Source organism: Halomonas sp. ALS9, from assembly GCF_001651035.1.
In the GTDB taxonomy this organism is placed as follows: Bacteria; Pseudomonadota; Gammaproteobacteria; order Pseudomonadales; family Halomonadaceae; genus Vreelandella.
This window is the reverse complement of record NZ_LXRG01000011.1, coordinates 57,040-114,329: the sequence shown is the minus strand read 5'-3', so window position 1 is coordinate 114,329 and position 57,290 is coordinate 57,040. Positions and strand designations below refer to the sequence as shown.

Sequence of the window (57,290 nt, the reverse complement as noted above, 5' to 3'; positions counted from 1 at the left end):
GTATCTCAGTGCTACGCTGAAAGTAAGTACTTACACCTGAGGCATTCAAACTGGCTTGTAGAATTTGCGCATTGTCGTCGTCTCCAATCACGCCCGCCAGTACTGCATGGCCGCCCAAGGAAGTAATGTTCAATGCCACGTTGGCCGCCCCACCTGGGCGATCTTCGACATCTTCCACCCGCACCACCGGCACCGGCGCTTCGGGGGAAATACGCGAGGTACCGCCATGCCAGTAGCGATCTAGCATCACATCGCCGACCACTAGCACTCGGGCATGCTCTAAGGCGGTTAAATCAATTTTCATCGTTGCTCCCTGCGCTGGCGGCGGAGACAGTATGCGCCAGCAGAGTGTCCAGTTTGGCGATAACGTCGTCTGCTTTAATCAGCATCATGGCACTGGGGTGACGCACCCGCTGGCCCCAACTCACCTCGTCTACCGACTTATGCAGATAGGTACGCACCGCTTCGGGGTATGCGTTAACCGCAAAATCACGCCACAAATAGGGCGCGGCACGCTGGGGATTGGTGGACGCATAAAGCCCCAGAGCGGGCGTTCCCATCGCATTGGCCATATGGATAGGGCCGGTATCCGGCGCTATCACCGCTTGGGCTTGATCGATCAGCGCTAAAACCCCTTTTAGCGAGGTGCCGCCAATGGCGTTAATCACGCTCCCCGGCTGGCAAAGCGCTTCAATTTGATCGCCAATTTCCCGCTCCAAGGCACTGCCACCGCCAGTCAACACGCTTTTAAGGCCGTGCTGTACCCAGGCGTGCTCAATCACGCTCGCGTAGCCCTCTACCGACCAGTTGCGAAAATTACGCAGGCGTACGTTGCTGCATGGATTAATGACCAGATACGGGGCGTCACCGCTGATAACCCGTGCTTCGTTACGAGCCGTGTCAGGCACCGGCAAGTCCCACGTCAAGTGATCATCCTCTACCCCAAGCACTCGGGCAAAGTCCATAAAGGACTCCAGCACATGGGCATTGGGGTGCGGCGCGAGTTGATGCTGGGTGAACCAGTGCTGAGCATCTTTAGCGCGTGCTTTGTCATAACCCACGCGCACCTTAGCCTTTAACCCTAGTGACAGCACACTGGCACGAATAGCCTGCTGCATATGCAGCAGCACATCGAAACGCGTGTCGGCAAGCTGCCGCCATAACGCGCGCATACCAGCAATACCTGTCGACTTGTCGTAAACAACGAACTCGACCCCGGAAAGCCCCGCCAGTAGACTGTGCTCCCCCTTACCGATAATCCAGGTAATGCGCGCATCGGGCCACTGGCGCTGCAACGCCCGCACTGTGGGCACGAGATTGCACACGTCTCCTAAGGCGGAGAGGCGCAAAATGGCAATATGGTTAGGCTGAACAGGCAGAGAGGGCTTCATGCGCTTAGCGGCACTCCGGCAGAAAAATTGGCTGATTTTACATGATGTAGACAGTTTATGTGACGCGCCGGGAACACACCAAATTGATCCTGACCTATTCACTAGCGATTACTGGCGTGAACGCAGATTAATTGTGGGCGAAGCGCCTGGCCGGGGCAGCAGCCTGTTTTTGCAGGCAACGCCGACCGAGCAGTGGGTGCTAAGGCCCTATCGTCGCGGCGGCATGGCGGCCAAACTTAGTGAAAAGCGCTACTTATGGACTGGCGCTGAGCGAACCCGAGCATTTCGTGAGCTGCGCTTGACCGCTGCGCTATTTGAACAAGGGCTGCCGGTGCCCCGGCCCGTAGCAAGCTGTGTTACCCGCTATGGGCTTACTTATGAAGCCGCGTTGATCACTGTACGCATTGGCGGCGCCAAAGCATTGGCCGAGCTACTAATTGACGATCTAGCCAATGAAGCACTGTTGCAGCGGGTCGGCGTTATGATCCGACGCTTTCATCAAGCTGGGCTAGACCACGTTGATCTGAACGCGCGCAATATTTTGATCGATCCCCGTGGTGCGCCTTGGTTGATTGACCTGGATCGCTGCCGCCTTCGTGAACCGGGAAAATGGCAGAAAAATAATTTAGCTCGCTTAGGACGCTCGCTTGGGAAATTTTCTGCTGCTCCGCATAGCTCAGGCGTAATGGGCAGCATTCGACAAGGTTACTTTGGCTAAACGTATCATGCCACTTACTCAAGATAGCTTTTTTGAAATACTTGTCACCTCCAACGAACATTCATTTGTTATAGATGCAGCACACAACTGAGAAATTGAGTATATGCAAAGAAAGATCCCTTCGAGCTTATGGGAAACACATTATTTAGGAAAAACGCCCCTACCTTTAATAGCGATAGGTGTATTAGCTACGTTATTCTACGTTTTTTCAAAGCCGCACTTTGGCGATTTTAGCGACTTCAACAAATTACTATTATCTCTCTCTGGCCTAATTAGTATTAAGATTTATGCCACACCTATATGGAAGCACCCAGTGTTTCATATGCTGTGGTGGGCTTTACTCTTGGCTGTGTGTCACTGGTTTTATTTAACGCTGACACTTTCACACCTAGCAGGTGATTACCCTAAGCTGGATCACATTGCCCGACTATTTGTATTTATTATTTTTGCGTGGTGGCTTGCGGGCAGTACACGAAACACGCTGATTTTCTGGAGTATTGCCAGCGCAGCCGTCATATTGTCGCCATGGATTGCTGGCGATGGCCTTGCTGATTTTCAGCGAGGCTTTCACGGCGAACGCATTGGCTTTGACATTCGTAACGTTCAGCATTCAGCAATGTTTTTCGGCACTGTGTTGCTTGGGTTACTAATTTTCATTCCTAGGCTATTAAGAGCCCCTCTACAGCACTATGGCAAACTAATCCTCTGGGTAGTGGCTTTCCTTATCATCTTGGCCGGCGTTATCATTTCGCAAACTCGCGCTACCTGGCTCGGTGTGGCTGCAGCTATGCTAACGGTATTTTTATTATTGTTTATCGAGCACCGAAAACGTTTTTCAAACAAACAGCTACTGTTAATTTTTTTTCTATCAACGTGTCTGGCTATTCTTATCATTAGCAACAGTTCTTTAGTCATTGAAAGAGCCACTGCAGAGTTGGATACCATTCAGGCACTACTGAGAGGTGACTGGAGCTCTGTCCCCCTATCGACTAGCGAAGTACGCTCTAGTGTAGGAGAGCGCCTGTATAGCTGGCGTGCCGCGATCGATATGATTGCACAGCGCCCCTTACTTGGCTGGGGTGATCAGGGCGTTGATTATTTATTTAACAACATCCAATATAATCATGCACATTATCAAGCTTTAAACTTTGGTCACTTACATAACCTCTATCTTGAAATCACGTTACAGTATGGATTACTGGGTCTAGTCGCTTACTTCTATTTATTAATATGGTTTACAAAAAGTGCCTGGCTTGCGTGGAAGCGTGGCGATATGCCAGGTGATGTTCTGCTATTTTTCTATGCTTTTTTATGCTTTTGGAGTGTTATTAATCTTTTTGAGTCCTATTTGATATTTTGGACAGGCGTCTTTCTTTTTAATGTTGTTATGGCGGGCTGCCTCACTCATATATGGAAACCCGAATTGCGGGCTAACCGCTCAAAAGCCATTACTCATATCGAAAAGGATCTCCCATGATTACTATTGTCCTGTGCGCCGATGAAGGGTATGTCGACAAGGCAGCAGCCGTCATGGCATCCACTATTTGCCACAGCCAGACACCTGAAGCACTGCATTTCTATTTATTAGGCTACCAGTTATCTACCCATACTCATCAACGGCTGCACAACTGGTTTACGACACTGCCTGCATCGCTAACGGTCATTGAGGCGGAAAGCAGCAGCTGGCCTGAATCAGCATTGGGTCGTTTTGGCCCCGCTGCCATGTTACGCCTAGGCATGCATAATTGGTTGCCATCAAGCTGCCAGAAAGTTATTTATTTAGACTGCGACCTGGTGGTGCTAGATGATATCGTCAACGTATTGTCATTCGACATGGAGGGCGCTCCCATAGCCAGTGTGGCTAATCTACAGGGAACCGAACAGAGCCGAATGGGTCTGGGCTTTCAGCACTATTTTAATTCCGGCGTTCTTGTGGTGGATCTTGAAGGATGGAAAGCACGCAATGTGCTAGACCAAGTAGATCGAATCTTAAAGCAGCACGATTACGCCTTAAATTACCCCGACCAGGACGCTTTAAATCTTATTTTCCAAGACTGGTATCGACTACCCATGCGCTGGAATATGCAGCCATACGCTTATCCTGCAGTGGAAAAAAAAGTAGCTCACTATGCCAATTGGCAAAAGGAACTTGAACACGCAATTCGTGAACCCGCGATCGTCCATTTTATAGGCGCACGAAAACCATGGCATGCCGACAGCCGCCACCCACTTACCTATTTATATCAGCATTATCTTTCATTAACCCCTTGGCAGCCGTCCGTTAGCGTTCCCCCCCCGCCCCTGCAACAGCGATTCAAGCAAATGCTGGCGTGGTTTAAGACTCAGCGGCGGCGTCAGCAGTTGCAGTGCAAGCCGGTGCTACAACTTCCCTTACACCCAAAGGACTCGCCTACATGAAAGTATTGATTGTCGTGCGTACGTTAAAAATTGGTGGCATGGAACGGGTAGCAGTGAACCTTGCCGATGCCTTTGCCGAGCAGGGCCATGAAAGCCATTTGATGTACTTTAAGCCACGGCCACCCCAGTTGGCGCCGTACAATGAGCGCGTAAAGGTTCATCACTTCGCCCTATCTCGTGCCATGTGGAGATCGGGTGTGGGCGGTATTATTGAGGTGACAGCTCGTCTGCTCAATAGCGCGTTTCGGAAAAGCTATTTTTTATTGTCCGGCTGGTGGGGCGGAAAACTTTTTCGTCGCGAAGTACGTCGCCTTGAGCGACAACACGGGCATTTTGACCGGATTATTTTCCGCGGCATTGGTACTTTTGAAACGGTATGGTCTTTCCAGGATCCTCGCGCCTGTTATGTACTAGAAAATATCGTCAAACCTACCTCAGGCCATGCTCACTGGTTAGAGCGATTAAAGGCACGCTGTCTGTTTCATAATAAACATCTAATTACTGTATCTCACGGCGTCGAACAACAGATTGCGACGGCCATGCAGACACTAGAGGTACAGCCATTATCGCTAAGAACCATCACCAATCCATGCCCTTTAGCGGCCATCCGAAAAACAATGCTTGAAGACTTCCCCGAGCGGCCCAATTCGCCCTATTTACTTAACGTAGCTCGCTTGGTACCGCAGAAGAATCATCACCTCCTGCTGCGGGCGTATGCCAAGATGCAGACAAACCTTCCCCTGGTCATTGTTGGCGAGGGGCCTCTGCGCAAAGAGTTGGAGGCACTAGCCATTGAACTCAATATTGCGGAGAACGTTACTTTTGCGGGCCGCCAATTAAACCCTTACCCTTGGATGCATCATGCGCGCCTATTCATACTGAGTTCCGCCCACGAAGGTCTTGGCATCGTACTGCTAGAAGCACTGGCCTGCCAAACCCCTATTGTCTCGGTCGATTGCCCAGGCGGGGTGCGTGATATCATGGCCGATGAGCTGGAAGCTTACCTTTGCGAGATGACGCCGGAGGCATTAGCAGCCCGTGTCGATGCCATTCTTGATGCTGACGGCTACGCTATTGATGAACGTTGGCTGGAGCGCTTCTCTCCAGCACACATTACTTCCGCCTTTTTGCAAGAGATGCCTGTTTGATGATATCGGCTAATATTATTACCTTTAACGAAGAAGCCAATATTGCGGACTGTATTGCGTCTGCTCGGCAAGTATGTGATGACATCGTCGTGGTGGATTCTGGCAGCCAGGATCGAACCACGGATATCGCGCGTGAGTTAGGCGCCAAGGTGGTTCAACAAACCTATTTAGGCGACGGCATTCAAAAAAATATCGCGCTAGCGCATGTGGCATATGACTGGGTGCTCAGCTTAGACGCCGATGAACGCCTAACGCCAGAGATGGTCGAAGCGATTAGACAGCTCGACCTTGCTGAAACTGAACATGACGCTTTTGCCTTTCGCCGTCGCAATATGATTGGCTCACGCTGGATTCGGGTCTGTGGCTGGTATCCAGATTATTGTATTCGCCTCTACAACCATCGCCATGCTCGCTTTGCCGACGTTAAGCAGCACGCCAGAGTCATCGCCGCCAATCCCAAGCGACTCAACGCAGATATGATCCACCACTCTTTTGATAATCTTGGTCAGCTGTTTGCCAAACCAGGACGCAATTTCAGCGGCCGTTCGGCCAAAATCATGTTTCAAAAAGGCAAGCGGGCCAACGCCTTTTCACCGTTTGCACATGGACTGAATGCCTTTATACGTAAATATATATTCCAGCGGGGTTTTATGGGCGGGGTAGATGGCATGACGGTGGCGATCAGCGCAGGGCTCAATAGCTACTTAAAGTATGCCAAACTACTCGAATATCAGCGTGATCCAAGAGTGCTTGAAGCGGAAGACTTTAATAAGGTTTGGTGATTGATGCATATTACTCATGTCAATTTGGCGCGTGGTTTTCGCGGCGGTGAGCGCCAAACTGAGTTATTAATTAAGACGTTAGCAGAGCGGTCATCAAACGAGATTACACAGACGCTGGTTTGCCGTAGCGACTCCCCCATGCGCCAACACCTGCAAGGCGTTGCGCAACTCAATTTTCAGTCAGCCAATCATCAGTTAGCGGGACATTTTCATTTCGGCAAGACTCATTTGGTACATGCTCACGATGCCAAAGGCGTTCATTGGGCCTACTTACACTACCGTTTAACAGGTACGCCCTACTTAATTACTCGCCGTGTCGATTCGCCCGTCAAACGTAAGTGGTTTAACCAGCAAAGTTACTCGCATGCATCCGCCAGGGTAGCCCTTTCCCAGGTTATAAAGCGTCTTTTGGAAGACAACCAGTGGGGCGACGTTACCTTAGTACCCAGCGCCTATGCTCGTTTGGCGCCCTCATCTGATGCGACCCAGCGTTTTCGCGACGGTTTTGCCAATAAATTTTTAGTCGGCCACGCCGGCGCCGTGGTTGATCGTCACAAAGGACAGCGAGTGCTACTGCAGGCTGCGCGGAAGCTCGAGCAACAAGCGCCGGATATACAGTTTATTTTGTTGGGCGATGGCAAAGACGCAGAGGCATTAAAAAATGAGTCGTCATCGCTTAGCAATGTCTCCTGGTTGGGGTTTAAAAACAATATTGCCGATTATCTGGCGGGCCTGGACGTGTTTGCTTTTCCCTCGCGTAATGAAGGCTTGGGCTCCGTCGTGCTGGATGTCATGCAGCTCGGCGTCCCCGTCATCGCCACCGCTGTGGGCGGTATACCGGATATCGTCAAGCATGAACAGACGGGGTTATTGATCCCGTCCGGCGATGCCGATGCGCTGGCTAACGGCATTCTGCGATTAAGGCAGGAAGTCCCCCTACGGCAGCGGTTGGTTAAAGGCGCAACAGAGCGTTTAGATCATTATAGTCCTCAGTCAATGGCTGCATCGTATTGGCATCTCTACCAAACAATATTGAGTTAATAGTTATGCTTGCTGCATCTGCGAAAGCGCATAAAAATCTCCATAAGCTAGGCTTTTATGCACAACATGCGGTTCATCGTCTGCTTCCCAGTGCTCTTCTGCACCGACAAAGAATCAACTTGCTGCGCTCATTCAAGGCACTGCCTGAAGACGAGCAGCGGCAAATACTGTTCAGAGTCAATTACTGTAATCAGTTAGAGGAAGACGTTGAACTGCCCGAGCAGGCAGTCAGTTTAGCTAATTTCAAACGCGAGAAAAGTGGCACTTATTACTTGGATTTACTCAGCGTGTTGCGCTATTTCCCGCCTGACCAGCGCTTCTGCCACCGTTTTGGTGATGTAACCACTGTGCCCGACGTGCCTACCTTAGTGAAAAGCCGGCCGATTAATGATTACAACCAAAACTCAATTTTACTTAAATTAAACCGTGTTCGTCACTACTACACGGTGAAGGATTCTCACCGCTATGATGACAAGCTCGACCTTGTGGTATGGCGAGGTTTTTGTCATCAAGAGCATCGGCGTCAATTCATTCGAGACTTTTATGATCACCCGCTATGCAACGTGGGCGATACGCACAAAAATGCCCACGGACAACCCTGGCATCGCCATTTTATGTCGGTGCCAGAGCAACTGAAATATAAATTCGTGCTCAGTATAGAAGGCAAAGATGTGGCCACAAATCTTAAGTGGATAATGGCCTCAAATTCACTCTGTTTTATGCGACGTCCGCGCTTTGAAACATGGTTTATGGAAGGCACGTTGTTACCCGACTATCACTATGTGCAGCTCAAGGATGATTACTCAGATCTTGAGGAGAAAGTCATCTTTTACCGAGACAATCCCGCTGCGGCCAAAAAAATTATTGCTAATGCGAACCGTTACTTTGTGCAATTTATGCATACCGATCGCGAGCGCTTGATTGGTCTTCTGGTTATGCAGAAATATTTCGAGCGCACCTATCAACTTCTCCCTTGGTAGCCGCTATCATCAAAGCGATCTTTTTTCTTAGTGGTTCTTTTTAACTATTTATATTAGGTAAATATCATTATACGTTTTCGCTCTTTGACTGCATTGGGTACCGCTAGGTTGGCCACCATTGCATTGACACTCATCGGCCTCTGCCTGGGTTATACCGTCACGGTAATGACCCGATTGCCCTGGTGGACGCTATTTTTTGTCGCCGCTGCATGGATTGGCGTGGGGCTTAAGCTACGCTGGGGTCGGCCTGCCAACGCTCGTTATCGAAAAATGTGGCCTTGGTCGCTGTTACCACTAAGCCTATGGGGCATTTACGTTTACCTTGCGGATAGCTTTGGCATTGTCGATCTAGGGGCGGTGTTTTTTCACCTCCAGGCAGGCATGGCCGAGCATGGTGGCGCAGGAAAAATGGTCATCGCGGTGCTGTATACGCTGATAATGATCGGCATACTGGCTGCCGTGACATGGCTAACACGCCACGATCAGCGCTGGCGGTTAGCTGAGCGCTTTTTTGCTATTTTGTTGCTAGCGAGTAACCCGTTGCTTTATGGCCTAGGCCAACGCAGCGCGTCAATAGTTACCGATGACGGTGCTTGGCTAGACCGCCGCTACAAGCCGCCCCCCACGGAGGAGCTAAGGGATGCCCCTAACTTACTCGTCCTGTATTTGGAAAGCATTGAGCGCACCTACGCCAACGAGCTATTTGGCGATGTCTACGCCGATCTCACTGCATTGGGTGAAAAAGGTGCTGTCTTTGAAGGCATACGCCAAATGGATAACACGGGCTGGACGATGGCCGGCATGATCGCCAGCCAGTGCGGGGTGCCATTAATGCCCGCAGGCCTCCTTCACGACAGTCAGTTTGACCCCTTATCCAAGGTCGTTCCTGGCGTCGACTGCCTGGGCGACATCCTTGCTGCACAGGGCTACCAGCTAAGCTTTTTAGGTGGTGCCAGCACGCAGTTCGCGGGTAAAGGCCTGTTCTACCGTGGTCACCAATTCGATACCGTAAAAGGACGAGAAGAGTTAGAGCCCCTGCTAGAGGATCCTGAGTATGTGAATAGTTGGGGGCTGTACGACGACACGCTGTACGACATCACTGCTGATGAAATCAGGCGCTTAGCTAGCCAAGATAGCGGCCCCTGGGGCGTGGTTAGCCTGAACTTGGCAGGCCATGCGCCCAATGGCTACCCCTCTCAGTCATGCATCGAAAAGCAGGGCGAATTTGATGGACAGGATATTCTCTACTCGGTGGAGTGTGCAGCATGGCTTGCCCGAGATTTGATTGAGCGTTTAGAGACCGAGGGCCTCCTCGACAATACGTTGGTGGTCATCCTTAGCGATCATCTAACAATGCGGGTTTCAGTGTGGGATCAACTGACCGCCTTAGACCGTGACAACACACTGATTATGCTGGGTAACGGGATTGAGCCCCAGCGTATTCGTCGCGACGCTACCATGCTAGATGTTTTTCCCACACTGCTAGATGCGCTGGGCTTTCGTTTGGAACGTGACCGCGCCGGATTGGGTACGTCACTTTTCAGCAATAACCGAACGCTAGTAGAGGCGCATGGCATCGAAGTGCTGAATGAGCGCTTGCGTGAAGAGACGGCGCTTCAGCACCGCCTTTGGGAGGGTATCTCCCCTCAGCGGCGTGAGCCCGTTGAGTCTTCCCCCTCCTCTCAAGAACAAACCGTTGAGACGCCCGCTGATGTAGCGGATGAAGTTGACCTCATTCATTAGCAATCACGCCTTCCCAGTGATGAGATGCGTGAATTTGTTGATAGACCTGGTCAACGCTGAGCTGATTTAGACAGTTGGTATGCTTCAACGGACAGGTACGCTGAAAGCAGGGAGAGCAGGAGAGCGCTAGGTAGTGGATGACGGCATTATCGGTCAACGGCGGCGTGTAAGCGGGCGATGAAGAGCCGTATAGCGCATGGATGCGAACGCCTACCGCGGCGGCCACATGCATTAATCCCGAGTCATTGGTGACAACCTGACGACAATCCGCAAGCAGATCGACCGCATCTGCCAGTTGGGTTTTACCGCACAGGTTATGGGCATGGGAAAGTCCCAGAGTGATCTCCTCTCCCGCCGGATGATCCTTTGCCCCACCAAGTACGCGTACTTCAAAACCCTCTTCCACCAGCCGTTTGGCTAAGCTGTGAAAGTAACTAACCGGCCACTGTTTGGCAGGGCCGTACTCAGCACCCGGCATCAAGCCAATTGCCGTGCGCGATGACAGCGAGTGTGTTAGCCGTAGATTGACTAAATTATCGCGGTCAATCTGTAGTCTCGGTTTGGGCAGCGCAAAGTCACCGCTAGCAGCTTCTTCCAGGGGTAGGCCTAGCGAAACGAAGCGCTTTACCGTTTGATCCAGCACCTGCTTATCAAGTTTGCGACGCTCCTTAAGAAGCCCGTAGCGGTGTTCGCCTAAAAAGCCTATGCGTTCAGGAATACGCGCCATAAAGGGCACTAGTGCAGCCTTCCAAGAACGGGGTAAAACAATAGCGCGGTCAAAACGGCCGCGTAGACGGTTGGCGAGCTCCCGGCGACTGGCCAGGCCAAATTCGCCGTGGCCCACTGCTAACGGCAGCACTTCATCTACTTCAGGCATGCGCTCTAAAATAGGCTGTGACCACTTTGGCGCAACCACGCCAATCGTCGCGTCTGGCTGGCGGGCTTTTAAGGTCATAAACAGGCTTTGCGCCATGACCATATCACCCACCCAGGAAGGGCCAATCACCAGCAAACGCTGTGCTGAGTTAGCCATTTAACCACCCCAAGTAGGCCTTCACCCCTTGAGCCACGGTTTTAAACTCCACATCGCAGCCACTCTCACGCAGGTTGCTAATGTCAGCACGGGTATAGCTCTGATAGCGCCCTTTCAATTCTTCAGGGAAGGCAATGTAGTCAATTTCACCTTTACCGTAAAAGTCGATAACGGCCTCACCAATCGCTTTAAAGGGTTCCGCCCGGCCAGTGCCCAAGTTAAAAATACCGGATTGATCGGGATGATCCAAAAACCATAGGTTCACATCGACCACATCACCGACATACACAAAGTCGCGGCTCTGCATACCGGCTTCAAAGCCGTCGTAGGCGCCAAACAGCTTGAGCGTTTCGCCGTTACGAATTTGCAGATGATTGTGATAGGCCACGCTAGCCATCTTGCCCTTGTGCTGTTCGCGCGGACCATAGACATTAAAGTAGCGAAACCCCACCACCTGCGTGGTTAACTCACTCCACCGTGCGCGTACGTGTTGATCAAACAGCAGTTTTGAGTAGCCGTATACGTTAAGCGGTTTTTCACACTCGGGCACCTCTTTAAACACCTCGCTGCCGCCATAGGTGGCGGCTGACGAGGCATAAAAGAAAGGAATACCCTCCTGCTCGCAGTAATTAAGCAGCACTTTGGAGTACTCAAAGTTATTTTCCATCATGTAGTGGCCATCCCACTCGGTGGTATCCGAACAGGCGCCCTCGTGGAAAATCGCGTCTATCTTGGGTAGGTCAACGCTCTCGCCTGCCAGGGCAGCTTTTACTCTAACGAGGAAATCGTCCTTGTCGAGATAGTCCGCCAGCGTGCAGTCAGCCAAATTGACGAACTTGGTGCCATCGCGTAAATCGTCGACCACCATCACATCGTTTCGTCCACGGGCGTTTAGTGCTTTAACTAAGTTGGCGCCGATAAAACCGGCACCGCCTGTTACCACAATCATACTGTTCTCCTTACCTAAAGCGGCTTGTTGGCATACTTGCCTATAACCCATCTGCCTAGGATTGTATACTTGACGCCTTATGAATTCATGGCCAACGGTGCTTTCCGCGATGAGTGTCTCGACAAACCAATCGACACCCGATGTGTCGACCTTTCAAGGCTTGATCCTTGCTCTGCAGCAGTACTGGGCAGAACAGGGCTGTGTCATCCTTCAGCCGCTCGATATGGAAGTCGGCGCGGGCACTTTCCACCCCGCTACTTTCCTGCGGGCGATTGGCCCCGAAACCTGGAATGCTGCCTATGTACAGCCTTCCCGCCGTCCTACTGACGGCCGCTATGGCGAAAACCCTAACCGCCTTCAGCACTACTATCAGTTCCAGGTAGTGATGAAGCCGTCGCCGAGCAACCTACAGGATCTCTATCTGGGCTCGCTCAAGCGTCTTGGTCTTGATCCGCTGGTTCACGATGTCCGCTTTGTCGAAGATAACTGGGAATCCCCTACCCTAGGCGCTTGGGGCCTGGGCTGGGAAATCTGGTTAAACGGCATGGAAGTCACCCAGTTTACCTACTTCCAGCAGGCAGGTGGCATCGAATGCTACCCAGTCACCGGCGAACTGACCTATGGGCTTGAGCGTATTGCCATGTACCTGCAGGACGTCGACAGCGTTTATGACCTCGTTTGGGCCATTGCCCCCGACGGTAGCAAAGTGACTTACGGCGATGTTTACCTGCAAAACGAGCGCGAACAGTCCGCCTACAATTTTGAGCACGCCGATGTCGACCAGCTGTTTGCTAACTTTGACCATCAGGAACAAGAGTGCGGCAAACTGCTTGCCGCCAGCCTGCCGCTGCCAGCCTACGAGCAAGTTCTGAAGGCTTCCCACACCTTCAACTTGTTAGACGCCCGCCACGCTATTTCGGTCACCGAGCGTCAGCGTTTTATTTTACGCGTTCGCACCATGGCGCGAGATGTGGCGACTGCTTACTTTGATTCGCGTAAGGCCGAAGGATTCCCCATGGCGCCAGAAACGCTTCGCCGAGAACTGTTACAAGAGCTACTCGCCGATCAGGGAGACGACTAATGGCTGTTAATACGCTTTTACTAGAACTGGGTGCTGAAGAGCTGCCACCCACGGCCCTCGATGCGCTTTCCGATGCGTTCGCAGCAGGCATCGAAAAAGGCCTGCGAGACGCCGACGTGCCCTTCGCCAGCGTTAGTGCTTTTGCAACCCCACGACGGTTAGCAGTGCAAGTCAGCGAGCTTGCCGACAAACAGCCCGACCGGGATGTTGAACGCCGGGGGCCAGCGCTCGCAGCCGCCTTTAAAGAAGGTGTGGCCACTAAAGCGGCGGAAGGCTTTGCCCGCTCCTGCGGGGTGAGCGTCGACGAGCTAATTCATTTAGAAACCGATAAAGGCACCTGGCTAGGTTTTCGTGAACAGCAGCAAGGGGAGTCTATTCAAGCATTGCTGCCCGAGATCATCCGCAAATCTATCAGCACCCTCCCTGTGCCCAAAAACATGCGCTGGGGCGCTTCCCGGGTTGAGTTTTCACGTCCGGTTCACTGGTTGGTGGCACTTTACGGTAGCGATGTAGTAGCCGCTGAGGCCCTTGGTTTAGAGGCCACCTGCACCACCTACGGTCACCGATTCCACGCCCCTGATGCTATCCAGCTGGCCCACGCCGACGAGTATGTGGCTGCCCTTGAAAATGCCTATGTATTGGTGGATCGGGAGCAACGGCGCGAACGCATCCGTGAACAGGTCTTAGCAGAGGCTGAAGTCCAGGAGGCCAATGCAGTCATCGACGAGGCCCTTCTGGTAGAAGTGAGCGGCTTGGTTGAATGGCCGGTCGCCCTGACCGGTAGCTTTGATGAGCGCTTTCTGGAAGTGCCCGCCGAGTGTTTGATCTCCTCAATGAAGGCTAACCAGAAATATTTTCACCTGCTGGACGACGCAGGCAAGCTGAAACCGCTGTTTATCACCATCGCCAATATCGACAGCGCTGACCCTGACCAAGTCATTGCCGGGAATGAAAAAGTCATTCGTCCACGCTTGGCCGATGCAGCGTTTTTCTACGACACCGACCGCAAGCGCACATTGGCTTCGCGAATTCCTCAGTTAGAAAGCGTTGTGTTCCAACAGCAATTGGGCACCCTGGCTGATAAAGCACGCCGTAGCACGGTGATTGCGACCTTTATTGCTGAGCAGATCAACGGCGATGTGGCCCATGCCCAGCGCGCCGTAGCGCTTGCCAAATGTGACCTTGTAACGGAGATGGTGCTCGAATTCCCTGAGCTACAGGGCATTATGGGACGCTACTACGCAGAGCAGGATGGCGAACCAGCAGAAGTTGCCCAAGCGCTTGAAGAGCAGTACCTGCCGCGCTTTGCTACCGATGCTATTCCCCAGAGCGCCACAGGCAAGGCATTGGCCCTGGCTGATCGCCTGGATACGCTGGTCGGAATTTTCGGGATTGGCCAGCGCCCTACCGGCGCAAAAGATCCTTTTGCTCTTCGTCGAGCCTCGATTGGTGTGCTTAACATCTTGGTTAAGGGCGAATTGAATCTGGACCTGCGTGAGCTGCTCACAGTTGCCGCAGAACAGCATAAGGGCCTACCTAATGCCGATGGGCTGGTTGAGGATGTGCTGACCTATATGCTTGATCGTTTCCGCGCCTGGGGCCAGGATGAAGGCATCAGCGCTGAAATGTACCTTGCCGTGCGAGCACGCCCGGTGACTAACCCGCTCGACTTCGCCCGCCGCCTGCGCGCAGTGAAAGCCTTTGCACAGCGTGACGAAGCCGCAGCGCTGGCAGCGGCTAACAAGCGCGTTTCAAATATTCTAAGCAAGCAGGCGCATGACAGCAGCACACCTGTCGACCAAGGCTTGCTGCAGGAAGATGCCGAACGGGCTCTTTTTGATGCTGTAACAGATTGCCAGACGAAGGTGGCACCGCTATTTGCTGCAGGTGACTATCAGCAGGCACTCGACGTACTTGCAACACTCCGCGATCCCGTGGATGCCTTTTTTGACCAAGTGATGGTGATGGCAGACGACCCGGCTATTCAGCGTAATCGTTTGGCGCTTCTTGCAAGCCTTCAAGCGCTGTTTTTAGAAGTCGCCGATATATCACTGCTCCCTCAGTAATCGTCGAATAATTGTTTGTAACCCAAGCCCAGCCCTAAACGGTTGGGCTTTTTTGTTTGGGAGCGGAGCACGTGTTGCTAGGAGCATATGTTTCACGTGAAACATCTTTTTGCTAGATCGGGTATAAGATAGTCGTAAAACTAAGGGGCAGTATGCATCGCCAACAACCGTAACAATAGGAACTCTATGCTTAGTGCCGAGAAACTTATCATTCTTGATCGAGACGGTGTCATCAACCATGACTCCGATGATTACATCAAATCCCTCGATGAGTGGGTGCCCTACCCTTCCTCAATTACGGCGATTGCCCGACTCACACGCGCAGGATACTCCATTGCCGTCGCAACGAATCAATCGGGTATTGCGCGTGGCTATTATGATGAAGCAACGCTCCATGCCATGCATGAACACTTAATAGCATTGGTAGAAGCGGAAGGCGGGCATATTGAACATATCGCTTACTGCCCCCATGGGCCAAATGATGGGTGCCAATGCCGTAAACCATTACCGGGTATGCTGCGACAGATCAAACAGATTCTGATGCTAGAGGGTTTAGCGGGGAGTTGGATGGTCGGTGATAGCCTACGAGATCTAGAGGCAGGCGAAGTAATGGGATGCAATACTGTTCTGGTTAGAACCGGAAAAGGGGCAAAAACGCAACAAAAAGGCGTGGGTCTTGAGAAGACCAAGATCTTCGATGATCTCGCACACTTTGTTGACTGGCTAATTGAATAGCTAATTGAGAAGTGAATTGATAAGCGAAATGGGAGGCTAAGCGGTATTAAACAGAGTCTCAGATCGCTCTACTTTGTTCGAGAATGGTCGGCTGAGAAAAATTCTCTGCCACAACCACTCTTCATACTATTTATCTAGCATTGAAAAAGCGTCGCTATGGAATCCATCCACAGCGACGCTTTTATAAGTGACACTAAATCATCTTGAGGCATGGCTCGTTAACATGTTTCACGTGAAACATGTTAACGAAGACCATCAACCTACACGTCTAAATTCGCCACCAGCGCATTGGTTTCAATAAACTCACGGCGGGGTTCAACGTCGTCACCCATCAAGGTGTTGAACATCATATCGGCACCCACGGCATCTTCAATAGTCACTCGTAGCATACGGCGGCTATCGGGATCCATGGTGGTGTCCCAAAGCTGATCCGGGTTCATTTCCCCCAGACCTTTATAGCGCTGCACGGACAGCCCTCGTTGGCCTTCTTGCATTAGCCATGCAAGCACTTCCGAGAAGTGCGATACAGGCTTCTGACGCTCGCCACGGGCAATAAAGGCGCCCTCCTCCAGGAAACCATCCAGGGTTTCACCCAGCTCGGCAATGCCCCGATAGTCGGCACTTTCAAAGAAGTCGAGTCCCCACGTGTACTCCGTCGTCACACCGTGAGCAACCAGCGACACAGTAGGTAAGAACAGACCACGCTCAGTATCTTCTTGAAGATGGAAGTGATAGCGCGGCCCGCCTTCATAAGCCACCATATCGTCCATAATCTTCTGCAGCTCAGCTATCCAGTTCTCCATGGTAATGCGATCTTTCAAGCTCTCCTCGCCTTTGAGCGCAGAGGCATGAATGATTTGTTTAAGTACTTCATTGGGATAAACCCGCGACAGACGATCAATCCGCTTCATCACGTTGCGGTACTGATTCACCAACGTTTCGAGCTGTGAGCCAGAAATACCCGGTGCATTAGCATTCACGTGTAGACCCGCACCATCTAGAGCAGTCGTGGTTAAGTAATCGACCATCGCCTGCTCGTCTTTCAGATAGAGCTCCTGCTTACCGCGTTTGATTTTATACAACGGCGGCTGAGCGATGAAGATATGGCCACGCTCAATCAGTTCCGGCATTTGACGGAAGAAGAACGTCAGCAGCAACGTACGAATATGCGAGCCGTCGACATCCGCATCGGTCATGATAATAACCGAGTGATAACGCAATTTATCAGGGTTAAACTCTTCACGACCAATACCGCAGCCTAAGGCTGTGATTAGCGTGCCCACCTCTGCAGAGGAGAGCATCTTATCGAAGCGCGCTTTTTCGACGTTCAGGATTTTACCTTTGAGCGGCAAAATGGCCTGGGTGCGGCGGTCGCGTCCCTGTTTGGCACTACCACCCGCCGAGTCACCCTCCACCAGGTATAATTCAGATCGGCTTGGGTCTTTTTCCTGACAGTCCGCGAGCTTGCCGGGCAGACCGGCAATATCCAGCGCGCCTTTGCGGCGAGTCATATCGCGCGCTTTACGAGCGGCCTCACGGGCACGCGCAGCATCCAACATCTTATTAACGATTGCTTTAGCTTCGTTTGGCTTTTCAACAAGATATTCGGAAAACAAGCGGCTCATTTCCTGCTCAACCGCGGTTTTCACTTCACTGGAGACCAGCTTGTCCTTGGTTTGAGACGAAAACTTAGGATCCGGCACTTTGACCGAAATAATCGCCGTCAGGCCTTCGCGGGCATCATCGCCCGTCGTATTGACCTTGGCTTTTTTGAGCAGGTTTTCAGCTTCAATATAATTATTGAGCGTGCGGGTCAGCCCGGCACGAAAACCAGCCAAGTGAGCGCCACCATCTCGCTGCGGAATATTATTGGTGTAACAAAAAATATTTTCAGTGAAGGCTTCGCTCCACTGCATAGCCACCTCTACTTCAACGCCATCGTCACGCACAGCGTTAAAGTGGAATACTGGGTTAATCACACTCTTATTAGTATTCAGGTGGTCAACAAAGGCGCGCAAACCGCCTTCATAGTGGAACAGCTCCTCTTTTCCGCTGCGTTCATCCAGCAATCGAATGGCCACGCCAGAATTCAAAAAGGAGAGTTCTCGCAGCCGCTTGGCTAAGATATCAAAATGGAATTCAATATTGCCAAAGGTTTCCGGAGAAGGACGGAAGTGAACGCGAGTACCGCTTTTTTCGGTTTTGCCCACAACACCCAGTGGTGCCTGGGGAACACCGTGGCGATACATTTGTTCAAACACTTCACCCTGGCGCCAAATCGTTAAGCGCAGTTCAGCGGAAAGCGCATTGACAACAGAAACACCTACACCATGCAAGCCACCGGAAACTTTGTAGGAGTTATCGTCGAATTTACCGCCTGCGTGCAGAACCGTCATGATAACTTCAGCAGCGGAAACCCCCTCCCCTTCATGAAGCTCGGTGGGTACGCCACGGCCGTTATCGCTCACGGTGACTGACTCATCTGGGTGGATGACAACGCGAATTTCGCTGCAATGCCCCGCCAATGCCTCGTCGATGGAGTTATCCACCAATTCGAAGACCATGTGGTGCAGCCCAGTACCGTCGTCGGTGTCACCAATATACATACCTGGTCGCTTACGCACCGCGTCCAGTCCCTTGAGCACCTTAATGCTTGATGAATCGTAAGCCTGCTCGCTCATTGACCACTCCGTCGTGAAGTCTGTCTCATCCCGTATCGTCTATCCTTCCTGCGCTAATTTAACCGGCTAGAGCTGATGTCATTTTAACTAATCAGCTCTAGTTAGTTGGCTCTAGATGGCTGAGACCCTGTTCGGTATGTTTCACGTGAAACATCTTAACCGAAGTCTCAGTCCGCCAAGTACTCCTCAACGCGGAAGGTTCGACACTGGTAATAAATGCTTGGCACTGCATATCTTCGAGTAAACCACAAAACTGGTGACGATTATGCTCGTCAAGCTCCGCCGGCAAATCATCGATAAGGTAAATACAGTGCCGCTGTGCTGTTCTTTCCAGAAACCGGCCTTGGGCGAGCTTTAAAGCACTCACCACTAACTTTTGCTGGCCTCTGGAAAGTACTTCTACCGCAGGCTGCTTGTTTATCCTAATACGTAAATCAGCGCGCTGTGGGCCTTGCTGAGTGAAACCCATCTGTTGATCCGTTAGCCGGTTATCATGTAACACCGACGCAAGCGATCGCTCTTTATCCCAGCCTCTGGCGTAATTCAGCGACAAACCCGGTAAAGGCAGTAACACTTTAAGCGTCTCTTCAAACACGGGCAGAAAGTCACTAAACCAAGCGCGACGCAATGTATCTATCTGTTCGCCCCAAGTGGCGAGCTCCTGCTCCCACACCGCCATTTCTTGAGGTTGTATTCTACCACGCCTGAGCAGTGCATTCCGATGTTTCAACGCACGTCGGGAGCGTTTCCAGATGACTAAAAAGTCATGTTTCACGTGAAACACCCCCCAGTCGAGAAACTCACGGCGACCAGCTGGAGATCCTTCGAGCAATCGGAAAGCATCTGGATTAATTAACTGTAGCGGCATCGCCTCTACTAACTCCGCCAGACGAGCATTTTTATCACCCTTTAAACGAAGCTCCAGCTCCCGCTGAGCACGTAACCGGCGCACACCCAGGGTAACCTCAGGCTCACCGCTTAAACGCCCGTAAAGCGTCATATGGGGCTCATCCGTCTGAATCGCGTTCTTAAGTTGGCGCGTTCGGAAAGAGCGCCCCATGCCTAGAATATGTACGCCTTCCAACAGACTGGTTTTTCCACTGCCATTAGCACCGCTAATCACATTGATGCGGGAAGAAGGGATCATCTCAACAGGCTGAAGATTGCGTAAAGCGTGGAAATTAAGCAGTGTCAAGCTCATCCAATTATCACCACTTAAAAAAATCCTCGAAAAGGGAGTATTCCAAACGTGTTGCGGCGCTTCTGCTACCAGAAGCGCCGCTTAACCTAGCTGTTTATATATTTGCTATCCCGCAGGCATAAACGTTTACAGGCGCATTGGCATAACGACATAGAGTGCATCACCACTGCCTGGCTCTTCAAGCAGTGCACTACTATTAGGGTCGGCTAGGGTAATCTGCACACGTTCTTCATTAAGCACTGTCAGAACATCCACCAAGTAGCCTACGTTAAAACCGACCTCCATTGCCCCCCCGTTGTACTCAACGGCGATATTTTCCTCGGCTTCTTCTTGCTCGGGGTTGTTAGCCATCACTTTAAGGTTGTTCTCCTCAAGATAGAGGCGCACACCGCGGTACTTTTCGTTGGAGAGGATGGCAGTACGTGAAAGCACTTGGCGCAGTGCTGCGCGCTCAGCAAGCAATACTTTATCGCCATTGCGGGGCACAACACGCTCATAGTCGGGAAATTTACCGTCGATTAACTTAGAGGTGAAGGTAAAATCCCCTGTATGGGCGCGCACATGGCTGGAGCCGAGCGTTAGGCTGACAGGCTCATCACTATCGTCCAACAGGCGCGACAGCTCTAAAATACCCTTACGCGGCACAATCAGCTTTTGAGCTTGGCTGACGGTGACCTCAATTGGGCGTGAACACATCGCCAAGCGGTGGCCATCCGTTGCTACTGTGCGCAACAGGTTGCTTTGAATTTCCAGCAGCATACCATTGAGGTAATAACGAACATCCTGCTGCGCCATCGCAAACGAGGTGGCTTCAATCAAATGCTTTAGCGTACCGCGGGGTACGCTAATCTCCTGGCTACCGTCTGCATCTTCGATATTGGGAAATTCAGCAACAGGGAGAGTCGACAGAGTAAATCGTGAACGACCACTACGAAGTACCGCGCGGCCCTCTTCAACGGCTAGTTGAATGTCAGACTGATCGGGTAATGATTTACAAATATCCATCAGCTTACGTGCAGGCACTGTCGCGGAACCCGCCTGGTCGACTTGACTGGCCACGGTACGACCAACGAGCTCGACTTCTAAGTCAGTGCCAGTGAGCGACACTTGGTCACCCTCTACTTGAATCAGCACATTAGAGAGCACTGGCAACGTTTGGCGACGCTCAACGACACCAGCGACCAGAGTCAGCGGACGTAGCAGCGCCTCTCGGGAAATCGAAAATTTCATCAATACTCCGGTTCTATATCCTGAAAGACCTGCGTATGACAGGCCCGACCCATGGGATGATTAACTGGTTAACAGGCGCAATAGATTCTTGTAATCCTCACGAATATCCGCGCTCTCTTCCTGCAATGATTTCACTTTCCGGCAAGCGTGCAACACCGTTGTGTGGTCACGGCCGCCAAAGGCATCGCCAATCTCAGGCAAGCTGTGATTGGTTAGCTCCTTAGCAAGCGCCATCGCCACCTGACGAGGGCGGGCCACTGAACGTGAACGCCGTTTAGAAAGCAGATCCGCCACCTTAATCTTGTAATATTCAGCAACTGTACGCTGAATATTATCTACCCCTACCTGTTTGTCTTGAAGCGCTAGAAGATCTTTCAGAGACTCTCGTATAAAGTCCTGAGTAATCGTTTTACCCATGAAGTGAGAATCAGCGATGACTTTTTTCAACGCCCCTTCCAATTCGCGCACGTTGGAGCGGATTTTTTGCGCAATAAAGAAAGCCGCATCATGAGGCAAATCGACCTTAGCTTGGTCAGCCTTTTTCATCAAGATAGCCACGCGGGTTTCAAGCTCCGGTGGTTCAATCGCTACCGTGAGCCCCCAACCAAAGCGTGATTTTAGGCGCTCCTCTACACCACTGATCTCTTTAGGATAGCGATCAGAAGTGAGGATCATTTGCTGCCCACCTTCCAAAAGTGCGTTGAAGGTATGAAAAAATTCTTCTTGCGAGCGCTCTTTTCCAGCAAAAAACTGAATATCATCAATAAGTAACGCATCAACACTGCGGTAAAAGCGTTTAAAATCATTAATCGCATTAAGCTGAAGCGCCTTGACCATATCGGCCACAAACCGCTCTGAGTGTAGGTATACAACTCGGGCATTTTCACGCCGGGTTGCCAATGCGTTCCCCACAGCATGCATTAAGTGGGTTTTACCCAAACCTACGCCGCCGTATAAAAACAAGGGGTTATAAGCGCCACCAGGATTTTCAGACACCTGGCGGGAGGCCGCGCGAGCTAATTGGTTCGATTTACCTTCTACGAACGTATCAAAAGTAAAATTAGGATTAAGGCCGCTGCCATGTTTCAGGCTGCCCTCTACCTGTACCTGACGCTCATTATTTCGCCGGCTCGGTGCTTCATCACGCAGCCTATCAATTTCACGCTCATCGGCAATATCGCCGCGTGGCGGCGTGTGTACAGCAGGTGACGCCGGTCGAGACGGTGAAGCGGATACAGGGTTACCTAAATCACGATGCTGAGGGGCCTGAGTTGCCAAGCGGCGACTACCTACCGTCAGGCTTACTTTTGGCGGTTTGGCCGGTGCGAGTTCACGCATCAGCTCACTAATCCGCTTGGCATACTTATCGCTCACCCAATCGCGCACAAAGCGATTCGGCGCCAATAAGCGCAGCTCGTTGGACTCTCCTTCTTCTGCCTGCAGCGGGCGTATCCAGGTATTGAACTGTTGTGAATTCAGCTCATCCTGCAGGTTGTCCAGGCACTGTTGCCAAAGCGTCAGTGACACTCATCTCACCATCGGTTGAAAACGGCCGACCATTGTAGCGCCCAAAGCCTCGGTTATCCACACGGGTTTAGCCTTCAATATTGACCTGTGGACAACTTGCAATGAGCCTATGGGAAAACCTTGTGGATCGGTGGGGACAACCGTTAAAAATGCGCCTTATGCAATGGTTAGTCACATCTAGCCAACACCTTGTGGACTGCTTATACGGGACTTACACACAGATTTTTTATTATTATAGGTTATTGAAAGATAAGAATAATAAACGCTTATCCACAAATAGTATCCCCACTATTAATAACAACAGGTTTAGAACTACCTATTAGTAATAATAGTGACATTATTAATGGCTACTCTCACCGCATCAAGCACGCTGGCTGAGGCGTGATAACGCTTTTATGCAAGGAAAAATTGCACCCAGCAGAGGAAGTCTCTACAATTTCCGGTCTTGAATTGAATCTCCCCGGCTAGTTCCTCACTGGACCGGGCTTTTTGGAATTCACTTTCCGTCCTAAACCACGTGGGAATAACGAGTTATGAAACGCACTTTTCAACCTAGCGTTCTCAAGCGCAAGCGCGCGCATGGCTTCCGTGCTCGTATGGCAACCAAAAACGGTCGCGCCGTCCTCGCACGTCGCCGTGCCAAGGGCCGCAAGCGTCTGAGCGCCTGATCTCAGATTGCGTGTGCCGCAGCAAGGCTTTCCCCGGCAATTACGGTTACTAAATGCTGGGGATTTTAGTCACGTGTTTGAGCAAGCCGACCTGAAAGTACATGGCAAAGGTATGATGGCGTTAGTCCGCTTGAGTACTCGGGGACATCCCCGCCTTGGACTGGTGGTCAGCAAAAAGAATGTTAAACGCGCCGTAGATCGCAACCGTTTCAAGCGTCTGGTTAGAGAATCCGTTCGCCTTCGTCAAGATCACCTCCCCTCTGTGGATATAGTGGTGCTTGCACGACGTGGTGTTCAGGATATCGATAACGAAACCTTGCATCGCCAGTTACACGGCATGTGGAAGCGACTTCAGCGTGACGCACAGGCGATGATCGCAGTACCAACGCCTAAGCGTGACACGTGACCTTTGGTGCACCCCTCGCCGCTCGACCTCGGCCTGCCAACTGGCAGGCTTTCGTGTGTCAAGAGTCGAGTAAATAACACTGCGCCATTAGCATGTTCACCACCCAGCGGGCAGAACCCTCATGGACGTAAAACGACTTTTATTACTGATTCCACTAGCCGTACTGGCGTATTTGCTAGTCGTCCAGTGGAATCAGGATTACGGGCAGCCGAATTATGATTCAGTGCCTGAAACAACTCAACGCAGCAATGCGCCGCCTCCCAGCAATGTTGAAGATGGAGAAGGTGGCTTAGCGGTTCCCAGCACATCTACGCAGCAGCAAAGCGCGGTAGGTGAAGGTATCCCTGATACCGAAAGCGAGACATCAAGCCGCGATTTCATTGCCGTGACCACCGATGTCCTCGATGTGCGTATTGATCCACATGGTGGCGATATAGTTTATGCCGCGTTACCGCAGCACAAACTATCCCTTGATTCAGACCGTAACTATGTCCTGTTATCCGATAACAGCAGCCGTAGCTACGTGGCTCGATCAGGTCTCCAACTTGATGGACAAGCGAGCCGTATCGCGTTCACGCCTGAAAACTCTGAGTATCGTTTAGGTGATAACGATGACGAGCTAAGCGTTAATCTAACCGCCGACGTTAACGGCGTTGAGGTCATTAAACGGCTTACCTTTGAACGTGGCAGCTACGCGGTCAACGTCAATTACTACCTTGCCAATAATACCGATGCACCCGTTAGTGCGCGCTTTATTGGCCAGTTGGCCCGCGATAATAGCCCTGACCCGTCTAGCGGTGTCTCTATGGGTATGAACTCCTATTTGGGCGCCGCTTATTCAACGCCGGATGCACGCTACGAGAAGATCGACTTTGACGATATTCAAAGCCGTAACTTTGAAAACCGTGAAGCCCAGGGTGGCTGGATAGCGATTATTCAACACTACTTTGTGTCGGCGTGGGCGCCCCAGCAGGATCAACAGAATCTTTACTACGTCACCACAGACTCCAGTGACCGTAACGTCGTTGCCTTTGCGGGCCCTACCAGCACCGTTGCCGCCGATAGTGAAGCGACACTGGGCGCTACCCTTTATATGGGGCCAAAGGTTCAAGATTACCTAGAGCAGGTTGCTCCCAATCTGCGCTTAACCGTTGATTACGGCTGGCTATGGTTTATTGCTAACCCGCTGTTCTGGCTACTGGATCATATCCACGAAATCGTCGGCAACTGGGGTTGGTCGATTGTTCTGTTAACCGTACTGGTTAAGACGGTGCTTTTCCCGCTTTCCGCCAAAGCGTACAAGTCCATGGGTCGGATGCGTAAACTTGGTCCGGAAATGCAGCGCCTGAAAGAGATGTATGGCGACGACCGGCAAAAAATGTCGCAAGAGATGATGAAGTTCTACCAGAAGGAGAAAATTAATCCGCTGGGGGGCTGTCTTCCCATTGTGATCCAAATGCCCGTTTTCATCGCGCTCTACTGGATGTTGCTGGAGTCGGTTGAACTACGCCACGCTCCGTTTATCTTCTGGATTCAGGATTTGTCGGTGAAGGATCCGTACTTCATTCTGCCAATTCTGATGGGCATTTCGATGTTCGTTCAGCAGATGTTAAACCCGACTCCGCCAGACCCGATGCAGGCGAAGATTATGAAGATGTTACCTATCATCTTTACCTTCTTCTTCCTGTGGTTCCCGGCCGGTCTGGTTATCTACTGGGTGGTCAACAACATCATTTCGGTGGCGCAGCAATATTACATTACGCGCAAAATCGAAAATGACCCAAGTATCGGCAAGGGTATGAAAACAAAATAGCCCGCCGTTTTAATTAGTGCCTTCAGACCCCCGCCTCGAGCGGGGGTCTGGCGTTTTAAGGCCGAAAAATTCACACTAGGTCGATCAGTTTCGTTACCTGCCAATTTAAAAAGAGATTCACCATGGCCGAACGCCTCTATACACCTGACACCATTGCGGCGCTGGCGACCCCCCCTGGGCGCGGTGGCGTGGGTATTATCCGCGTTTCAGGCCCCGCCTGCCGCGAGATCGCTGAAGCCATGGTTGGACATTGCCCTACTCCACGATTCGCTCACTACGGCCCCTTCCAAGGCGCTGAGGGCAGCATCGATGAAGGTATCGCGCTGTTCTTTAATGGCCCTCACTCATTTACCGGTGAGGACGTCCTGGAATTCCAGGGGCACGGTGGCCCGATTATCATGGATATGCTGTTGGAGCGCTGTGTGGCCTTGGGTGCCCGCCTGGCGCGGCCGGGGGAGTTTTCTGAGCGGGCGTTTTTGAACGATAAGCTCGACCTGGCCCAGGCAGAAGCTATTGCAGATCTCATCGATGCCACTTCTCGTTCGGCGGCAGAAAACGCTGTGCGCTCGCTACAGGGCGAGTTCTCAAAGCGCATATCTGCCTTGGTCACTCGGCTTATAGAGCTACGCGTCTACGTGGAAGCGGCTATCGATTTCCCCGAAGAGGAGATCGACTTTCTAGCCGACGGCCATGTTGCCCAGCATTTAAGCAGCGTCCAGCAGGCGCTGAGTGACGTACGCCAAGCGGCAGGCCAAGGAGCACTGCTGCGCGAAGGGATGAGCGTCGTCATCGCCGGGCGACCCAATGCGGGTAAGTCGAGCCTGCTAAATGCGCTGACCGAACAAGATACCGCCATTGTAACGGATATCGCGGGGACGACCCGAGACGTACTCCGTGAGCACATCCATATCGACGGTATGCCGCTACATATCATCGACACCGCTGGATTGCGCGATACGCCCGATGCGGTGGAAAAGATTGGTGTCGCACGTGCCTGGGCCGAGATAGAGAAAGCCGACCGGGTGCTGCTACTGGTTGATGCCAGCACCACCGAATCGACTGACCCTATGGCCATCTGGCCAGAGTTCGTTGCTCGCTTGCCTGACCAGGCGCGTTTAACTCTGGTGCGTAATAAAATAGATACCAGTGCCGAACCGGCGGGTATTGATTTATCCACAACCACGCCTATCGTCAGGCTCTCGGCAAAAACCGGTACGGGTGTGGATAACTTAAAGGCTCATCTGAAGGATGTGATGGGCTTTGCCGCCACCACTGAGGGTCGCTTTTCCGCCCGCCGACGGCATCTGGACGCGCTAGATCGCGCCATGGCAGCCCTTGATACCGGCCGTGCACAGCTTGATGGCTATGGCGCAGGCGAACTGCTGGCGGAGGATTTGCGCGATGCCCAACAGGCCTTAGGCGAGATCACCGGCGAATTCAGCGCCGATGACTTACTCGGCGAAATTTTCGGCAGTTTTTGTATCGGCAAATAGAGCGACTTCCTTACAACGACTACTCACCCACCCACCAGTCCGCCTGATAGTGGCAGTTAGTTCCTAGCAGCGGGGTAATTTGCGACATCGCGGCTGACAGGCGTTTGTCCAATCCCCAAGGCGGATTAATTACCAGCATACCACTACCGAACATGCCGTGAGCCTGCTCTCCAGGTTCGCGCAGCAGCAGCTCGCTGCGCCATACTTTGCGTATTCCGCTCTCTTTGAGACTCGTCAATAGGGTGTGATGATGGCCTGCTGGCAGCAGCGGATACCAAATCAATACCACTCCATGGTGCGCTTTATCTAGCGCATAGGCCACTGTCTCGGCGACTTCCTGGTACTCGGTTTTACGCTCATAGCTGGGGTCAATCAGAACACATAGCCGTGGCGATTTGACCGGCAGCATGGCCGTTAATCCAGCTAGTCCATCGCCGAACACGCGCTGTGCGTGTGGCGATAACCCTTGGCCGCTGAGCTGCTCATGCTCGCCAGGATGTAGTTCAAACAATCGCAGATGATCCTGCTCACGCAACGAATGGCTCAGCCACCAAGGAGAGCCTGGATAGTGAGTCAGCGCCTCTGCCATGGGCTGAGCATTTGCTAGCGCGACTTGCCACGTGCTTAGTAGCTCATCGCTAAACCCTTCGCGGGCTTGCCACACTGGCCATATACCCTCGCGATACTCTTGCAAGCGCTGGGTCTCTTGGGCGTTGAGAGGATAGAGCCCTCGACCCGCGTGAGTATCGACATATGTAATAGCTGATTCTTTACGTAATAAATAATCAATCACCGCATAAAGCGTTAGATGTTTATGTACATCCGCGAAATTACCGGCATGGTAGGCATGTTGATAAGACAGCATGGAGGCTCATCGGCAAGTGAATGAAAAAAGCCCGCTATGTGAGCATAGCGGGCTTGGGGCGACAATAGCCAGATTAACTCACTAGCGGATTAACGTTGGCCATCGCCGGTGGGTGTTAGGGTAATTTCTACCCGACGGTTCTGAGCGCGACCCTGTTCGTTGTCATTACTGGCAATTGGCTGAGTCGCGCCATAACCCGAGGTGTTAAGACGCATGGAAGAAACACCGTTCTGGCTTAAGTAACTACCCACGGCTTGGGCGCGACGCTCAGACAGGCGCTGGTTGTAGCTCGCGTCACCGGTGCTATCGGTGTGGCCTGCAATATTGACGCGGGTGTCTTGGTACTGGGTGAGTACATTAGCGACTTCGTTAAGAGAGCTACGAGCTTCACTGGTAAGATCTGCAGAGTCAAAACCAAAGGTCACGCCACTAGGCATATTCAGCACGATATCATCGCCACGGCGATCAATTTCAATGCGCGAGCCTTGCAAGTTTTCACGCAGCTGCTGCTCTTGGCGATCCATGTAGACACCAATACCAGCGCCCGCCGCCGCACCGACGGCTGCGCCAATTAACGCCCGATCGCGGCGGCTGGTGCTGCCATCGCCAGAAAGGGCACCAGCAGCGGCGCCAACGGCGGCACCAATCCCTGTCCCCATCGCGGTGCTAGAGCGCTGCGTTTGGCCACCGTAAGGATCCGATGTGGCACAACCAGCCAGTAGAATAGCGGCCGCTAGCGGTGTCAGTAGTCGAGAAATACGCATTGCTCACTCCTTGTTTGTGTTCGGGACATCTTTTTATTCATCGCTGGTCTCTCACCAAAGCGCTATCGTCACAGATTGATGCCAGCAACTCATTCAAGAATAATAGACCTTGAGGTGATGCACGGAGTTTTTCAGGCATTTGCATCAAAAGTCCTTTTTTCTCGGCAGTTTGTAAACGCGTCAGTAACATAGCAGTGGGGAGCCCGGTATAAGCGCTCCATGTCTCAAGCGCCACGCCATCAGTAAGCCGTAGCGCATTCATGGCAAACTCCAAAGGTAACTCATCCGCTTTTATAAGCTGCTTACCGGCTATAAAACCACGCAAATCACCCGCTCGCTTTAAATAAGCGTCCGGCTGCCGGGTTTTCCAGCGCCGCTCGATGCGCCATTGCCCGTTTTCGTCAATATGGCTAAGCTTGCCGTGGGCACCAGCGCCAATTCCAAGGTAATCACCAAATTGCCAGTAGTTAAGGTTATGGCGACTCTGATGGTCAACCCTAGCGTAAGCAGAAATCTCGTAGCGTCTAAAACCCGCCTGCTCTAAGAGCTGATGTCCATTGTCTTGAATATCCCAAAGCGCTTCTTCCTCTGGCAACACCGGAGGCTGGGAGTGGAAAGCGGTATTAGGCTCAAGAGTCAACTGGTACCAAGAGAGATGTTCAGGCGTCAATGCCAGCGCTTGGGCAATATCATCCATCGCCAATTGAGGCGTTTGGTCGGGCAAACCGTGCATAAGATCAATATTAATGTTGGTAAAGCCCGCCCGTCTTGCCTGTGCGACCGCAGTGATCGCTTCGTCACCGCTATGAATTCGCCCCAATGCATGCAGTTGATGGGGCTGAAAACTTTGAATCCCCAGCGAGAGCCGGTTAATGCCGGCAGCACGGTAACCAATGAAACGCTCTTGCTCAGTGGTACCTGGATTCGCCTCTAAGGTAATTTCTATATCCGTCGCAAAGGGTAAACGGGCTTCAATCGCTTCCAGTAAGCGATCATAAAACGCGGGAGACAGCAGGCTAGGAGTGCCCCCACCGATAAAAATGGTCTGAATTTTTCGCCCGGCTGCTAAGGCAAGGTCTCCGTCCAGGTCTTGTAACAGAGCCTCAAGATAAGCGGCTTCAGGTAAGTCCCGGGGCGTGAAACCGTGCGTCCCTGGCTCATGAGAATTAAAATCACAGTACGGGCATTTACGGACACACCAAGGTGTGTGGATGTAGAGAGAGAGCGGCGGCAGCGTATCAGCCATGCGCCACCTTCAATAACTCCACCAAGCCTTGCAGCGCACGACCACGATGGCTAAGGCGATTTTTACTTTCGCTGGGTAGCTCAGCCACGCTCATACCCTGATCAGGTAACCAGAACAGCGGATCATAGCCAAATCCTCCCTCTCCTCTGGGATGAGCCAGAATCTCGCCTTCCCAACTGCGTTGCACAATGACCGGTACCGGATCTTTCGGGTGGCGCAAATAGACCAGCACACACCAGTAACGGCCACTACGTTGCCCCTCAGCACAGTCGCTTAGTGCGGCTAACAACGTCTGATTGTTTTTCTCATCGCTTTTGGGCTCACCACCATACCGAGCGGAATAGATACCGGGCGCCCCATTCAGCGCGTCCACTTCAAGTCCGGAATCGTCAGCTAATGCCGGTAATCCACTGACAAGACTCGCTTCACGCGCTTTCAATAGCGCATTTTCGACGAAGGTTAGCCCCGTCTCTTCAACATCAGTGACACCAAAATCTGCCTGAGGACGCACATCGAACCCTAAAGGCGAAAGTAATTGGTTGAATTCTCTTAGTTTTCCTGCATTGCCACTGGCAAGAACAAGGGTATTGACGGCGGCCATGATACGCACTCCAAACAGTAGAGCTTCAGTTTACGCGCTCACTGGTGGTATCAAAAGCCATCAAAATGTTACATAACGTATCTCGCGCTCTGATAATTAATTTATTGCTTAACAAACAATAAGCATTTGTTAAATATAGAAATAAAAAAATAAAAACAGAGAAATAAACGGCAGTGAAAATATTTTTACCAAATATTTAATAACAAAACTTTACGAAACGTATCTTATGGTCAACACTTCAATGGTCACCTGCTCACTCTTTCTTTCCACGAGGGCCACCCAATGTCGCAGGAAAAGTCTATCGGTACGGTGTATGTGGTTACCGAAAAAAGTCCCCAAGTACAGCTGTTTGCTGAGTACTTGAATAAGCACACCGGCTGCCAAATAAGTATCCATCCTCCCCATGCAGCGTTGCCTGTTTCCGCCTCAGGCAACTTGCTAATTCTCATTGACAGCGATCATATTGGCATTGATGCACTACCAGAGTGGCAAGATAAGTTACCCGATGCGCTAACTAAAACGCCCTTAGCCGCCTTCAACATTCACGATATGGATCACGCCCTTGAAGCGCTCTCGTGCGCTCAGTTAAAAGGCGTGTTTTATCGCAATGAAAGCCTTGAGGTGATTTGTAAAGGTATCCACTCGCTGCTCGAAGGAGAGCTATGGATGTCAAGAGATTTAATGGCGCGTTTAATCCTGTTTTATCGCAAATACCAAAGTAATGCTTTCCGTCCCGCCTGTGGACTAACAAACCGGGAGATGGAGATTATTTCTCTACTCAGCGCAGGCTCTTCTAATCAACAAATTGCCGAAAAGCTATTTGTTAGTGAGCACACCGTTAAGTCTCACCTTTACAATATTTTTCGCAAAATTAACGTTCACAACCGTATTCAGGCGCTTAATTGGATTCATCAGAACCTGGGGCCAATTCTGCCCAATATTGAAACCGCACGCAGCCTGCAACGCCACCGGTAACGTTAAAGCGCAAGGGTCGCTGTCATGTCATCAATTAACCGCTTAACCATCGGCTTTTTCATCGTGGCTGTATGGATCATATCGTCTTCAGCGTTGGCCAATGAGCCGGCCGACGCTGCAGATGCATTGCCTGCCAACGAACAAGAAGCAATTAACGCTATTAATCAGCTTTCTAGCCCTGATGGTCCTGAAATGCGCGGCAACGCTAACGGGGGAAGCGAGCTAACCGGCGTCATGGTTGATCGCACGATCACCATGGCCGGTAAAACTTTCTATCGCGCCTTTAGTCAGCGAGCAATGGATAACCTGATTATCGGCAATGCCACTATCACCATTAATGAGCGCCCTGATGCACGATGGGGAAGCCAAGTATGGGTGATGGAAGGAAACCGTATGTATTTCCGTACGCAGCTTTCCCCAAAGATCAATGAAGCAGATCGTGCCGCCGGGGAAGCCGTGCAAACCGTCGAAAGAGCCCTGATTGAACAACAACTATCCGCAGCGGTGTCTTCCGATAAAGACTTGGGGAAAGAGGAGTTATTCTAATGAAAAAAGCTATAAAAAAAGGCTTAGTCGTAATTGGGTTGGCCTGGGTGCTCTGCGCAACAGCTCAAGCTGGGGATTTAATTTACAAGCCCCTTAATCCTTCTTTCGGCGGCGATCCCTTTGTGGGTAGCTATTTACTAGGCAAAGCGCAGGCTCAAGATACAAATAAAGATCCTAATACACGTAGTTTTCAAAGTCTTTCTTCAACTGAACGCTTATTACAAAACTTGGAGAGCAGGCTTATTTCCCAGCTGATTTCAGACGTTAGTCGCGGTGAGGTTAGTGAGGGAAGTTTCGATAGTGATGAGTTCGGGGTCGTTGTTAGTGATAATAGTGGCCAGCTAGTCGTACGCGTTGTTGATAAGATAACCGGTGACGTTACAGAGATCAGCGTGGGTGGCCTATTTAACCCTTAAAAGTTAGTTAAAGAAGAAATTTAAAAAAGCAAACACAACCTGTTTTGTCAGGGGAACATCATGAAAATTATTATATCAATAATGCTAGCCAGTATACTCTCTGGCTGTGCAGGAATGGTCGCGACGTCTGAAAACTTAGAAGGTGCGCAACCAACGCTCACTCCAAGGGGCGCAACTTATCAAGACCTCGTCTCTTTACCGCCACCGGCTGGACGCATTTTTGTTTCAGTTTATGACTTCCGCGATCAAACTGGCCAATATCGCCCGGCGCCCGCCAGCACGTTCTCGACCGCTGTCACTCAAGGTGCCGCAGCAATGCTGACCGGTGCACTGGCAGATTCTGGCTGGTTTATACCCCTTGAGCGTGTGGGTTTACAAAACCTGCTTACCGAGAGACGCATTATCCGCGCTGAGTTCGAACGCTTCGGCCAGCCCGATACACTGCCGTCACTTCGTGCAGCCTCAGTGATGTTGGAAGGCGGCATAATCGCTTATGAATCCAACGTTCGCACAGGGGGAGCTGGCGCTGAATATTTCGGTATTGGCGCCTCAGGTCAGTACCAGGTTGATCAGGTAACCGTCAATTTACGTGCGGTTGAGATATCTACCGGGGAAGTATTAGCTAACGTAACCACTACAAAAACAATTTACTCTAAAGAGATGCGAGCAGGAGTCTATCGTTTCATCGACTTCCGTCGCTTACTAGAGGCTGAAGTAGGACTTACCACGAATGAACCGGTTCAGTTAGCGGTCATGTCAGCGATTGAATCTTCTGTAATTCACCTCATTGCAAGAGGTATTGAAAACCAACTGTGGAATCTGGCACCAGATGCAAACATTCAAGATACTATTTTAAGCGAATACCTTAACGCCTCGATACCAATGCTTTAAATTTACTTTTATAAAAAAATTAAAAGTATTAGCAACATTAATTAAAGCTGCTCAATGAGCAGCTTTTTTATTCATAATAAATAATAGTATTAAAAATATAGTTAATAAGAAATCAAAAAAATAATCAGCTATGAAGCATTAATCATTAAATATATAAACTAATTATTAAGAAAAAATACGATAGAAAATATTTCTAATTAGTCCAAACTCAACCAATGAAACAAAAAGATACAATTAGTTTCAAAGGGACAAGAGATGCAAACTTCATCCGGCTACAAAATTACAAAGTGTAAAGAAAATAAAAACTGGCACTATTCTATTGTGGCAGTCGTTTTTATGATGATAGCAACAACGACAGCCGAAGCTAACGGTTCCTTTTCAACAAATTTAGAAGAAGGTTCACGAGTTGCTCAATATGCAGCACAAGTCGATAACTCGGTATTACAGGGAAACGTTAGTATTATTCAACAACAAGGTTATAACAATCAAGCTAATGTAACCCAATCACGTTCTTCACGTTATCAATTCGCTAATTTTTCGCATATCAATCAACGTGGCAATAATAATCAAGCAAATATTACACAGAGCAATGGAAACAATGTTGGCGTAATTTGGCAGGTAGGTAATGATAACGCTGCCAATATTTCACAACAGGGTAACAATTCTTCTTTTAGAGCTGATATCCACCAATTAGGTATTAGCGGAGATATATCAATTTCACAATCGGGCAGTGGCCAACGCAGCATTAGCGTCGAACAACAAAACTACTCGGGCAATGCACGACCGGTCGCTATCGATACCTACTGAGTCGCATCCAGCTTCTCAGTTAATACCAAAGCAAGTAGATCCAAAAAAGGGGAAACACCATGAAAACTCAAATCACTACTATCGCTGCCGCCATCGCTCTTGCTCTTAGCTTCTCAGCTCAAGCTCGCGACTACCAAGATTCTACTATCAACAACAGTGCTAACGCAGGATCGAATCCAACTTTTAATAGCCAAGAAAACATTCGCTCAGGGATGAACGGATTTAATCGAGCCGATATGCGTACTTCATTAATTACTCAGCAAGGTAATAATAATAATGCTGAAACTGATCAGTATGGAGATGCACAATATTCTCGTGTAACTCAAAAAGGAAATGACAATACTTCCTATGTATTCCAAAGCGGCAATGAGCATGAGTCTATCGTTAAGCAAATAGGCGATGCCAACAAATCGAAGGTAATACAGCAAGGTGGGGAGCGTAATGATTCTTATGTTCACCAAAATGGACATGGCAACGAGTCTACCGTTGCTCAGTTTTGGAACACTAGCCTGAGCGATTCTATCGTTGAGCAGTTCGGCGATAATAACTCATCCGACGTCTATCAGGCATATAACACCGATGAAACTTGGAGCTTTGTTCATCAAAATGGCAATAATAATGAAGCAAAAGTCATTCAGATTGCAGCGGATCTAAGTGCTTCCTACATTTACCAAGGTGGCGATGGACATATGGCAGATGTATTTCAAAGTGGCCGTAACAACGTATCAACTATCCGTCAAAACCATACTTACGGTGCAGCAGCAGCAGCCACTCATTCTCAAGTGGGGAACAACAACTCCGCTATTTCCACACAGTGGTAAGCACCTCTTAATATAAGTAACCGCCCTACGGGGCGGTTTTTTTATCGCTTAAATGGAAGCTAGACATTAACGAATCATCAGCGTCAATGTACCTCCCGCCCCCTGAGTCGATGAACGCGACCGGTTACTGCCTTTTTGAATATCCACCTCTAGCCGTTCATCATCACTTAACAGTTTTACCGTGCCTTCCAGCTCTGTACCGGTAAAAGTGTACTCAGCAGGTACTGTCCCGCTCTCTTCAACGTGCTCGGTGGTTTCACCTTCGTGGGTAATCCGCCAGTGGGCGGAAAACTCGGCGCCCGGCGAACCGCTCATAGTGATGTGGATCTGGGTCATATCCTGCTCCTGAGGCGACTGTGCAGCCAGCGGGAAGCAGGTTAGCAGCCCCGCTGCGCAGATCATGTATCGCCAAGCCGTTGATCGTGTCATGAGTGTAGCTCTCTAACATAAGAGCCGCTCAAGGTGAGCGGCTCTTGTAGTATAGCGGGCTTTTAGTTACTTGCAGTTACATAACGGCAAAGGCTTTTTCTGCAGCATCCAGGGTGAACTGAATATCTTCCGGGGTATGGGCGCTGGACATAAAGCCTGCCTCGTAGGCGGAAGGCGCCAAGTAAACGCCGTGATCAAGCATCGCGCCAAAAAAGCGCCGGAAGGCGTCAGGGTTGCAGGCGGTGGCTTGGGCAAAGTTATCCACACGGCTTTGCGAAGTGAAGAAGAGCCCAAACATACCGCCCGCCGACTGCGTCATCATTGGTACCCGTGCCGCATTGGCTCGCTCCTGAAGACCCGTACACAGGGTGTTAACCCGCTGAGTGAGCGCATCGTGAAAGCCTGGAACCTGTAGTTTGGTCAATAGCGCAACGCCTGCCGCCATCGCCAAGGGATTACCCGACAACGTGCCCGCTTGGTAAACTGGCCCAAGCGGTGAAATATTTTGCATTATCTCGCGCTTGCCGCCGAAGGCGCCTACTGGCATACCACCACCGACAATTTTTCCCAGGCAGGTTAGATCAGGAACTATGCCGTAGTGAGCCTGGGCACCGCCTAACGCCACACGAAAACCGGTCATCACTTCATCAAAAATCAGCACGCTGCCGTGTTCGTTACATACCCGACGCAGGGTTTCCAAAAAGCCTGGCTGCGGCGGAATACAGTTCATATTGCCTGCAACAGGCTCAACGATGATGCAGGCAATTTGATCGCCAATTTCGCTAAAGCACGCCTCAACCCCTTCGGGATCGTTAAACGACAGGGTTATGGTGTGTTCCGCCAGCGAAGCGGGTACCCCCGGGGAGCTGGGTTCGCCATGGGTGAGTGCACCCGAGCCTGCTTTTACCAGCAGCGAATCGGAGTGGCCGTGGTAGTTACCTTCAAACTTAACGATTTTATCCCGGCCGGTGGTGCCTCGAGCCAGGCGAATCGCCGACATGGTGGCTTCGGTGCCGGAACTGGTCATGCGCACCATATCCATGGAAGGGATCATCTCGCAGATCAAATCCGCCATGGTGGTTTCGACGGCGGTAGGGGTACCAAAGGATAGGCCGTTATCCAATCGCGCCCGAACGGCTGCCAGTACGTCCTGATCGGCATGCCCAGTGATCATGGGCCCCCAGGAACCGACATAATCCACATAGCGATTGCCTTCCACGTCAAACAGAAAGGCACCTTGTGCGCGTTCCATAAAGACCGGCGGACGGTGTAAGCCTTTAAACGCTCGGACAGGTGAGTTGACCCCGCCCGGTATATGGCGACTGGCAAGATCAAACAGTTCAGCTGATGTAGTCATGGCATCCTCTCGGTCAATGGCGTACAGAAGATAGGATTAAAAACGGACAGGCCGTGATAAACGCTGCGGCAAACACTGCCCACTGGGCGGTTGAAAGCCTTGAGATAGACTTTGCCAAGTAAAGTGCTGCCCCTGCTCACAAGCAGTTGGTAAGCGCTCACCCACAGCAAGGCGAGCTGCAATGGCAGATGCCAGTGTGCAGCCAGAGCCATGGAACAGTTCGGGCAAACGTGGCCACTGCCACTGACGCGTGGTATCCGGCGAGTGCAAGGTATGCACTACCTGCTGATCGTTGCCGGGCAGCGGCTCATCCGTCGCCGTTACCAGAATGGCTTGGCACCCCTGTGACATCAGTACCACCGCGCGAGCGGTATCATCGAAAGGCGTGATGATATCAGGGGTGAGTTGTGCCAGCTCAGCGCGATTGGGAGTTAAGATATCCACAAGCGGCAGCAGGCGATCAATAAACAGTTGTCGCAAAGCAGGTGTGGATAACTCAGTTCCGCCACCGGCCTTAAAAACCGGATCCGCTACCACGGGAATGCCAGGGAAACGGCGAATAATTTGCTCCGCGGCGCGCAGGGTCTCTTCGTCAGCGAGTAAACCAACCTTAATTGCTGCTACCTGCATTTCACTAATCGCCTCGGCCATTTGGCGCATCGCAGTAGGATCAGCAGGGATCACGCGCGTCACATTATGGCAATTTTGTACTGTCAGCGCGGTGGGAATCGTGACTGCCCAGCCGCCGCAGGCAGCAATAGATTCGCTGTCAGCGATTAACCCTGCGCCACCCGTCGGGTCGTGTCCAGCGAGTACCAATACAACGGGAGGAAGCGGTTGGCGCATCAAAAGGGCTTCACAACGGCGAGCAGTATAATCACCACCAGCGCAATCACTGGCGCTTCGTTAAACCAGCGGAAAAACACGTGACCTTTGGTACAACGATCCTGGGCAAACTGCTTCAAATAGATCAAACAGACGTGATGATAGGCGATTAGCAACACCACTAGCGCCAACTTGGCGTGCATCCAGCCCTGGCTAAACCATTCGGGCACCAGGTAAAGCATCCAACCACCGAAAATCAGTACCGCGATCATCGATGGCGTCATGATGCCACGGTAGAGTTTGCGTTCCATGGTTTTGAAATAGCTAATAGCTTGTTTATCGCCGTTATCCCGCGCGGTAGCGTGATAGACATAAAGCCTTGGTAAATAGAACAGCGCAGCGAACCACGTCACTACTGCCATTAAGTGAATAGCCTTCACCCATAGGTACATTGTTGCTCCTTAAAGCGATGAATCCTTCTCGCGTGCGTCTCGGTCTGGAAAAGCTAGTTTTTGAAAATCTAAGTCTTAAAAATCTAGGTCAGGAAAATCTAGGTCTTGAGCATAATCGTTTTTAAATCAGACACTCGAAAATTATACCCCTACGTATCAGTGCCACGGGAATCGGCACCGCGTGGATCAGTGTAGTGATAATAACGCTCGATGGCGCCACGGGTGATGATACCTGAAATACGCCGCTGCTTTGGACGATAACCGTGAACAACGTAGAGCGCTCCTAAGGCATCATCCTGAAGTTTTAGAAACGCTTCGGAAAGCGTCGCCTGTAAGCCAATCGGCGCCAACTCCAAACGCTGCCCTGGAATTTCCAGTAGGTCAATCAGCTCATCCACAGGCGGTTCTTGCCCCGCTAGCGCCTCATCGTGTTCAAGCAGCCAGCGCGCCAACTCAGCAGCTTTGAGCGCCAGCACCGGTTTTTGTTCGCTCGAACGCTCAATCACCAGCCATACAGGGTTAGTTTCGAGTAGCTGCCGGGCCTTTTCAGGGGTGATCATTCGCTCGGTGCGCACCAACTGGCGCTCCATCACCGCTGGCACCGAAACCCGCGAGAGTGCCTGCATTAACGGCTGCTGAAGCGGGTGCAGTCCGTAGCGCACCGTGCTGATAAAAAACCCTTCACAGCCAGTCAATTGACGCGAGGTTAAGCACGCCACCACCACCGCCAACATGCCAGGCAGCATGATACTCGGCGTGTGGGTTAACTCCAAAAGCGCCATGAGCGCGGCCAGGGGCGCTTGCAGCACCGCCCCCATCATCGCGGCCATGCCTAGCATCGCGTAAATACCTGGGTCAGCGGCTTTCGCTGGCCACAGCCACCCCCCCAGCAAACCAAACAGCGCGCCCGTGGCAGCCCCCACTACCAGCACCGGGCCAATAATACCGATGGGGACACCCCCAGCAACGGTTAGTGCGGTAATCAGCAATTTGGCGATCATCAGCGCCAGCAGCACCTTAATTTCCAACTGATTATTGAGTGCCGCCGCCACGCTGTCATAGCCGATGCCTTGAATCTGGGGGAACCACCAGGCCACCACGCCCGTTGCCACCCCCACTAATGCAAGTCGAAGCCAAAGCGGCCACTGGATAATCCGCTGACTGCGTGAAATATGGATAAACAGACCAGCGAGTAAGCCAATTACCAGCCCCGTGATCACAATCCAGGGTAAGTTAACAAGCGAGCCAAGCGCTATCTCAGGAATGCGGAAGGCGGGTTCATTACCGTAGGCTAACTGCGCCACCAGCGCCCCCATTGTCGAGGCCAAGATGACCGGCATAAAGCTCATCAAGGTGTACTCCATCATCACCACTTCCATGGCGAAGATCACCCCCGCAATCGGCGTATTAAAGGAGGCGGAAATACCCGCTGCGGTACCGCACGCCACGAGCACTCTCAGGCTATTATTGGGTAACCGCATCTGCTGGCCGAGACCGCTAGACGCTGCTGCTCCCAAGTGAATCGCCGGACCTTCACGACCCGCGGAGAGACCACCTAGCACTACGAGAACCCCCACCCACCACTGATTTAGCCAGTTACGTAATGGAAAACGGCCTTGATGGTAGGTCAGCCGCTCAATGACATGACCAACCCCCAGCTTGCGCGCTGCCGGTTTTTGCTTATATAGCAGCACACCCACTAATGTAACCGCTAGCATGGGTAGCAGCGCGCGCAGCCAGGGCGCCATGCTCTCAAACGCCTCGGGGTCGCCATCGGTCATATAGAGTGCAGCGCCCGCTTCCAGTAGCAGCCGAAACGCCACCATCACAGCACCGGTAATAATCCCCGAGATAAGCCCCAGCAAACAGAGTTGCGGCAAGGCGTCGACGTTAGCCAACTGGCGACGAAAACTCTCTAAGGTAAAGTCCGATCGGGAAAAACGCGCCACAGCGACCTTCCTGGTTATCAGTTCTTGTGTTTCCACTCCCTTGTGTATCATAGACTGCTAAGCTTCGACAGCGCGCAGCAATCCGCTTAGGCTGTAATAACTGAGTCTGTAATAATTGAAGCTAATATGAAAACCGTTCTGCGTAACCCGCAAGGAGTGATTTGTGATTAAGGTCGGCATTGTTGGCGGTACCGGTTACACCGGCGTTGAATTACTGCGGCTACTCGCCCAGCACCCCCACGTCAACGTCGCCATGATTACCTCGCGCTCGGAAACGGGCGTCAAAGTGTGCGATATGTACCCCAACCTACGCGGCCATTACGACACCCTGGCGTTTAGCGAGCCGGATGCCAAACAGCTGGGCGCCATGGATGCGGTATTTTTCGCCACCCCCCACGGCGTTGCCCACGCCCTGGCGGGGGAGCTACTCGAAAACGGCACTCGGGTGATTGACCTGTCGGCCGACTTCCGGCTGCGTGATGCCGACGAGTGGAGCCGCTGGTACGACCAGGCCCACGGCGCCCCGGAACTATTGCAAGAGGCGGTTTACGGGCTGCCGGAAATGCACCGCGAAAAAATCAAAACCGCACGCTTGATTGCTGTTCCCGGCTGCTACCCCACCGCCGTTCAGCTCGGTTATTTGCCGCTATTGGAAGCAGGCTTAATCGACACAAGCCAACTGATCGCCGACTGTAAATCCGGCGTTACTGGGGCTGGGCGCGGCGCTAAAGTGGGTTCACTGCTCGCCGAAGCCAGCGAGTCGATGAAAGCCTACGGCGCAGGCGGCCACCGCCATCTACCGGAAATTAGCCAAGGACTCAGGGACATCCAGCAATCTAAGGTGGGTTTAACCTTTGTGCCCCACTTAACGCCGATGATTCGCGGTATCCACGCCACGCTCTACGGCCAGCTAACCGCTGAACCCGGCGATCTGCAGGCACTGTTTGAGCAGCGCTATGCCGACGAGCCGTTTGTCGATGTAATGCCTGCGGGAAGCCATCCTGAAACGCGCAGTGTCAAAGGCATCAATACCTGCCGTTTAGCGGTTCACCGGCCTAACAATGGCAACACAGTCGTGGTGCTGTCGGTGATCGATAACCTGGTCAAAGGCGCCTCGGGCCAGGCGATTCAGAACCTCAACTTGATGTTTGGCTTTGAAGAGAACACTGGCCTCACCGCCCCTGCATTAATGCCCTAAACACCTCACCAAAACCAGCATCCAGAGTGTACCTCAAAGGGGTTCTTGACCAAGGCAGTTAACGTGATGCGAGGGCAGGTTGAAGCGAAGGTCTTTTTCCAGGGCCGGAATAATGTTCCCGACAATTCCGGCATTTCCGCCATCCATGGCGGTCAGATGTCGAAAGTAGCGCCCATGGACGGGTTCACAGCGCCCTCGCGGAAACCTGCCCTCGCCAGCTAAGAGCTGCAAGCTAAGATTCACCAAACTAATTCCCAGCAATAGTTGACCAATTTGCTGGGAATTACCCATAATCACCCCCCAATGCCGATTTATTCGTTCTTAAAGCTCGCGGGAGGTACCCATGAGCGGTGCAGAAGCCTTTGTTCCTACCCCATTACTGCTCTCTGATAGCGCACGTAAACGTATTAATGCGCTGATTGCAGAAGAAAATAATCCATCCCTTAAACTACGGGTCTACGTGACCGGTGGCGGCTGTTCGGGTTTTCAGTACGGTTTCGACTTTGCCGAAAACGTCGCCGACGATGACACTGTGATTGAGTTTGGCAACGCTGCCTTAGTGGTTGACCCGCTCTCTTACCAATATTTGGTAGGCTCCACCGTCGACTACGAAGAGGGTCTGGCGGGCGCGCGTTTTCGCGTGCAAAACCCCAACGCCACTACCACCTGCGGCTGCGGCGCCTCCTTTATGGTCTAAACAGCGTTGGCTCACAGCGCTCCCCGTGACTTGACGCCCTGGCGGTTTCTCGCCAAGGTTAATAGGTCAACAACGGCTTAAATAGCGGTTTATAAAGAGTATCAAACGGTGAAACCCGCTTGGTAACCCGCCAACAGCCAAACAAAGCACGGGGAAACTTATGAAAGTAGCACTACCTCTCAGCCTTACCAAAACCACACTGGCTCTCGCACTGGGATTGGGCAGCGCCACTGCCGCCATGGCCCAAACGCCATCGGTGAACGTGGCCACTGACCCAAGCTTTGTGCCGTTTGAAATGATGGATCAAGAAACCGGCGAAATGGTCGGCTTCGATATGGATATCATCAACGAAGTTGCCGAACGCGCAGGCTTTGAAGTCAACCTTACGACCATGGAGTTCTCCGGCATCATTCCTGCCGTGCAAACCGGTAGCCAAGAGATCGCTATAGCCGGTACGACCATTACCGAAGAACGTGCACAAGTCGTCGATTTCTCCGACCCCTACTACGATTCAGGTCTGCGCATTATTGTGCGCGCCGATAATGACAGCGTCGAAACACTCGAAGACCTTCAAGACCTCGCCGTCGGGACCAAAATTGGTTCCACAAGCTACGACTACCTGCAGCAAGAACTCGGCGAAGATGCGGACATTACTCCCTTCCCAGGTACTGCTGACATGTACATGGCGCTGCTAGGCCGCAACGTCGACGCAGTGCTCTACGACGCTCCTAACGTCTCCTACTTCTCGCAGACCCGTGGCGAAGGCCGTACCAAGGTCGTCGGCCCTCTATATGAAGGCCAACAGTACGGCATCGTGTTCCACAAGGGCAGTGAGTGGGTAGAACCCACCAACGAAGCACTGGCTGCTATGCGTGAAGATGGCACTTACGATGAGATCTACACCAAGTGGTTTGGTGAAGCGCCCAGCGAAGAATGAGTGTAAACACTCAATAATAGCGTAACGCCGTTACAGGGCCGGGTGGCCACAACCCCCGGCCCTGCTGCGTTTCTTATCTGCTTTTAGTCAGCTGTTTTCTGTTTCAGGAGTCTACGCGTGGACGTCAATTTTCAGTTTGATTGGTCGGCAGCGTTTGGGTCTATCCCTTACCTCTTGCCGGGTATTCCCTGGACGTTACTTATCTCATTTGGCGGTTTGGCCATTGGTTTCTTTATTGGCATATTCTTTGGCCTGTTACGCATTAGCCGCCTGCGCTGGCTACGCTGGCCGGCCATCGTTTACGTCGAGGTATTCCGTGGCACGCCTATCCTGGTGCAAGTGCTGTTTATCTTTTACGGTTTGCCACAGCTGCTAGGTAGCCCTATTAACGCTCTGGTCGCCGGTATTGCCGCCATTGCGGTCAACTCCGGTGCCTACATCTCAGAAATCGTCCGCGGCGGCGTACAGTCAATTGAACGCGGCCAAGGCGAAGCTTCGCTCTCCCTGGGGCTCTCCCGCTCCCAGGCGTTTCGCTACGTTATCTGGCCCCAGGCGTTTCGGCGCATGATTCCACCTCTCGGTAACCAGGGCATTATCAGCATCAAAGACACCTCACTGTTCTCAGTGATTGGCGTCGGTGAGCTGGTACGCCAGGGGCAAATCTATATCGCCACCACCTTTACGGCCCTTGAGGTCTACTTCATGGTCGCCCTGATGTATCTGGCGATCACCTGGACGCTCTCCATCATCCTGCGCCAACTTGAGCGCAGAGGTCTGGCCGGACAATAAGGACACGCGCAATGAGCAATACGATGAACAGCACAACGCACCCCATTGTGCGTATGCAGAAGCTCAATAAACACTTTGGCAGCCTGCACGTACTCAACGATATTGATCTTACCATTGTGCCTGGTGAGGTAGTCGTGATTATCGGTGCCAGTGGCTCAGGCAAATCGACGCTAATTCGCTGTATTAACGGCTTGGAAGAGTTCCAGTCCGGCAGTCTAGTGGTCGATAGCAACGAGCTACTGCCTCATGGCAAGAGCACCAAAGCGCTGCAAACCATTCGCACCGAAGTCGGCATGGTTTTTCAGCAGTTCAATCTCTTTCCCCACCTCAGCGTCATCGATAACGTCACCCTGGCGCCAATGAAAGTACGTGGTTTAAGCCGTGACGATGCGGTCAGCAATGCCAAACGCTTGCTTGATCGAGTGGGTATCGCCGACCAGGCCGATAAGTACCCCAGCCAGCTCTCAGGCGGCCAGCAGCAACGTGTGGCGCTAGCCCGCGCTTTGGCGATGGAACCGCGCCTGATGCTGTTTGACGAGCCCACATCGGCGCTTGACCCGGAAATGATCGGTGAAGTGCTGGATGCTATGCGCGAGCTGGCCAAAGAGGGCATGACCATGGTGATTGTCACCCATGAAATGGGCTTTGCCCGCGAGGTCGCCGACCGGGTTATTTTTATCCATAAAGGCGAGATTACTGAAGAGGGCCACCCTGAGAAACTGTTCGATTCTCCGCAACACGAACGCACCCAATCCTTCCTTGCGCGCGTGCTTAAACATTAAATTGAACACCCTTTAAGGCTTTAAATTGACCGCTTATCCGCGCTGAATTGCGCTTTTTACCGGCCTGTCGACACGACAGGCCATTTTTTTGCCTGTGGATAACCTTTTTTTACATTGATCGGTTTTATGCTCGTAAGGCCTATCATGGGAGTCTCTTAGCAGTAGCTCCACACCCAACAGAGGTTGTTCACAGGTGCGGTAACAACCCAGGTACTGGACGGTGGATAAGCCGTGTCTGGTTGTGTCTGTGGATAAAGCGCAATTTCATCCACAGGCTTAACACCCTTTCTGCCCAGGCACTCCCGCTTTCAAACATGTAGAAGTCAACAGTATAAACAACTGAAATTATTGAATATAAGTCGCTTATACACAGAAATTGTCCACACTAGTAGTTACAACATTTACAGAACTTCTCTTATTTTATATTTATGTTGTTATTAATAGAGGCTGTTTAGAAATTGTGGGTGTGGAAAAACCTGACGGTTACCCACAGGGGGTTTATACTTGCCGCCTCATTGATCTAAGGTGACCGCGTCTTAAACCGACTGCGCTGGTCACATCATCCGTGCCGATGAGCACAAGACGAGGTGTCTCTTGAATTACCCCGACCGCTTTGACGTGATTGTCATCGGCGGTGGCCATGCGGGAACTGAAGCCGCATTGGCCTCTGCTCGCATGGGCTGTCAGACCCTGCTGCTCACCCACAACATCGAAACCCTGGGCCAAATGTCGTGTAATCCCGCGATTGGTGGCATTGGCAAAAGCCATTTGGTCAAGGAAATTGATGCGTTGGGCGGCGCCATGGGGCTTGCCACGGATTTAGGTGGCATCCAGTTTCGTGTGCTCAATGCCAGCAAAGGGCCTGCGGTTCGGGCCACCCGTGCCCAGGCTGACCGTATCCGCTATAAATCCGCTATCCGCGGAATGCTGGAAAACCAGCCCAACTTGACGATTTTTCAACAGGCCGCTGGCGATCTGATTGTGGATAACGACACCGTACGCGGAGTCGTCACGGAAACCGGCATTCGTTTTCATGCCGAAAGCGTCGTGCTGTGTACTGGCACGTTTTTGGGTGGCGTGATTCATATTGGTCTGGATCAAAGCAAAGGTGGTCGCGCCGGTGATCCGCCTTCCAATGCGCTGGCCGAACGACTACGCGCACTGCCGTTTCGCGTTGATCGTCTGAAAACCGGCACACCACCGCGGATTGATGCTAAAACGGTGGATTTTTCTCAGCTGGAAGAGCAAGCCGGCGATAGCCCGACGCCAGTGATGTCCTACTTGGGATCACGGGAAATGCACCCGCAGCAGGTAAGCTGCCACATTGCTCACACTAATCAGCAGACTCACGACCTGATTCTGGCGAACCTCGACCGCTCGCCGATGTACTCTGGCGTGATCGAAGGGATTGGGCCGCGCTATTGCCCGTCAATCGAAGATAAGGTTCATCGCTTTGCCGATAAATCCAGCCATCAGGTGTTTATCGAACCCGAAGGTTTAGATACCCACGAACTGTATCCCAACGGTATTTCGACCTCGCTACCGTTTGACGTGCAAATTCAGGTGGTGCGCTCCATCAAAGGCTTGGAAAACGCCCATATCACCCGGCCTGGCTATGCCATTGAGTACGACTTTTTTGATCCACGAGACTTAAAACACTCGCTGGAAACTAAATTTATCCACAACCTGTTCTTTGCGGGTCAAATCAACGGCACCACCGGCTACGAAGAGGCCGGTGCCCAAGGATTGCTGGCAGGCTTAAATGCCGCTCGCCGTGCGCAAGAGATGGACGCCTGGTATCCCCGTCGCGATGAAGCCTATCTCGGTGTACTGGTCGACGACCTGATTACCATGGGTACCAAAGAGCCTTACCGCATGTTTACTTCCCGTGCGGAGTACCGCTTGCTACTACGGGAAGACAATGCTGATCTGCGTTTGACTGAAACCGGCCGTAAGCTGGGTCTGGTTAACGACACCCGCTGGGCTGCGTTTAGTCAAAAACGCGAAGCCATTGAGCAGGAAACCGCACGGCTAAGTACTCTTTGGGTTCAACCCGGCAGCCCTGCTGCTGAAAAAGTAGCGGAAAAAACCGGCGCTCCACTGTCGCGGGAATATTGCTTGAGTGATCTGCTTAAACGCCCTGAACTGACCTACAGCGATTTAGCCAATCTGCCCGATATTGAAGGCACTCTCGTGACCGACCCTGCCGTCGCCGAGCAAGTGCAGATCCAAGCTAAATATCAAGGCTATATCGATCGCCAGCAACATGAGATCGATAAGCTCAAACGCCACGAAGCCACACCGCTGCCTGCAGAGTTGGACTATTTAAAAGTGGAAGGCTTGTCTAACGAGATTCGCCAAAAGCTGGCCGAAGCGCGGCCGGAAACCCTTGCCCATGCGGCACGTATTTCCGGCGTCACTCCGGCGGCTATCTCTATTTTGTTGGTGCACCTGAAAAAGCGCCGCTTGGTAGCAGCGGCAGAGGTCGTTAACGGATGAGTTCGCTGAACCCCCTGTTGAAAACGCTGCCTGCAAGCGTTGCACCACGGCTAGATCAAGGGCTTAGCCAGTTAGGCATCGCCGTTGACGAACATCAACGCGAACAGCTGCTAGGCTTATTGGCACTGTTGCACAAGTGGAACCGGGCTTATAACCTCACAGCGGTGCGCGATGTGGATGACATGGTGTCACGCCACGTGCTGGATAGCGCCGCTGTGTTGCCCTATGTGCAGGGGCCGCGGCTACTGGATGTAGGCGCGGGGCCTGGGCTTCCTGGCATCGTATTAGCGATACTAGCCCCCCAGCTTGATGTGACACTGCTGGATAGTAATGGCAAAAAGGTGCGCTTTCAGCGCCAGGCGGTCATGGAGCTAGGGCTTGAAAACGTCACCCCAGTACAGGCGAGGGTGGAACAGTTTGAGGCCCCCGCTTTCGATCAGGTGATTTCCCGGGCGTTTGCCAGCTTGGTTGATTTTGTCACCTTGACCCGCCAGCTACCCAGTGCCGACGGCCAGTGGTTAGCCATGAAAGGCCCGGGGGCAGATGATGAACTGCGCGATCTTCCATCCGCCGTGTGTCTGCATGAGCGTCACCTGCTGGAAGTCCCTTTTGAAGCGGCTCAGCGACAGCTGCTGATCTTAAATATCGAAAGCTGAATGTTGAAAGCTAAATGTTGATTCTGACCCCCAGAAGGAGTTGAGTACGTGAGCCAGATCATTGCCCTGACCAACCAAAAAGGCGGCGTGGGCAAGACCACCTCGGCCGTTAACCTGGCGGCCAGTCTCGCTGCGCTTGACCGTCGCGTACTGCTGGTGGATCTTGACCCCCAAGGCCATGCCAGCATGGGCAGTGGCATCGACAAATATGAGCTAGATAAAAGCGTGCTTGATGTTCTATTGGGCGAAGCAACAGCCGCTGAGACAATTGTTAAAAAACTGGCAGTCAAGTATGACGTTCTGCCGGGTAACGGCGATCTCACCGCCGCCGAAGTCGAGCTTTTAGGTCGCGATAAAAGCGAGAGCTGCCTAACCACCGCGCTTGCAACGGTTTCAGACAACTACGACGTAGTATTGATCGACTGCCCACCCTCTTTGAATATGTTGACCGTCAATGCGCTAACAGCTTCCGATAGCGTGCTGATCCCTCTTCAGTGTGAATTTTACGCGCTTGAGGGGTTATCGGCACTGCTCGATACGGTTGAACAAATTAAGCAAAATGTGAACCCTGATCTGGCGATTGCCGGTATTCTGCGCACCATGTACGACAAGCGCACCAGCCTAACCCGGGAAGTGGATAAGCAGTTGCGTGACTATTTTGGCGATATGCTGTTGAAAACCACCATTCCGCGCAACGTAAAAGTTGCTGAAGCGCCGAGCCACGGGTTACCCGTTACGCAATATGCTCGGTTTTCCCGGGGTAGTCAGGCCTATCGTGTATTGGCCAAAGAGATAATTCGTCGCCTGGCGCTATAAAATGAGGAAAAGCGAATGACGCGTAAACCCGCGCTGGGACGTGGCCTGGATGCCCTGATTGGTGCCGGTGCCCGTCGCCGTGACAGCTTAGAACTTGCCGGTAGTGGCGCCCCTTTGGAGCTTAATGACGCTGCGCGTGCCGCTGCCGACGAAGTGACGGAAGATCGCCTTGAACGCCTGCCGTTAGGGCAATTAACTCGCGGTAAGTATCAGCCGCGCCGGGATATTCAGCCCGAAGCGCTAGAAGAACTGGCGGATTCCATTCGTGCCCAGGGCGTGATGCAGCCCATTGTCGTGCGTCCCATCGGCGTCGACCGCTACGAAATTATTGCCGGTGAACGTCGCTGGCGGGCAGCCCAACTTGCCGAGCTTGACGTTATCCCTGCAGTGATCCGTGAAGTTAGCGATGAAGTCGCCTTGGCACTGGCGCTAATCGAAAATATTCAGCGCGAAAACCTCAACGCCATCGAAGAAGCCATGGCGCTCAAACGGCTGGGCGAAGAGTTTGAGCTTACCCAGCAGCAGATAGCTGACGCGGTAGGTAAATCGCGTACCCAGGTCGCTAATCTGTTGCGCCTGCTGGCGCTAGATCCTGAAGTACAAACCCTGCTTGAACGGGGTGACCTGGATATGGGCCACGCCCGGGCGTTGCTGACGCTGAACAGCAGTCAACAGCGCCAAGTCGCTCATGAAGTCGTCAATAATGATATGACCGTTCGCGCCACTGAAGCACTGGTAAAAAAAGTCCAAACCAGCCAAACGCCAATCAAAACGCCTAGCCGGCAGAGCAAGCAGCCCGATGTCGCTAAGCTTGAAACCCATCTCGGCGAACTGCTCGGTGCGCCTGTCTCCATTGACCATGGTCAAAAAGGCAAAGGTAAATTAACGATACGTTATACCAGCCTTGAAGAGTTGGACGGTATCTTAAACCATATTAAATAGCAGGCTATTCAATATCGCGTAAGAAGCAGTCATGTTTTCCCTCTTTGGTCGCAATTAGGCCCTTTAACGGGCAAAATCGGTGCGAGTTCGGTTGAAGGTGTGATAGCGCTTCCCTATAATCGCGCAAGATTTGTGCAGGTTGCCTGGTTTGTAGAGATATTAGCTTGTCGAAGTATTAGCTTTTCGAGTAATGGGTTTTCATCAGTGAGGCTGGGTATTTTTCCCAAGAGATATGCAGCGATACGAAACCCAGCGGCGAAAAACCTATATCATTCGACTGACGGCCGCACAGCTGATAATTACGCTGGTAGGGATGTTTGCAGCCTACCTAGCCGCAGACGTTGAAGGCATGTCATCGGTTTTTAAAGGAGCGTTGGTAGCCTTATTGCCGCACGCCTTTTTTATTCAGCGAATGGGGTTTTTTCACGCTAAGCGCCGAACACGAGGAGCTATGCACTTATTTCGTGCCGAAGCAGGCAAGTTTGGTTTGACGGTGGCACTGTTCGTTGCAGTGTTTGTAGCAGCGCCCCCCTCAAACCCCGCTTTATTTTTTTATGCTTACGTCGCGGTTGTTCTAACGCATTGGCTCACGCCTTGGCTTATGCCTAGAGATCGCACAACTAATTGAGGTGACATGTCCATGGCCGCAGGAAACGAAGTCTCTTCGACTTACTATATCCAGCACCACTTGCAGAACCTGACCTTTGGCAACCACCCCGAAAATGGCTGGTCGCTGGCACACTCTGCTGAAGAGGCCCGTGAAATGGGCTTTTGGGCCATTCACTTAGACACCATGGGCTGGTCTATTGCCATGGGGTTGCTATTTATCTGGGTTTTCCGCAAAGCCGGTAAAATGGCGACTACCGGAGTACCCGGCGGGTTACAAAATGCGGTAGAGATGGTCGTTGAGTTTATTGAGAACCTTACTCGCGCTACTTTCCATGGCAAAAACCCGATGATTGCGCCATTAGCATTGACGCTGTTTGTGTGGATTCTGCTGATGAACACGCTGAAAATCATCCCGGTGGACTACTTCCCTGTGCTGTTCGCCAAGCTTGGCGTCGACTACATGAAGATTGTCCCAACGACTGACCCCAATGCCACGCTGGGCATGGCACTGGGTGTGTTTGGTCTGATTATTTATTACAGCGTTAAGGTAAAAGGTGCAGGCGGTTTCGCCAGAGAGCTATCGTTGACGCCGTTCAATCACTGGGCGCTGATTCCTTTCAACCTAGTACTCGAAATCATTGGCTTGCTCGTAAAGCCGCTAGGTCTCGGCCTACGTCTTTTCGGCAACATGTTTGCCGGTGAAGTGATCTTTATTCTGATCGCCCTGCTGCCGTTCTGGGCTATCTGGCTATTGGATGTGCCGTGGGCCATCTTCCACATCTTGGTGGTCACTCTGCAGGCCTTCATTTTTACAACGCTGTCGGTTGTCTATCTGAGCGCTGCACACGAACACCATTAACCTAGCAATAACGTTTTCATTAACCCTCAACCCTTAACCAAAACTTAAACTCAGGAGCTTCATCATGGAAATGGTTTATCTTTCAGCTGCCATCATCATCGGTCTGGGCGCACTGGCTACCGGCATTGGCTTCGCTCTGTTGGGCGGCAAACTGCTTGAGTCAACTGCTCGTCAGCCTGAACTGGGTGACCAACTGCAAACCAAAACCTTCATCATGGCCGGTCTGCTCGACGCCGTTCCGATGATCGGTGTTGGTATTGCGATGTACCTGATTTTCGTTGTTGCCGGTTAATGACAGCTAAGCCGAGCGCTAAGCGCTCGGTTTTGTTTCACTCCGGTCGCCACGAACTTGTCAGAGGTACATTCCTGTGAATATCAACATGACGCTAATCGGGCAGACGATCGCCTTCGCGATCTTTGTCTGGTTTTGCATAAAGTATGTGTGGCCTCCGATCAGCAACGCGCTTCATGAGCGTCAAAAGAAAATTGCTGATGGCTTGGATGCAGCCAGCCGTGCTAACCGCGATCTTGAGCTTGCTCAAGAGCGGGCAGAACAGACGCTGCGTGAAAGCAAGGAGCAAGCTTCGCAAATTCTTGAGCAGGCCAACAAGCGCTCTGCCCAGATGATTGAAGAAGCCCGCGAGCAAGCCCGTGCCGAAGGCGAACGCCTAGTAGCCAGCGCACGTTCAGAGATCGAGCAAGAAGTGAACCGTGCAAAAGACGAGCTTCGCGCCCAGGTCTCTTATCTCGCTGTTATGGGTGCCGAGCGTGTTCTTGAAGCTTCGGTCGACGAACAAGCCCATCGCAAGTTACTTGATGAGCTTGCTGCTGAACTGTAAGGAGGTGAATTATGGCGGAATTACTGACCGTCGCTCGTCCTTACGCTAAGGCAGCGTTTGAATACGCGCGTGATCATGAGGCGCTTGATAGCTGGTCACAGGCGCTGGGCTTTTTAAGCTTAGCGGTCGCTGACAGCGATGTTCGTCGTTTGCTGGGCAGTCCAAAACTTGAGAACGCGCAAAAAGTATCGCTGTTGGCCGATATGACACCCGGCGAGAAAGACGATGCTTTACAGCGTTTTTTAGATGTTTTGGCAGACCAAGGTCGTTTGATGTCACTTTCATCAATCGCTGTGCAGTTTGAGCACCTACGTGCCGAACACGAGCAGCGTGTTGAAGTGAACGTCACCTCTGCTTACAAATTAGATAGTAAGCAGAAGACCAAGCTAGCGAACGCGCTCAAGAAACGTCTGAATCGCGAAATCTCCATTACTACTCAGGTGGACAAGTCGCTTATCGGCGGTGTCATCCTGCGTGCTGGTGACACCGTCATTGACGGGTCAGTACGTGGTCGATTGAACCGCCTTTCCGAAGCGCTAACCGCTTGAGTCTGAGGGACATGGCATGCAGCAACTGAATCCTTCCGAGATCAGCGACATCATCAAGCAGCGAATTGAGAAGCTTGACGTCGCATCCGAAGCCCGTAATCAGGGCACCATCGTCACTGTTTCCGACGGTATCGTGAAAATTCACGGCCTCGAAGACGCGATGTTTGGTGAAATGATTGAATTTCCCAACAGCATTTTTGGCATGGTGCTTAACCTGGAGCGTGACTCCGTAGGTGCCGTAGTGCTGGGTGACTACCTGCAGCTTGAAGAGGGCATGACCGCCAAATGTACCGGTCGTATTCTCGAAGTGCCGGTAGGCCCTGAGCTGATTGGTCGCGTGGTCGATGCGCTGGGCAACCCCATCGATGGTAAAGGCGAGATTAACGCTAAAATGACCGACGCCGTTGAAAAAGTGGCGCCGGGCGTTATTACCCGTCAATCCGTTGATGAGCCAATCCAAACCGGTCTGAAGTCGATCGATGCCATGGTGCCGATCGGCCGTGGTCAGCGTGAGCTGATCATCGGTGACCGTCAGATTGGTAAGTCCGCCATTGCTATTGATGCGATCATCAACCAAAAAGGCAAAGGCGTGACCTGTGTCTACGTTGCCATTGGTCAGAAGCAGTCGACCATTGCCAACGTGGTGCGCAAGCTCGAAGAGCACGGCGCCATGGAGCACACTATCGTCGTCGCCGCTGGCGCTGCCGATCCGGCGCCGATGCAGTTCCTGGCTGCCTACTCTGGCTGTACCATGGGCGAATACTTCCGCGACCGCGGCGAGAACGCGCTAATCGTATATGACGATCTCTCCAAGCAGGCCGTCGCCTACCGCCAGGTATCGCTACTGCTACGCCGTCCGCCAGGCCGTGAAGCCTATCCTGGTGACGTGTTCTATCTCCACTCGCGTCTACTTGAGCGTGCTGCACGGGTTAACGTCGACTACGTTGAGAAGTTCACCAACGGCGAAGTGAAAGGCAAAACGGGTTCTTTAACCGCACTGCCGATCATCGAAACCCAGGGTGGCGACGTTTCTGCGTTCGTTCCGACCAACGTGATTTCTATCACTGACGGTCAGATCTTCCTGGAAACCAACCTGTTTAACTCCGGTATTCGTCCGGCAATTAACGCCGGTCTATCGGTTTCTCGTGTGGGTGGTTCGGCGCAGACCAAAATCATCAAAAAGCTTGGTGGTAGTGTCCGTCTGGCGCTGGCCCAGTACCGTGAACTGGCGGCGTTCTCGCAGTTTGCGTCTGATCTTGACGAAGCGACGCGTAAGCAGCTTGAGCACGGTCAGCGTGTCACCGAGCTGATGAAACAGAACCAGTACTCGCCGATGTCGATCGCGGAAATGGCGCTGTCGCTGTATGCCGCCAACGAAGGCTACCTGGATGATGTTGAAGTAGACAAAGTGTTGGACTTTGAGCGTGCGTTGCACGACTACATGAGGTCTGAACACGGTGATCTGCTCGACAAGATCAACCAGAGCGGCGACTACAACGGTGAGATTCAAGACAGCTTGAAGTCGGGTCTCGAGAAGTTCAAGGCGACTCAGAGCTGGTAATGTCTGGCCCGCCTGCGGGCGGGTTTGCATGCTTTCTGAGAGCCACGAACGAAGGGTAGATCGCTATGGCAGCTGCAAAAGAGATACGCACCCAGATCGGGAGCATTAAAAATACGCAGAAGATCACCAGCGCCATGGAAATGGTGGCTGCATCTAAAATGCGTAAAGCGCAAGATCTGATGAGAGCTAGTCAGCCTTACGCTAAGCAGATCCGTAATGTGGTCGGCCACATTGCCGACGCCAACCCCGAGTATAAGCACGACTATATGGTCGAGCGTAGCGAGGTTAAGCGTGTTGGCTACATCGTGGTCTCCACGGACCGTGGTTTGTGCGGTGGCTTGAACCATAACCTCTTCAAAGCCTTACTTAAACAGGCCAGTGAGTGGAAAAAGCAGGGTGCAGAGCAGGATTTTTGCGCTCTGGGCGCCAAGGCCAGCACCTTTTTCCGTAACTACGGTGGCAATTTGGTGGCGGCGAAGAGTGGTTTAGGGGAAGCCCCGACCGTTGAGGGGTTGATTGGCAGTATTAAGGTCATGCTTGAAGCGTACGATGAAGGACGTCTCGACCGGCTCTACGTGGTGCACAACGAGTTTGTGAACACCATGACGCAAAAGCCAGTGGTTCGTCAGCTTCTTCCACTGTCGCCTGATATGGGCGCAGACGCTGAGCAAGACGACGAAAACGCCCGTCCCGGAAGCTGGGACTACCTGTATGAACCGGATGCCAAGGCGTTGCTTGATAGCCTGTTGGTTCGTTTCATCGAATCACAGGTGTATCAGGCGGTAGTGGAAAACGGCGCTTGTGAACAAGCTGCCCGAATGATCGCTATGAAAAGTGCCACTGACAACGCAGGCGGCCTAATCGACGATCTGGAGATGGTCTACAACAAGGCCCGTCAGGCCGCCATCACCCAGGAAATTTCTGAGATCGTCGGCGGCGCTGCTGCCGTATAACGCCTAGGGAACTGCCTCTTTTAAGCGGTTCCCGGCAGACAGGTTTCATTTGCAGGTTTTAGAGAGGAACCAAGATGAGCGGACGTATCGTACAAATCATCGGCGCGGTGATTGACGTAGAGTTTCCGCGGGACTCTGTGCCCAAGGTCTACGACGCGCTGAAGGTCTCCGATGTTGAGACCATCCTCGAAGTCCAGCAGCAGCTGGGCGACGGCGTGGTGCGCACCATCGCCATGGGCTCCACTGAGGGCTTGAAACGTGGCATGGACACGACCAGCACAGGTGCCGCGATTTCCGTACCGGTAGGTAAGGAAACGCTAGGCCGTATTATGAACGTACTCGGCGAGCCGATTGATGAAGCGGGGCCGATCGGCGAGCAAGAGCGTATGCCGATCCACCGCAAAGCACCGGGCTATGCCGACCAAGCGGCGTCTAACGAACTGCTTGAAACCGGCATTAAGGTTATCGACTTGGTCTGCCCGTTTGCCAAGGGTGGTAAAGTCGGCCTGTTCGGCGGCGCCGGTGTCGGTAAAACCGTTAACATGATGGAGCTTATCCGCAACATCGCCACCGAGCACAGCGGCTACTCTGTATTCGCTGGTGTGGGTGAGCGTACGCGTGAGGGTAACGACTTCTATCACGAAATGACTGAATCCAACGTTATCGATAAGGTATCGCTGGTTTACGGTCAGATGAACGAGCCCCCGGGTAACCGTTTGCGCGTTGCATTGACTGGCCTGACCATCGCAGAGAAATTCCGTGATGAAGGCCGCGACGTTCTGTTGTTCGTTGATAACATTTACCGCTACACCCTGGCCGGTACTGAGGTATCTGCGCTGTTGGGTCGTATGCCGTCTGCGGTAGGTTATCAGCCGACGCTGGCTGAAGAGATGGGCGTTCTACAGGAGCGTATTACCTCGACGAAAACCGGTTCAATCACTTCCGTACAGGCCGTTTACGTCCCTGCGGATGACTTGACCGATCCGTCGCCGGCAACCACCTTCTCGCACCTTGATGCGACCGTGGTACTGGCGCGTTCTATCGCCGAACTGGGTATTTATCCTGCGATCGATCCGCTGGATTCCACCTCGCGTCAGCTAGATCCGCTGGTCGTCGGTGAAGAGCACTACGCCACCGCTCGCGGTGTGCAGAACGTTCTTCAGCGCTACAAAGAGCTTAAGGATATTATCGCTATCCTGGGTATGGATGAGCTGTCTGACGAAGACAAGCTGGCCGTTTCCCGGGCGCGTAAAATCCAGCGCTTCTTGTCGCAGCCGTTCTTCGTGGCCGAAGTATTTACCGGTTCACCAGGCAAGTATGTCTCACTGAAAGACACCATCAGTGGCTTCCAGGGCATTCTAGCTGGCGAATACGACGATATGCCGGAACAGGCCTTCTACATGGTCGGCTCCATCGACGAAGCCGTCGAGAAAGCCAACCAGATGAAGAAGTAATCCCGTCCATTAGGGGGATTCGCTATGGCGAATAGCTTTACTTGCAATATCGTCAGCGCTGAAGCATCCATTTTCTCAGGTACTGTTGAGCAGGTGGTTGCTTCCGGGATGATGGGTGACCTGGGTATTCTACCCGGTCACGCTCCGCTGCTGACCGAGCTTCAGCCGGGTCCGGTTCGCGTGATTTTTGATGATGGCAAGGAAGAGAACTTCTTTGTCTCGGGCGGTTTCATGGAAGTCCAGCCGGATGTGGTGACGATACTCGCCGACGCTGCATCGCGTGCCAGTGACCTCAACGAAGCCGCTGCAGAAGAAGCGCGTCAGCAGGCGCTGAAAGCCTTTAATGAGAAGTCATCGGAGCTCGATTATACTCGCGCTGCCGCTGAACTTGCCGAAGCCGTTGCACAGCTGCGAACGATTCAGCAGCTGCGTAAGAAGGCGGGTAAAGGCTAATACCCACGCGTTTGGCGTGTGTCCAACGCCCCTTAAACCCGTATTAGGGTTTAAGGGGCGTTTTTTTGTTTGGCAGTATGCTAGTAAGTAGGTGGAATTAAGCCGTATATGGAATTAAGTCGGCAGCACGACGTATGTAAGCGTGAAGGGGAGAGCCATGGCACTGAATGATGAAAGCCTGCAAGAATTAAAAGCCGAACTGCTCGACGAGCTGGCCAAGGAAGTGCCGAGTAAATCGGTGCTCTCTTTGCGTTTGGCCGAAACCCGCTCAGCGGATATCGGTGAAGTGCTCGAAGAGATGATTGAAGATGACGAAGAGCTGCCTGCGGCGCTCTTGCTGTTGGATATCCTGTCTGCCGAACGTGCTGCTAACGTGTTGGGCTATTTGCCCGGTGAGAGCCAGCTTGAGGTGGTCGGACAACTGGATGACAGCCAGGTACTGAAGCTGTTGGAAGAGATGAGTTCGGACGAACGTGCCGACCTGTTTAATCTGCTCAGTGAAGACCGCCGAGAGGCGCTATTGAGGCGCATGGCCCACCGCGAGCGTGAAGCTCTCAAGCGGTTAGCAAGCTACGAAGAGGGCACCGCAGGCGCCATCATGACCTCTGACTATGTCTCCATAGCCAGTGGCATGACGGTGTCGCAAGCAA

Annotated in this window: 57 protein-coding genes (2 of these 57 only partly in view); 40 read left to right on the top strand and 17 right to left on the bottom strand. The window is 52.1% G+C overall.

Annotated features, from left to right (window positions below):
* Both hldE and A6R74_RS00585 read right to left on the bottom strand, forming a co-directional pair.
* Nucleotides 1–304: the 5' end (the start) of a bifunctional D-glycero-beta-D-manno-heptose-7-phosphate kinase/D-glycero-beta-D-manno-heptose 1-phosphate adenylyltransferase HldE gene (gene hldE, locus A6R74_RS00590; RefSeq protein WP_064232438.1), read on the bottom strand. Its footprint begins 1,127 nt before the window's first position; only the first 304 of its 1,431 coding nucleotides appear in the window; the start codon lies at nt 302–304; its stop codon lies off the left edge, out of view.
* On the bottom strand, nt 294–1,391 hold the full coding sequence (locus A6R74_RS00585) for a glycosyltransferase family 9 protein (protein WP_064232437.1): 1,098 nt from the start codon (nt 1,389–1,391) through the stop codon (nt 294–296). Before A6R74_RS00585 ends, hldE begins: the two co-directional genes overlap by 11 nt.
* Here A6R74_RS00585 and A6R74_RS00580 point away from each other — a divergent pair.
* From A6R74_RS00580 to A6R74_RS00545, 8 genes are all read left to right on the top strand, one after another.
* Nucleotides 1,390–2,109: a 3-deoxy-D-manno-octulosonic acid kinase gene (locus tag A6R74_RS00580; protein ID WP_064232436.1), complete on the top strand. Its 720-nt coding sequence runs from the start codon at nt 1,390–1,392 to the stop codon at nt 2,107–2,109. The genes A6R74_RS00585 and A6R74_RS00580 overlap by 2 nt on opposite strands.
* A gap of 103 nt (nt 2,110–2,212) precedes the next feature.
* Entirely contained in the window at nt 2,213–3,586 is a 1,374-nt protein-coding gene (locus tag A6R74_RS00575; RefSeq protein ID WP_082906532.1) for an O-antigen ligase family protein, read from the top strand.
* Nucleotides 3,583–4,527: a glycosyltransferase family 8 protein gene (locus tag A6R74_RS00570; RefSeq protein ID WP_064232434.1), complete on the top strand. Its 945-nt coding sequence runs from the start codon at nt 3,583–3,585 to the stop codon at nt 4,525–4,527. Before A6R74_RS00575 ends, A6R74_RS00570 begins: the two co-directional genes overlap by 4 nt.
* Complete coding sequence (locus A6R74_RS00565) at nt 4,524–5,675, top strand: glycosyltransferase (protein WP_064232433.1); 1,152 nt, start codon at nt 4,524–4,526, stop codon at nt 5,673–5,675. The genes A6R74_RS00570 and A6R74_RS00565 overlap by 4 nt, the downstream gene beginning before the upstream one ends.
* Nucleotides 5,675–6,457, top strand: a complete 783-nt coding sequence (locus tag A6R74_RS00560) for a glycosyltransferase family 2 protein (protein WP_064232432.1) — start codon at nt 5,675–5,677, stop codon at nt 6,455–6,457. Before A6R74_RS00565 ends, A6R74_RS00560 begins: the two co-directional genes overlap by 1 nt.
* 3 nt (nt 6,458–6,460) lie before the next feature.
* Nucleotides 6,461–7,498, top strand: a complete 1,038-nt coding sequence (locus A6R74_RS00555) for a glycosyltransferase family 4 protein (protein ID WP_064232431.1) — start codon at nt 6,461–6,463, stop codon at nt 7,496–7,498.
* A 5-nt stretch (nt 7,499–7,503) separates the two neighbouring features.
* Nucleotides 7,504–8,478 carry a glycosyl transferase family 90 gene (locus tag A6R74_RS00550; RefSeq protein WP_064232430.1) on the top strand — a complete coding sequence of 325 codons (975 nt, stop codon included), beginning with the start codon at nt 7,504–7,506 and terminating at the stop codon, nt 8,476–8,478.
* Nucleotides 8,479–8,643: 165 nt separating this feature from the next.
* Complete coding sequence (locus A6R74_RS00545; RefSeq protein ID WP_240488124.1) at nt 8,644–10,221, top strand: sulfatase-like hydrolase/transferase; 1,578 nt, start codon at nt 8,644–8,646, stop codon at nt 10,219–10,221.
* Here the strand turns inward: A6R74_RS00545 and waaF are convergent.
* The gene (gene waaF, locus A6R74_RS00540; RefSeq protein ID WP_064232429.1) at nt 10,211–11,254 is read right to left on the bottom strand and encodes a lipopolysaccharide heptosyltransferase II; all 1,044 of its coding nucleotides are present in this window, start codon (nt 11,252–11,254) and stop codon (nt 10,211–10,213) included. The genes A6R74_RS00545 and waaF overlap by 11 nt on opposite strands.
* Nucleotides 11,247–12,203, bottom strand: coding sequence for an ADP-glyceromanno-heptose 6-epimerase (rfaD, locus tag A6R74_RS00535; protein ID WP_064232428.1), 957 nt, complete (start codon nt 12,201–12,203; stop codon nt 11,247–11,249). Before rfaD ends, waaF begins: the two co-directional genes overlap by 8 nt.
* 109 nt (nt 12,204–12,312) lie before the next feature.
* Between rfaD and glyQ the strand changes: the two genes are divergently transcribed.
* From glyQ to gmhB, 3 genes are all read left to right on the top strand, one after another.
* The gene (gene glyQ, locus A6R74_RS00530; protein ID WP_064232427.1) at nt 12,313–13,284 is read left to right on the top strand and encodes a glycine--tRNA ligase subunit alpha; all 972 of its coding nucleotides are present in this window, start codon (nt 12,313–12,315) and stop codon (nt 13,282–13,284) included.
* Nucleotides 13,284–15,350, top strand: a complete 2,067-nt coding sequence (gene glyS, locus A6R74_RS00525) for a glycine--tRNA ligase subunit beta (protein WP_064232426.1) — start codon at nt 13,284–13,286, stop codon at nt 15,348–15,350. Before glyQ ends, glyS begins: the two co-directional genes overlap by 1 nt.
* Before the next feature lie 186 nt (nt 15,351–15,536).
* Nucleotides 15,537–16,085: a D-glycero-beta-D-manno-heptose 1,7-bisphosphate 7-phosphatase gene (gene gmhB / locus A6R74_RS00520; protein WP_064232425.1), complete on the top strand. Its 549-nt coding sequence runs from the start codon at nt 15,537–15,539 to the stop codon at nt 16,083–16,085.
* Between the two features lie 260 nt (nt 16,086–16,345).
* Here the strand turns inward: gmhB and gyrB are convergent, their stop codons facing one another.
* The 4 genes from gyrB to dnaA form a co-directional block, all read right to left on the bottom strand.
* A complete protein-coding gene (gene gyrB / locus A6R74_RS00515; protein WP_064232424.1) occupies nt 16,346–18,766 on the bottom strand; it encodes a DNA topoisomerase (ATP-hydrolyzing) subunit B in 2,421 nt (806 codons plus the stop codon).
* A 97-nt stretch (nt 18,767–18,863) separates the two neighbouring features.
* On the bottom strand, nt 18,864–19,967 hold the full coding sequence (gene recF, locus A6R74_RS00510; RefSeq protein WP_064232423.1) for a DNA replication/repair protein RecF: 1,104 nt from the start codon (nt 19,965–19,967) through the stop codon (nt 18,864–18,866).
* A gap of 126 nt (nt 19,968–20,093) precedes the next feature.
* The gene (gene dnaN, locus A6R74_RS00505; RefSeq protein WP_064232422.1) at nt 20,094–21,197 is read right to left on the bottom strand and encodes a DNA polymerase III subunit beta; all 1,104 of its coding nucleotides are present in this window, start codon (nt 21,195–21,197) and stop codon (nt 20,094–20,096) included.
* A gap of 60 nt (nt 21,198–21,257) precedes the next feature.
* Nucleotides 21,258–22,724 (bottom strand): chromosomal replication initiator protein DnaA, encoded by a 1,467-nt coding sequence (dnaA, locus tag A6R74_RS00500; RefSeq protein ID WP_035582418.1) that lies wholly within the window; start codon nt 22,722–22,724, stop codon nt 21,258–21,260.
* 533 nt (nt 22,725–23,257) lie between these two features.
* Between dnaA and rpmH the strand changes: the two genes are divergently transcribed.
* The 4 genes from rpmH (at nt 23,258) to mnmE (ending at nt 27,104) form a co-directional block, all read left to right on the top strand.
* Nucleotides 23,258–23,392 (top strand): 50S ribosomal protein L34, encoded by a 135-nt coding sequence (gene rpmH, locus A6R74_RS00495; protein ID WP_008959105.1) that lies wholly within the window; start codon nt 23,258–23,260, stop codon nt 23,390–23,392.
* A 13-nt stretch (nt 23,393–23,405) separates the two neighbouring features.
* Nucleotides 23,406–23,798, top strand: coding sequence for a ribonuclease P protein component (rnpA, locus tag A6R74_RS00490; RefSeq protein ID WP_082906530.1), 393 nt, complete (start codon nt 23,406–23,408; stop codon nt 23,796–23,798).
* Nucleotides 23,799–23,919: 121 nt separating this feature from the next.
* Nucleotides 23,920–25,611 carry a membrane protein insertase YidC gene (gene yidC / locus A6R74_RS00485; RefSeq protein ID WP_064232421.1) on the top strand — a complete coding sequence of 564 codons (1,692 nt, stop codon included), beginning with the start codon at nt 23,920–23,922 and terminating at the stop codon, nt 25,609–25,611.
* A gap of 122 nt (nt 25,612–25,733) precedes the next feature.
* Nucleotides 25,734–27,104 (top strand): tRNA uridine-5-carboxymethylaminomethyl(34) synthesis GTPase MnmE, encoded by a 1,371-nt coding sequence (gene mnmE, locus A6R74_RS00480; protein WP_064232420.1) that lies wholly within the window; start codon nt 25,734–25,736, stop codon nt 27,102–27,104.
* 19 nt (nt 27,105–27,123) lie between these two features.
* Here the strand turns inward: mnmE and A6R74_RS00475 are convergent, their stop codons facing one another.
* The 4 genes from A6R74_RS00475 to rdgB all read right to left on the bottom strand — a co-directional run bounded on the left by A6R74_RS00475 (nt 27,124) and on the right by rdgB (nt 30,580).
* Nucleotides 27,124–27,969: a 23S rRNA (adenine(2030)-N(6))-methyltransferase RlmJ gene (locus A6R74_RS00475; protein ID WP_064232419.1), complete on the bottom strand. Its 846-nt coding sequence runs from the start codon at nt 27,967–27,969 to the stop codon at nt 27,124–27,126.
* An 89-nt stretch (nt 27,970–28,058) separates the two neighbouring features.
* Nucleotides 28,059–28,733, bottom strand: a complete 675-nt coding sequence (locus tag A6R74_RS00470; RefSeq protein ID WP_064232418.1) for an OmpA family protein — start codon at nt 28,731–28,733, stop codon at nt 28,059–28,061.
* Nucleotides 28,734–28,770: 37 nt separating this feature from the next.
* Nucleotides 28,771–29,979, bottom strand: coding sequence for a radical SAM family heme chaperone HemW (gene hemW / locus A6R74_RS00465; RefSeq protein ID WP_064232417.1), 1,209 nt, complete (start codon nt 29,977–29,979; stop codon nt 28,771–28,773).
* Nucleotides 29,972–30,580 carry an RdgB/HAM1 family non-canonical purine NTP pyrophosphatase gene (rdgB, locus tag A6R74_RS00460; protein WP_064232416.1) on the bottom strand — a complete coding sequence of 203 codons (609 nt, stop codon included), beginning with the start codon at nt 30,578–30,580 and terminating at the stop codon, nt 29,972–29,974. Before rdgB ends, hemW begins: the two co-directional genes overlap by 8 nt.
* Before the next feature lie 282 nt (nt 30,581–30,862).
* On the opposite strand from rdgB, the gene A6R74_RS00455 reads away from it, so the two are divergent.
* The 6 genes from A6R74_RS00455 to A6R74_RS00430 all read left to right on the top strand — a co-directional run bounded on the left by A6R74_RS00455 (nt 30,863) and on the right by A6R74_RS00430 (nt 35,036).
* Entirely contained in the window at nt 30,863–31,555 is a 693-nt protein-coding gene (locus tag A6R74_RS00455; protein WP_064232415.1) for a response regulator transcription factor, read from the top strand.
* A gap of 24 nt (nt 31,556–31,579) precedes the next feature.
* Nucleotides 31,580–32,101, top strand: a complete 522-nt coding sequence (locus tag A6R74_RS00450) for a CsgE family curli-type amyloid fiber assembly protein (RefSeq protein ID WP_064232414.1) — start codon at nt 31,580–31,582, stop codon at nt 32,099–32,101.
* Nucleotides 32,101–32,517, top strand: a complete 417-nt coding sequence (locus tag A6R74_RS00445) for a curli assembly protein CsgF (RefSeq protein WP_064232413.1) — start codon at nt 32,101–32,103, stop codon at nt 32,515–32,517. The genes A6R74_RS00450 and A6R74_RS00445 overlap by 1 nt, the downstream gene beginning before the upstream one ends.
* A 60-nt stretch (nt 32,518–32,577) precedes the next feature.
* Complete coding sequence (locus A6R74_RS00440) at nt 32,578–33,408, top strand: CsgG/HfaB family protein (RefSeq protein WP_064232412.1); 831 nt, start codon at nt 32,578–32,580, stop codon at nt 33,406–33,408.
* A 255-nt stretch (nt 33,409–33,663) separates the two neighbouring features.
* Nucleotides 33,664–34,215, top strand: coding sequence for a hypothetical protein (locus tag A6R74_RS00435; RefSeq protein ID WP_082906529.1), 552 nt, complete (start codon nt 33,664–33,666; stop codon nt 34,213–34,215).
* A 59-nt stretch (nt 34,216–34,274) separates the two neighbouring features.
* Entirely contained in the window at nt 34,275–35,036 is a 762-nt protein-coding gene (locus A6R74_RS00430; RefSeq protein WP_064232411.1) for a hypothetical protein, read from the top strand.
* 66 nt (nt 35,037–35,102) lie between these two features.
* Here the strand turns inward: A6R74_RS00430 and A6R74_RS00425 are convergent, their stop codons facing one another.
* The 5 genes from A6R74_RS00425 to A6R74_RS00405 all read right to left on the bottom strand — a co-directional run bounded on the left by A6R74_RS00425 (nt 35,103) and on the right by A6R74_RS00405 (nt 40,048).
* On the bottom strand, nt 35,103–35,465 hold the full coding sequence (locus tag A6R74_RS00425) for a hypothetical protein (protein ID WP_240488123.1): 363 nt from the start codon (nt 35,463–35,465) through the stop codon (nt 35,103–35,105).
* A gap of 76 nt (nt 35,466–35,541) precedes the next feature.
* Nucleotides 35,542–36,822: a glutamate-1-semialdehyde 2,1-aminomutase gene (gene hemL / locus A6R74_RS00420; protein WP_035582399.1), complete on the bottom strand. Its 1,281-nt coding sequence runs from the start codon at nt 36,820–36,822 to the stop codon at nt 35,542–35,544.
* Nucleotides 36,823–36,858: 36 nt separating this feature from the next.
* Nucleotides 36,859–37,668: a bifunctional hydroxymethylpyrimidine kinase/phosphomethylpyrimidine kinase gene (thiD, locus tag A6R74_RS00415; protein ID WP_064232410.1), complete on the bottom strand. Its 810-nt coding sequence runs from the start codon at nt 37,666–37,668 to the stop codon at nt 36,859–36,861.
* Nucleotides 37,668–38,099, bottom strand: a complete 432-nt coding sequence (gene hemJ, locus A6R74_RS00410) for a protoporphyrinogen oxidase HemJ (protein ID WP_064232409.1) — start codon at nt 38,097–38,099, stop codon at nt 37,668–37,670. Before hemJ ends, thiD begins: the two co-directional genes overlap by 1 nt.
* Nucleotides 38,100–38,248: 149 nt before the next feature.
* Nucleotides 38,249–40,048: a chloride channel protein gene (locus tag A6R74_RS00405; RefSeq protein ID WP_064232408.1), complete on the bottom strand. Its 1,800-nt coding sequence runs from the start codon at nt 40,046–40,048 to the stop codon at nt 38,249–38,251.
* A gap of 163 nt (nt 40,049–40,211) precedes the next feature.
* Here A6R74_RS00405 and argC point away from each other — a divergent pair, with 163 nt between their 5' ends.
* The 19 genes from argC to mgtE all read left to right on the top strand — a co-directional run.
* Nucleotides 40,212–41,246 (top strand): N-acetyl-gamma-glutamyl-phosphate reductase, encoded by a 1,035-nt coding sequence (argC, locus tag A6R74_RS00400; RefSeq protein ID WP_064232407.1) that lies wholly within the window; start codon nt 40,212–40,214, stop codon nt 41,244–41,246.
* A 343-nt stretch (nt 41,247–41,589) separates the two neighbouring features.
* Nucleotides 41,590–41,943: an iron-sulfur cluster insertion protein ErpA gene (gene erpA / locus A6R74_RS00395; RefSeq protein WP_007112206.1), complete on the top strand. Its 354-nt coding sequence runs from the start codon at nt 41,590–41,592 to the stop codon at nt 41,941–41,943.
* A gap of 160 nt (nt 41,944–42,103) precedes the next feature.
* Nucleotides 42,104–42,880, top strand: a complete 777-nt coding sequence (locus A6R74_RS00390; protein ID WP_064232406.1) for a transporter substrate-binding domain-containing protein — start codon at nt 42,104–42,106, stop codon at nt 42,878–42,880.
* A gap of 117 nt (nt 42,881–42,997) precedes the next feature.
* The gene (locus A6R74_RS00385; RefSeq protein WP_064232405.1) at nt 42,998–43,669 is read left to right on the top strand and encodes an amino acid ABC transporter permease; all 672 of its coding nucleotides are present in this window, start codon (nt 42,998–43,000) and stop codon (nt 43,667–43,669) included.
* A gap of 23 nt (nt 43,670–43,692) precedes the next feature.
* Nucleotides 43,693–44,451, top strand: a complete 759-nt coding sequence (locus tag A6R74_RS00380) for an amino acid ABC transporter ATP-binding protein (protein WP_064232404.1) — start codon at nt 43,693–43,695, stop codon at nt 44,449–44,451.
* Between the two features lie 594 nt (nt 44,452–45,045).
* Nucleotides 45,046–46,950 carry a tRNA uridine-5-carboxymethylaminomethyl(34) synthesis enzyme MnmG gene (gene mnmG, locus A6R74_RS00375; protein ID WP_064232403.1) on the top strand — a complete coding sequence of 635 codons (1,905 nt, stop codon included), beginning with the start codon at nt 45,046–45,048 and terminating at the stop codon, nt 46,948–46,950.
* On the top strand, nt 46,947–47,606 hold the full coding sequence (gene rsmG, locus A6R74_RS00370; RefSeq protein ID WP_064232402.1) for a 16S rRNA (guanine(527)-N(7))-methyltransferase RsmG: 660 nt from the start codon (nt 46,947–46,949) through the stop codon (nt 47,604–47,606). Before mnmG ends, rsmG begins: the two co-directional genes overlap by 4 nt.
* 48 nt (nt 47,607–47,654) lie before the next feature.
* Nucleotides 47,655–48,422: a ParA family protein gene (locus A6R74_RS00365; protein WP_064232401.1), complete on the top strand. Its 768-nt coding sequence runs from the start codon at nt 47,655–47,657 to the stop codon at nt 48,420–48,422.
* A 15-nt stretch (nt 48,423–48,437) separates the two neighbouring features.
* A complete protein-coding gene (locus A6R74_RS00360) occupies nt 48,438–49,364 on the top strand; it encodes a ParB/RepB/Spo0J family partition protein (RefSeq protein WP_064232400.1) in 927 nt (308 codons plus the stop codon).
* Between the two features lie 232 nt (nt 49,365–49,596).
* Nucleotides 49,597–49,992, top strand: a complete 396-nt coding sequence (locus A6R74_RS00355; protein WP_064232399.1) for an ATP synthase subunit I — start codon at nt 49,597–49,599, stop codon at nt 49,990–49,992.
* A gap of 12 nt (nt 49,993–50,004) precedes the next feature.
* Complete coding sequence (atpB, locus tag A6R74_RS00350; protein ID WP_064232458.1) at nt 50,005–50,832, top strand: F0F1 ATP synthase subunit A; 828 nt, start codon at nt 50,005–50,007, stop codon at nt 50,830–50,832.
* A gap of 64 nt (nt 50,833–50,896) precedes the next feature.
* The gene (gene atpE / locus A6R74_RS00345) at nt 50,897–51,124 is read left to right on the top strand and encodes a F0F1 ATP synthase subunit C (protein ID WP_007112217.1); all 228 of its coding nucleotides are present in this window, start codon (nt 50,897–50,899) and stop codon (nt 51,122–51,124) included.
* A gap of 76 nt (nt 51,125–51,200) precedes the next feature.
* Entirely contained in the window at nt 51,201–51,671 is a 471-nt protein-coding gene (locus A6R74_RS00340; RefSeq protein ID WP_064232398.1) for a F0F1 ATP synthase subunit B, read from the top strand.
* A gap of 11 nt (nt 51,672–51,682) precedes the next feature.
* Complete coding sequence (locus A6R74_RS00335; protein ID WP_064232397.1) at nt 51,683–52,219, top strand: F0F1 ATP synthase subunit delta; 537 nt, start codon at nt 51,683–51,685, stop codon at nt 52,217–52,219.
* A 16-nt stretch (nt 52,220–52,235) separates the two neighbouring features.
* On the top strand, nt 52,236–53,780 hold the full coding sequence (gene atpA, locus A6R74_RS00330; protein ID WP_064232396.1) for a F0F1 ATP synthase subunit alpha: 1,545 nt from the start codon (nt 52,236–52,238) through the stop codon (nt 53,778–53,780).
* A 65-nt stretch (nt 53,781–53,845) separates the two neighbouring features.
* The gene (gene atpG, locus A6R74_RS00325) at nt 53,846–54,733 is read left to right on the top strand and encodes a F0F1 ATP synthase subunit gamma (protein WP_064232395.1); all 888 of its coding nucleotides are present in this window, start codon (nt 53,846–53,848) and stop codon (nt 54,731–54,733) included.
* Between the two features lie 74 nt (nt 54,734–54,807).
* Entirely contained in the window at nt 54,808–56,187 is a 1,380-nt protein-coding gene (atpD, locus tag A6R74_RS00320; protein ID WP_007112222.1) for a F0F1 ATP synthase subunit beta, read from the top strand.
* A gap of 24 nt (nt 56,188–56,211) precedes the next feature.
* Nucleotides 56,212–56,640, top strand: a complete 429-nt coding sequence (locus A6R74_RS00315; protein ID WP_064232394.1) for a F0F1 ATP synthase subunit epsilon — start codon at nt 56,212–56,214, stop codon at nt 56,638–56,640.
* A gap of 157 nt (nt 56,641–56,797) precedes the next feature.
* On the top strand, nt 56,798–57,290 hold the beginning of the coding sequence (mgtE, locus tag A6R74_RS00310) for a magnesium transporter (protein ID WP_064232393.1). Its footprint extends 890 nt past the window's final position; the window shows 493 of its 1,383 coding nt (coding positions 1–493); its start codon is at nt 56,798–56,800; its stop codon lies beyond the right edge, outside the window.

What these genes read in the sequence shown, in the direction of transcription:
- A6R74_RS00570 (WP_064232434.1), top strand. Translation starts at nt 3,583, where the DNA reads ATGATTACTATTGTCCTGTGCGCCGATGAAGGGTATGTCGACAAGGCA.
- A6R74_RS00430 (WP_064232411.1), top strand. Translation starts at nt 34,275, where the DNA reads ATGAAAACTCAAATCACTACTATCGCTGCCGCCATCGCTCTTGCTCTT.
- A6R74_RS00390 (WP_064232406.1), top strand. Translation starts at nt 42,104, where the DNA reads ATGAAAGTAGCACTACCTCTCAGCCTTACCAAAACCACACTGGCTCTC.
- A6R74_RS00555 (WP_064232431.1), top strand. Translation starts at nt 6,461, where the DNA reads ATGCATATTACTCATGTCAATTTGGCGCGTGGTTTTCGCGGCGGTGAG.
- glyQ (WP_064232427.1), top strand. Translation starts at nt 12,313, where the DNA reads ATGAGTGTCTCGACAAACCAATCGACACCCGATGTGTCGACCTTTCAA.
- hemJ (WP_064232409.1), bottom strand. Translation starts at nt 38,099, where the DNA reads ATGTACCTATGGGTGAAGGCTATTCACTTAATGGCAGTAGTGACGTGG.
- mnmE (WP_064232420.1), top strand. Translation starts at nt 25,734, where the DNA reads ATGGCCGAACGCCTCTATACACCTGACACCATTGCGGCGCTGGCGACC.
- glyS (WP_064232426.1), top strand. Translation starts at nt 13,284, where the DNA reads ATGGCTGTTAATACGCTTTTACTAGAACTGGGTGCTGAAGAGCTGCCA.
- A6R74_RS00585 (WP_064232437.1), bottom strand. Translation starts at nt 1,391, where the DNA reads ATGAAGCCCTCTCTGCCTGTTCAGCCTAACCATATTGCCATTTTGCGC.
- thiD (WP_064232410.1), bottom strand. Translation starts at nt 37,668, where the DNA reads ATGCGCCAACCGCTTCCTCCCGTTGTATTGGTACTCGCTGGACACGAC.
- A6R74_RS00545 (WP_240488124.1), top strand. Translation starts at nt 8,644, where the DNA reads ATGACCCGATTGCCCTGGTGGACGCTATTTTTTGTCGCCGCTGCATGG.
- A6R74_RS00440 (WP_064232412.1), top strand. Translation starts at nt 32,578, where the DNA reads ATGAAAATTATTATATCAATAATGCTAGCCAGTATACTCTCTGGCTGT.
- gyrB (WP_064232424.1), bottom strand. Translation starts at nt 18,766, where the DNA reads ATGAGCGAGCAGGCTTACGATTCATCAAGCATTAAGGTGCTCAAGGGA.
- A6R74_RS00315 (WP_064232394.1), top strand. Translation starts at nt 56,212, where the DNA reads ATGGCGAATAGCTTTACTTGCAATATCGTCAGCGCTGAAGCATCCATT.
- A6R74_RS00360 (WP_064232400.1), top strand. Translation starts at nt 48,438, where the DNA reads ATGACGCGTAAACCCGCGCTGGGACGTGGCCTGGATGCCCTGATTGGT.
- A6R74_RS00425 (WP_240488123.1), bottom strand. Translation starts at nt 35,465, where the DNA reads ATGACACGATCAACGGCTTGGCGATACATGATCTGCGCAGCGGGGCTG.
- rpmH (WP_008959105.1), top strand. Translation starts at nt 23,258, where the DNA reads ATGAAACGCACTTTTCAACCTAGCGTTCTCAAGCGCAAGCGCGCGCAT.
- A6R74_RS00550 (WP_064232430.1), top strand. Translation starts at nt 7,504, where the DNA reads ATGCTTGCTGCATCTGCGAAAGCGCATAAAAATCTCCATAAGCTAGGC.
- recF (WP_064232423.1), bottom strand. Translation starts at nt 19,967, where the DNA reads ATGAGCTTGACACTGCTTAATTTCCACGCTTTACGCAATCTTCAGCCT.
- A6R74_RS00560 (WP_064232432.1), top strand. Translation starts at nt 5,675, where the DNA reads ATGATATCGGCTAATATTATTACCTTTAACGAAGAAGCCAATATTGCG.
- erpA (WP_007112206.1), top strand. Translation starts at nt 41,590, where the DNA reads ATGAGCGGTGCAGAAGCCTTTGTTCCTACCCCATTACTGCTCTCTGAT.
- atpA (WP_064232396.1), top strand. Translation starts at nt 52,236, where the DNA reads ATGCAGCAACTGAATCCTTCCGAGATCAGCGACATCATCAAGCAGCGA.
- waaF (WP_064232429.1), bottom strand. Translation starts at nt 11,254, where the DNA reads ATGGCTAACTCAGCACAGCGTTTGCTGGTGATTGGCCCTTCCTGGGTG.
- rdgB (WP_064232416.1), bottom strand. Translation starts at nt 30,580, where the DNA reads ATGGCCGCCGTCAATACCCTTGTTCTTGCCAGTGGCAATGCAGGAAAA.
- yidC (WP_064232421.1), top strand. Translation starts at nt 23,920, where the DNA reads ATGGACGTAAAACGACTTTTATTACTGATTCCACTAGCCGTACTGGCG.
- atpE (WP_007112217.1), top strand. Translation starts at nt 50,897, where the DNA reads ATGGAAATGGTTTATCTTTCAGCTGCCATCATCATCGGTCTGGGCGCA.
- dnaN (WP_064232422.1), bottom strand. Translation starts at nt 21,197, where the DNA reads ATGAAATTTTCGATTTCCCGAGAGGCGCTGCTACGTCCGCTGACTCTG.
- hemW (WP_064232417.1), bottom strand. Translation starts at nt 29,979, where the DNA reads ATGGCTGATACGCTGCCGCCGCTCTCTCTCTACATCCACACACCTTGG.
- A6R74_RS00455 (WP_064232415.1), top strand. Translation starts at nt 30,863, where the DNA reads ATGTCGCAGGAAAAGTCTATCGGTACGGTGTATGTGGTTACCGAAAAA.
- A6R74_RS00450 (WP_064232414.1), top strand. Translation starts at nt 31,580, where the DNA reads ATGTCATCAATTAACCGCTTAACCATCGGCTTTTTCATCGTGGCTGTA.
- atpD (WP_007112222.1), top strand. Translation starts at nt 54,808, where the DNA reads ATGAGCGGACGTATCGTACAAATCATCGGCGCGGTGATTGACGTAGAG.
- rfaD (WP_064232428.1), bottom strand. Translation starts at nt 12,203, where the DNA reads ATGATTGTGGTAACAGGCGGTGCCGGTTTTATCGGCGCCAACTTAGTT.
- A6R74_RS00335 (WP_064232397.1), top strand. Translation starts at nt 51,683, where the DNA reads ATGGCGGAATTACTGACCGTCGCTCGTCCTTACGCTAAGGCAGCGTTT.
- rsmG (WP_064232402.1), top strand. Translation starts at nt 46,947, where the DNA reads ATGAGTTCGCTGAACCCCCTGTTGAAAACGCTGCCTGCAAGCGTTGCA.
- A6R74_RS00355 (WP_064232399.1), top strand. Translation starts at nt 49,597, where the DNA reads ATGCAGCGATACGAAACCCAGCGGCGAAAAACCTATATCATTCGACTG.
- A6R74_RS00380 (WP_064232404.1), top strand. Translation starts at nt 43,693, where the DNA reads ATGAACAGCACAACGCACCCCATTGTGCGTATGCAGAAGCTCAATAAA.
- A6R74_RS00445 (WP_064232413.1), top strand. Translation starts at nt 32,101, where the DNA reads ATGAAAAAAGCTATAAAAAAAGGCTTAGTCGTAATTGGGTTGGCCTGG.
- A6R74_RS00470 (WP_064232418.1), bottom strand. Translation starts at nt 28,733, where the DNA reads ATGCGTATTTCTCGACTACTGACACCGCTAGCGGCCGCTATTCTACTG.
- atpG (WP_064232395.1), top strand. Translation starts at nt 53,846, where the DNA reads ATGGCAGCTGCAAAAGAGATACGCACCCAGATCGGGAGCATTAAAAAT.
- hemL (WP_035582399.1), bottom strand. Translation starts at nt 36,822, where the DNA reads ATGACTACATCAGCTGAACTGTTTGATCTTGCCAGTCGCCATATACCG.
- A6R74_RS00575 (WP_082906532.1), top strand. Translation starts at nt 2,213, where the DNA reads ATGCAAAGAAAGATCCCTTCGAGCTTATGGGAAACACATTATTTAGGA.
- atpB (WP_064232458.1), top strand. Translation starts at nt 50,005, where the DNA reads ATGGCCGCAGGAAACGAAGTCTCTTCGACTTACTATATCCAGCACCAC.
- A6R74_RS00580 (WP_064232436.1), top strand. Translation starts at nt 1,390, where the DNA reads ATGCGCTTAGCGGCACTCCGGCAGAAAAATTGGCTGATTTTACATGAT.
- gmhB (WP_064232425.1), top strand. Translation starts at nt 15,537, where the DNA reads ATGCTTAGTGCCGAGAAACTTATCATTCTTGATCGAGACGGTGTCATC.
- A6R74_RS00565 (WP_064232433.1), top strand. Translation starts at nt 4,524, where the DNA reads ATGAAAGTATTGATTGTCGTGCGTACGTTAAAAATTGGTGGCATGGAA.
- A6R74_RS00475 (WP_064232419.1), bottom strand. Translation starts at nt 27,969, where the DNA reads ATGCTGTCTTATCAACATGCCTACCATGCCGGTAATTTCGCGGATGTA.
- A6R74_RS00435 (WP_082906529.1), top strand. Translation starts at nt 33,664, where the DNA reads ATGCAAACTTCATCCGGCTACAAAATTACAAAGTGTAAAGAAAATAAA.